At 44.4% G+C, this 57,671-nt stretch carries 54 protein-coding genes (1 of these 54 running past the window's edge); 29 read left to right on the top strand and 25 right to left on the bottom strand.

Going from position 1 to position 57,671, the window contains the following annotated elements; genetic code table 11:
* Positions 1–886, bottom strand: partial view of an Abi family protein gene (locus LZG72_RS27385; RefSeq protein ID WP_233878342.1) — the 5' portion only. It extends 35 nt beyond the left edge of the window; only the first 886 of its 921 coding nucleotides appear in the window; it begins with the start codon at positions 884–886; its stop codon lies beyond the left edge, outside the window.
* A 140-nt stretch (positions 887–1,026) separates the two neighbouring features.
* Entirely contained in the window at positions 1,027–1,959 is a 933-nt protein-coding gene (locus LZG72_RS27380) for an alpha/beta hydrolase (protein ID WP_233878341.1), read from the bottom strand.
* Positions 1,960–2,072: 113 nt separating this feature from the next.
* Here LZG72_RS27380 and LZG72_RS27375 point away from each other — a divergent pair, with 113 nt between their 5' ends.
* Positions 2,073–2,543 (top strand): (2Fe-2S)-binding protein, encoded by a 471-nt coding sequence (locus LZG72_RS27375; RefSeq protein ID WP_233878340.1) that lies wholly within the window; start codon positions 2,073–2,075, stop codon positions 2,541–2,543.
* Position 2,544: 1 nt separating this feature from the next.
* On the top strand, positions 2,545–4,773 hold the full coding sequence (locus tag LZG72_RS27370) for a molybdopterin cofactor-binding domain-containing protein (RefSeq protein ID WP_233878339.1): 2,229 nt from the start codon (positions 2,545–2,547) through the stop codon (positions 4,771–4,773).
* Here the strand turns inward: LZG72_RS27370 and LZG72_RS27365 are convergent.
* From LZG72_RS27365 to LZG72_RS27345, 5 genes are all read right to left on the bottom strand, one after another.
* Entirely contained in the window at positions 4,766–6,769 is a 2,004-nt protein-coding gene (locus LZG72_RS27365; protein WP_233878338.1) for a response regulator, read from the bottom strand. The two genes, LZG72_RS27370 and LZG72_RS27365, sit on opposite strands and share 8 nt — an antisense overlap.
* Before the next feature lie 26 nt (positions 6,770–6,795).
* Positions 6,796–7,203: a response regulator gene (locus LZG72_RS27360; protein ID WP_233878337.1), complete on the bottom strand. Its 408-nt coding sequence runs from the start codon at positions 7,201–7,203 to the stop codon at positions 6,796–6,798.
* Between the two features lie 42 nt (positions 7,204–7,245).
* Entirely contained in the window at positions 7,246–8,592 is a 1,347-nt protein-coding gene (locus LZG72_RS27355; protein WP_233878336.1) for an ATP-binding protein, read from the bottom strand.
* A gap of 7 nt (positions 8,593–8,599) precedes the next feature.
* Positions 8,600–9,724, bottom strand: a complete 1,125-nt coding sequence (locus LZG72_RS27350; protein ID WP_233878335.1) for an FIST signal transduction protein — start codon at positions 9,722–9,724, stop codon at positions 8,600–8,602.
* Between the two features lie 104 nt (positions 9,725–9,828).
* Positions 9,829–11,172 carry a deoxyguanosinetriphosphate triphosphohydrolase gene (locus LZG72_RS27345; protein WP_233878334.1) on the bottom strand — a complete coding sequence of 448 codons (1,344 nt, stop codon included), beginning with the start codon at positions 11,170–11,172 and terminating at the stop codon, positions 9,829–9,831.
* 131 nt (positions 11,173–11,303) lie between these two features.
* Between LZG72_RS27345 and LZG72_RS27340 the strand changes: the two genes are divergently transcribed.
* The 6 genes from LZG72_RS27340 to LZG72_RS27320 all read left to right on the top strand — a co-directional run bounded on the left by LZG72_RS27340 (position 11,304) and on the right by LZG72_RS27320 (position 15,516).
* Positions 11,304–12,380 (top strand): DUF3500 domain-containing protein, encoded by a 1,077-nt coding sequence (locus LZG72_RS27340; RefSeq protein ID WP_233878333.1) that lies wholly within the window; start codon positions 11,304–11,306, stop codon positions 12,378–12,380.
* A gap of 687 nt (positions 12,381–13,067) precedes the next feature.
* Entirely contained in the window at positions 13,068–13,247 is a 180-nt protein-coding gene (locus LZG72_RS29250) for a DUF559 domain-containing protein (RefSeq protein WP_310590576.1), read from the top strand.
* Positions 13,248–13,300: 53 nt separating this feature from the next.
* The gene (locus LZG72_RS29245; protein ID WP_255701129.1) at positions 13,301–13,423 is read left to right on the top strand and encodes a DUF559 domain-containing protein; all 123 of its coding nucleotides are present in this window, start codon (positions 13,301–13,303) and stop codon (positions 13,421–13,423) included.
* 8 nt (positions 13,424–13,431) lie between these two features.
* The gene (locus LZG72_RS27330; protein WP_233878332.1) at positions 13,432–14,076 is read left to right on the top strand and encodes a pseudouridine synthase; all 645 of its coding nucleotides are present in this window, start codon (positions 13,432–13,434) and stop codon (positions 14,074–14,076) included.
* A gap of 76 nt (positions 14,077–14,152) precedes the next feature.
* Entirely contained in the window at positions 14,153–14,521 is a 369-nt protein-coding gene (locus LZG72_RS27325; RefSeq protein WP_233878331.1) for a YccF domain-containing protein, read from the top strand.
* Positions 14,522–14,541: 20 nt separating this feature from the next.
* On the top strand, positions 14,542–15,516 hold the full coding sequence (locus LZG72_RS27320) for an NAD(P)H-quinone oxidoreductase (protein WP_233878330.1): 975 nt from the start codon (positions 14,542–14,544) through the stop codon (positions 15,514–15,516).
* A gap of 7 nt (positions 15,517–15,523) precedes the next feature.
* Here the strand turns inward: LZG72_RS27320 and LZG72_RS27315 are convergent, their stop codons facing one another.
* Entirely contained in the window at positions 15,524–16,180 is a 657-nt protein-coding gene (locus LZG72_RS27315; RefSeq protein ID WP_233878329.1) for an alpha/beta fold hydrolase, read from the bottom strand.
* A 154-nt stretch (positions 16,181–16,334) separates the two neighbouring features.
* Positions 16,335–18,284 (bottom strand): TonB-dependent siderophore receptor, encoded by a 1,950-nt coding sequence (locus LZG72_RS27310; RefSeq protein WP_233878328.1) that lies wholly within the window; start codon positions 18,282–18,284, stop codon positions 16,335–16,337.
* 136 nt (positions 18,285–18,420) lie between these two features.
* Here LZG72_RS27310 and LZG72_RS27305 point away from each other — a divergent pair, with 136 nt between their 5' ends.
* The 4 genes from LZG72_RS27305 (at position 18,421) to LZG72_RS27290 (ending at position 23,483) form a co-directional block, all read left to right on the top strand.
* Positions 18,421–19,908, top strand: a complete 1,488-nt coding sequence (locus LZG72_RS27305; protein ID WP_233878327.1) for a PLP-dependent aminotransferase family protein — start codon at positions 18,421–18,423, stop codon at positions 19,906–19,908.
* Between the two features lie 65 nt (positions 19,909–19,973).
* Complete coding sequence (locus tag LZG72_RS27300; RefSeq protein ID WP_233878326.1) at positions 19,974–21,341, top strand: D-arabinono-1,4-lactone oxidase; 1,368 nt, start codon at positions 19,974–19,976, stop codon at positions 21,339–21,341.
* A 163-nt stretch (positions 21,342–21,504) separates the two neighbouring features.
* Positions 21,505–22,179, top strand: coding sequence for a TetR family transcriptional regulator C-terminal domain-containing protein (locus LZG72_RS27295; RefSeq protein WP_233878325.1), 675 nt, complete (start codon positions 21,505–21,507; stop codon positions 22,177–22,179).
* 2 nt (positions 22,180–22,181) lie between these two features.
* Complete coding sequence (locus LZG72_RS27290; protein WP_233878324.1) at positions 22,182–23,483, top strand: AarF/ABC1/UbiB kinase family protein; 1,302 nt, start codon at positions 22,182–22,184, stop codon at positions 23,481–23,483.
* A gap of 115 nt (positions 23,484–23,598) precedes the next feature.
* Here LZG72_RS27290 and LZG72_RS27285 read toward each other — a convergent pair whose 3' ends face one another.
* Entirely contained in the window at positions 23,599–24,714 is a 1,116-nt protein-coding gene (locus LZG72_RS27285) for an AI-2E family transporter (RefSeq protein ID WP_233878323.1), read from the bottom strand.
* Between the two features lie 80 nt (positions 24,715–24,794).
* Between LZG72_RS27285 and LZG72_RS27280 the strand changes: the two genes are divergently transcribed.
* Together LZG72_RS27280 and LZG72_RS27275 are read left to right on the top strand one after the other, a co-directional pair.
* Positions 24,795–25,103 (top strand): type II toxin-antitoxin system HigB family toxin, encoded by a 309-nt coding sequence (locus LZG72_RS27280; protein ID WP_233878322.1) that lies wholly within the window; start codon positions 24,795–24,797, stop codon positions 25,101–25,103.
* Position 25,104: 1 nt separating this feature from the next.
* Positions 25,105–25,488, top strand: a complete 384-nt coding sequence (locus LZG72_RS27275) for a helix-turn-helix domain-containing protein (RefSeq protein ID WP_233878321.1) — start codon at positions 25,105–25,107, stop codon at positions 25,486–25,488.
* A gap of 3 nt (positions 25,489–25,491) precedes the next feature.
* Here the strand turns inward: LZG72_RS27275 and LZG72_RS27270 are convergent, their stop codons facing one another.
* Positions 25,492–25,860, bottom strand: a complete 369-nt coding sequence (locus tag LZG72_RS27270) for a VOC family protein (RefSeq protein WP_233878320.1) — start codon at positions 25,858–25,860, stop codon at positions 25,492–25,494.
* Positions 25,861–25,886: 26 nt separating this feature from the next.
* Positions 25,887–26,330, bottom strand: coding sequence for a GNAT family N-acetyltransferase (locus tag LZG72_RS27265; protein WP_233878319.1), 444 nt, complete (start codon positions 26,328–26,330; stop codon positions 25,887–25,889).
* Between the two features lie 139 nt (positions 26,331–26,469).
* Between LZG72_RS27265 and LZG72_RS27260 the strand changes: the two genes are divergently transcribed.
* The gene (locus LZG72_RS27260; protein ID WP_233878318.1) at positions 26,470–27,420 is read left to right on the top strand and encodes an MBL fold metallo-hydrolase; all 951 of its coding nucleotides are present in this window, start codon (positions 26,470–26,472) and stop codon (positions 27,418–27,420) included.
* A gap of 21 nt (positions 27,421–27,441) precedes the next feature.
* Here LZG72_RS27260 and LZG72_RS27255 read toward each other — a convergent pair whose 3' ends face one another.
* The 4 genes from LZG72_RS27255 to LZG72_RS27240 form a co-directional block, all read right to left on the bottom strand.
* A complete protein-coding gene (locus tag LZG72_RS27255) occupies positions 27,442–28,335 on the bottom strand; it encodes a DUF72 domain-containing protein (protein ID WP_233878317.1) in 894 nt (297 codons plus the stop codon).
* Between the two features lie 40 nt (positions 28,336–28,375).
* A complete protein-coding gene (locus LZG72_RS27250) occupies positions 28,376–28,891 on the bottom strand; it encodes a phosphoheptose isomerase (protein ID WP_233878316.1) in 516 nt (171 codons plus the stop codon).
* 211 nt (positions 28,892–29,102) lie between these two features.
* On the bottom strand, positions 29,103–30,170 hold the full coding sequence (locus LZG72_RS27245) for a branched-chain amino acid aminotransferase (RefSeq protein WP_233878315.1): 1,068 nt from the start codon (positions 30,168–30,170) through the stop codon (positions 29,103–29,105).
* Positions 30,171–30,283: 113 nt separating this feature from the next.
* Complete coding sequence (locus tag LZG72_RS27240) at positions 30,284–30,844, bottom strand: cob(I)yrinic acid a,c-diamide adenosyltransferase (RefSeq protein ID WP_233878314.1); 561 nt, start codon at positions 30,842–30,844, stop codon at positions 30,284–30,286.
* Between the two features lie 548 nt (positions 30,845–31,392).
* On the opposite strand from LZG72_RS27240, the gene LZG72_RS27235 reads away from it, so the two are divergent.
* From LZG72_RS27235 to LZG72_RS27225, 3 genes are all read left to right on the top strand, one after another.
* The gene (locus tag LZG72_RS27235; protein ID WP_233878313.1) at positions 31,393–31,911 is read left to right on the top strand and encodes a hypothetical protein; all 519 of its coding nucleotides are present in this window, start codon (positions 31,393–31,395) and stop codon (positions 31,909–31,911) included.
* Between the two features lie 6 nt (positions 31,912–31,917).
* Positions 31,918–33,183, top strand: coding sequence for an S-adenosylmethionine:tRNA ribosyltransferase-isomerase (locus LZG72_RS27230; protein ID WP_233878312.1), 1,266 nt, complete (start codon positions 31,918–31,920; stop codon positions 33,181–33,183).
* 62 nt (positions 33,184–33,245) lie between these two features.
* Entirely contained in the window at positions 33,246–33,839 is a 594-nt protein-coding gene (locus tag LZG72_RS27225) for a Uma2 family endonuclease (protein WP_233878311.1), read from the top strand.
* On the opposite strand, the gene LZG72_RS27220 is transcribed toward LZG72_RS27225, so the two are convergent.
* Positions 33,840–35,558 carry a discoidin domain-containing protein gene (locus tag LZG72_RS27220; protein WP_233878348.1) on the bottom strand — a complete coding sequence of 573 codons (1,719 nt, stop codon included), beginning with the start codon at positions 35,556–35,558 and terminating at the stop codon, positions 33,840–33,842.
* A gap of 197 nt (positions 35,559–35,755) precedes the next feature.
* On the opposite strand from LZG72_RS27220, the gene tyrS reads away from it, so the two are divergent.
* The 4 genes from tyrS (at position 35,756) to LZG72_RS27200 (ending at position 38,348) form a co-directional block, all read left to right on the top strand.
* Positions 35,756–37,057, top strand: a complete 1,302-nt coding sequence (tyrS, locus tag LZG72_RS27215) for a tyrosine--tRNA ligase (RefSeq protein WP_233878310.1) — start codon at positions 35,756–35,758, stop codon at positions 37,055–37,057.
* Between the two features lie 98 nt (positions 37,058–37,155).
* Positions 37,156–37,398: a hypothetical protein gene (locus tag LZG72_RS27210; RefSeq protein ID WP_233878309.1), complete on the top strand. Its 243-nt coding sequence runs from the start codon at positions 37,156–37,158 to the stop codon at positions 37,396–37,398.
* A 387-nt stretch (positions 37,399–37,785) separates the two neighbouring features.
* The gene (locus LZG72_RS27205) at positions 37,786–37,998 is read left to right on the top strand and encodes a hypothetical protein (RefSeq protein ID WP_233878308.1); all 213 of its coding nucleotides are present in this window, start codon (positions 37,786–37,788) and stop codon (positions 37,996–37,998) included.
* A 197-nt stretch (positions 37,999–38,195) separates the two neighbouring features.
* Positions 38,196–38,348: a hypothetical protein gene (locus LZG72_RS27200; protein ID WP_233878307.1), complete on the top strand. Its 153-nt coding sequence runs from the start codon at positions 38,196–38,198 to the stop codon at positions 38,346–38,348.
* Between the two features lie 59 nt (positions 38,349–38,407).
* Here the strand turns inward: LZG72_RS27200 and LZG72_RS27195 are convergent, their stop codons facing one another.
* On the bottom strand, positions 38,408–39,223 hold the full coding sequence (locus tag LZG72_RS27195) for a metallophosphoesterase (protein ID WP_233878306.1): 816 nt from the start codon (positions 39,221–39,223) through the stop codon (positions 38,408–38,410).
* 121 nt (positions 39,224–39,344) lie between these two features.
* Here LZG72_RS27195 and LZG72_RS27190 point away from each other — a divergent pair, with 121 nt between their 5' ends.
* Entirely contained in the window at positions 39,345–39,800 is a 456-nt protein-coding gene (locus LZG72_RS27190; protein ID WP_233878305.1) for a regulatory protein RecX, read from the top strand.
* A gap of 60 nt (positions 39,801–39,860) precedes the next feature.
* Here LZG72_RS27190 and LZG72_RS27185 read toward each other — a convergent pair whose 3' ends face one another.
* Positions 39,861–40,856, bottom strand: a complete 996-nt coding sequence (locus tag LZG72_RS27185) for a ribonucleoside-diphosphate reductase small subunit (protein WP_233878304.1) — start codon at positions 40,854–40,856, stop codon at positions 39,861–39,863.
* Between the two features lie 140 nt (positions 40,857–40,996).
* On the opposite strand from LZG72_RS27185, the gene LZG72_RS27180 reads away from it, so the two are divergent.
* Both LZG72_RS27180 and LZG72_RS27175 read left to right on the top strand, forming a co-directional pair.
* A complete protein-coding gene (locus LZG72_RS27180; protein WP_310590575.1) occupies positions 40,997–41,950 on the top strand; it encodes a glycosyltransferase family 2 protein in 954 nt (317 codons plus the stop codon).
* Positions 41,951–42,000: 50 nt separating this feature from the next.
* Complete coding sequence (locus tag LZG72_RS27175; protein ID WP_233878303.1) at positions 42,001–43,419, top strand: hypothetical protein; 1,419 nt, start codon at positions 42,001–42,003, stop codon at positions 43,417–43,419.
* 3 nt (positions 43,420–43,422) lie between these two features.
* Here LZG72_RS27175 and corA read toward each other — a convergent pair whose 3' ends face one another.
* On the bottom strand, positions 43,423–44,367 hold the full coding sequence (gene corA / locus LZG72_RS27170) for a magnesium/cobalt transporter CorA (RefSeq protein WP_233878302.1): 945 nt from the start codon (positions 44,365–44,367) through the stop codon (positions 43,423–43,425).
* An 87-nt stretch (positions 44,368–44,454) separates the two neighbouring features.
* Here corA and LZG72_RS27165 point away from each other — a divergent pair, with 87 nt between their 5' ends.
* Together LZG72_RS27165 and LZG72_RS27160 are read left to right on the top strand one after the other, a co-directional pair.
* Positions 44,455–45,642, top strand: a complete 1,188-nt coding sequence (locus LZG72_RS27165) for an MFS transporter (RefSeq protein WP_233878301.1) — start codon at positions 44,455–44,457, stop codon at positions 45,640–45,642.
* Positions 45,626–46,240, top strand: coding sequence for a YigZ family protein (locus LZG72_RS27160; RefSeq protein WP_233878300.1), 615 nt, complete (start codon positions 45,626–45,628; stop codon positions 46,238–46,240). Before LZG72_RS27165 ends, LZG72_RS27160 begins: the two co-directional genes overlap by 17 nt.
* Here the strand turns inward: LZG72_RS27160 and LZG72_RS27155 are convergent.
* The 3 genes from LZG72_RS27155 to LZG72_RS27145 form a co-directional block, all read right to left on the bottom strand.
* Positions 46,237–46,401: a hypothetical protein gene (locus LZG72_RS27155; protein WP_233878299.1), complete on the bottom strand. Its 165-nt coding sequence runs from the start codon at positions 46,399–46,401 to the stop codon at positions 46,237–46,239. The genes LZG72_RS27160 and LZG72_RS27155 overlap by 4 nt on opposite strands.
* 104 nt (positions 46,402–46,505) lie before the next feature.
* A complete protein-coding gene (locus tag LZG72_RS27150; RefSeq protein WP_233878298.1) occupies positions 46,506–48,269 on the bottom strand; it encodes a RagB/SusD family nutrient uptake outer membrane protein in 1,764 nt (587 codons plus the stop codon).
* Between the two features lie 33 nt (positions 48,270–48,302).
* Positions 48,303–51,563 carry a TonB-dependent receptor gene (locus LZG72_RS27145; protein ID WP_233878297.1) on the bottom strand — a complete coding sequence of 1,087 codons (3,261 nt, stop codon included), beginning with the start codon at positions 51,561–51,563 and terminating at the stop codon, positions 48,303–48,305.
* 326 nt (positions 51,564–51,889) lie between these two features.
* On the opposite strand from LZG72_RS27145, the gene uvrA reads away from it, so the two are divergent.
* Positions 51,890–54,742, top strand: coding sequence for an excinuclease ABC subunit UvrA (gene uvrA / locus LZG72_RS27140; protein ID WP_233878296.1), 2,853 nt, complete (start codon positions 51,890–51,892; stop codon positions 54,740–54,742).
* Positions 54,743–54,760: 18 nt separating this feature from the next.
* On the opposite strand, the gene LZG72_RS27135 is transcribed toward uvrA, so the two are convergent.
* Both LZG72_RS27135 and LZG72_RS27130 read right to left on the bottom strand, forming a co-directional pair.
* Positions 54,761–55,495, bottom strand: coding sequence for a LytTR family DNA-binding domain-containing protein (locus tag LZG72_RS27135; protein WP_233878295.1), 735 nt, complete (start codon positions 55,493–55,495; stop codon positions 54,761–54,763).
* Complete coding sequence (locus tag LZG72_RS27130; protein ID WP_233878294.1) at positions 55,492–56,562, bottom strand: sensor histidine kinase; 1,071 nt, start codon at positions 56,560–56,562, stop codon at positions 55,492–55,494. The genes LZG72_RS27135 and LZG72_RS27130 overlap by 4 nt, the downstream gene beginning before the upstream one ends.
* Positions 56,563–56,923: 361 nt before the next feature.
* On the opposite strand from LZG72_RS27130, the gene LZG72_RS27125 reads away from it, so the two are divergent.
* On the top strand, positions 56,924–57,671 hold a 748-nt coding region (locus LZG72_RS27125), incomplete at its 3' end, for a carboxypeptidase-like regulatory domain-containing protein (RefSeq protein WP_233878293.1).

Raw genomic sequence — 57,671 nt, 5'->3', positions numbered from 1 at the left:
ATTCCTGCTCCCAATTCTCTGCAAATCCCATTGCGTTAGAATCAACATTAGGATACTTTAAAAATAGCGATTTAAGCTTGAACGCAAATCTTGATTTTGGATTTACCGTTTGGAGCAAGTATTTAATCATGCAGAGCACATAGTATGTACGGTCGCTTTTAACATTGGTATTCTTTAACCATAATTTCCTGGGAGATTGAAGAATTTGTGGCTTTATACTCAATGTTCTGTTCCACAGACGAGAATGATGCGCACAAATGTTACGCAAGTAGACGATGCTATGAAGCCAGTTTTCGAATACAGCATCGGCCAATCCAAAGTAATGAGCGATTTCTCTTTTTTCTCTGCTGGGTTTCAATTGGGAAAATAGCTTTGACAAAGTACCGAATGAAATAATTTCCATGATCATCCACGATGGAGGTAGCGGGTCAGAATATTTCAACCTAAAAGCTCTGATGAATTCCTCGTCGCTTCTGTCATATTCCTCTTTCAATTTGACAGCTAATTGCGTTTGAAATTTTTGGGGATTTCTGAATAGTGACAAATCCTCAAACCAAAACCCGCCAAATTTTTGTGAAAGCACATAAATCATTTTAGCTCTGACCGCGACCTCAATTTTCTCTAATTCTGAGATAATTAGAGATCTGAGCTCTCTGTCAAAACAGTATAACTGAAAGGCTGTTTCAAATTGAGCGCCAGGTTTGAAGACATGCTTTTGCTTGTCTGCCAAGAACGGATACCAATACCCGCTAATTCGGTAGTAACTTACACTTTCAAGAATGTGAAGTGCCTTTTTCGGGTTTTCAAAAGTCATTCCCCGGTCAATCAACTGTTGCAGCTGTTGTTGAAATGTAAGTGAGGGCTTGGTATAGTGTGTTTTACCCATTTGCTATAAAAACAAAAAGTTCACCCTAAGCGCCCTGTTCTTACGGGAAGGGGGGTGAACATGTTAATGCAAATCTATGTAAAAAAAGTGATGCTGCAAAAATCTCTGGAATGCAATCGGCCAGCAGCGAATTCTGTTAGTCAATTACCAACTACCCCTTCCTCCCTGCGCGGGTCGCCCCGTTCCTCCCTTATCCCTTTACTCCCCCCAACCCCCGCCAGCCACCCCAAAATCTCCCCATACCGCCCATTCCAGGGATTAAAAAACTGTGTGATCATCGGAACGTGCTTTTTTGTTTTCTGAATGTGATAAGGTGTTCCCGGAGCGTAATCTTGCAATTCTTTGATGAATTTTTCATTGCTTTTCAGGATAGACGGGTAGGTTTTTCCGCCTCGGTAAATGATCATCGGGGGCATGTTTTTGTGTAAATGGTAGAGTGGGGTGGCCTTTTTCCAAGCCTCCGGATTGTTGGTGAATGTATCGAGATAGGTATTGCCGGCCGGAAATTTTTCTTCCATTAAATAGCCGTACATATCCAGCCCGGCGGCGTCGATCAGGATGAGGCCGGCGACTGGGTTTTCAATTTTCTGGTCTTTGAAATACTGGTTATCAATGGAAACTAATGCAGCTAAATGGCCGCCCGCAGAATGTCCGGACAGAAATATACGCTTGGGATTGCCTCCGTATTCCGCGATGTTTTCTTTCACCCATTTTACGGATTTTGCAGTGGATTCGGCCATTTGATCATACCTGGCCGACGGACTGAGCGGGTAGTCGATGATCACGAAAACCACACCTTTTTTCGCCCAGTTACTGCCGATGAAGTTGTATTGTGATTTCTTGCCGGAATTCCAGTTTCCACCGTGAACGAAGATGATCACATCGTGGGGTTCCTTTTTATTTTTTGGGGCAAAAACGCTTAACTGTTGTTCGGCGATGGAGTGCGAGGCGGGCTGATATACGATGTCTTTTGACCTGGAAATCCTTTTGAAAGAACAGCCCGAAAGCGTCAGTAAAAATGCGCCCAAAATGATCGTTAATATGATGAGTGTAACGCGTACTTCGGATTTCATGGAATGGTATTTATCAAAATATACGTGTGGATATAGATTAAAGATTCATGCACAGGCAGTTAAAAAAACAGGCTAGTTGCGTTTTACCAGATATAGGCTTTAACAGGAATGATATGGCGGAACTGATTGAGATTAAAGTGAATGGCGAAAAGCATCGCATTGAGGCTGAGCCGGATATGCCTCTTTTGTATTTACTTCGGAACAATCTGGAATTGAATGGGCCGAAGTATGGCTGCGGGATCGAACGTTGCGGGAGCTGCATGGTGCTGCTGAATGGAAAAGCGCAGCCTTCTTGCGTAATTCCTGGCGCTGCCGCTGCGGTGTATGAAGTGACGACTTTGGAAGGTCTGGCGAAAAACGGCAAGCCGGATCTTGTTCAGGAAGCATTTATTGAAGAGCAGGCCGCGCAATGTGGTTATTGTTTAAATGGCATGATCATGTCAGCCCAAGCATTGTTAGCAGAAAACAAAAATCCTTCGGATATCGAGATTCGTCAGGCACTGAACCGGGTACTTTGCCGCTGCGGTACGCATACCAGAATCATCCGTGCAGTAAAAAGGGCAGCAGCTAAAATGAATGTGTGAGATGAGAAAAGTAAAAAGTTTTTCCGCTACCCGACGTGCGTTTCTCAAAAGTTCAGGGCATTTACTGATCGGATTTCAGCTTTTACCTGCATTGGTTTTTGATCCAAAACAAACTGACATTATAAACAATCCTGTCGCAGATGCAAAGGTGATCGATGCCTGGATCCGGTTTGACACAGCTGGAATTCTTACCGTTATCACCGGGAAAATGGAACTTGGGCAGGGTATCAAAACCGCATTAATGCAAATCGCAGCCGAGGAACTGGATGTCGCAATGAAAGATGTCCGCATTATCATAGCCGATACCGGCCAGACGCAGGATGAACGCTATACCGCCGGCAGCGGTTCCATTGAAGGCAGCGGAAATTCGATCCGCAATGCAGCTGCCGAGGCGAGAAAATATTTGCTCCAACTCGCGGCAAAAGAGTTGAATGCCAAGGTTGAAAATCTCACCGTTTCCAATGGGATTGTTAAATCCACCAACTCAAAAACAATTGCATATAAAGATCTCATAAAAGGAAAGCGACTGGAAACGGAGGTTACGGGAAAGGCGCCTTTGAAAAAACCAGCTGAATATAAACTGATTGGGAAAGCCATTCCCCGCGCCGACATTACGACCATGGCTTTGGCGAGGCAACATTACATTCAGGATCTGCGCCTGCCCGAAATGGTGCACGCAAGGATTTTGCGGCCGCCAGTTTACAATGCAAAACTGGAAATGCTGCCGAAAGAAGAAGTCTCCAAATTGCCGGGCATTTTAAAAATTGTAGTCAATGGAAATTTCGCGGCTGTGATCGCGAGAGACGAATATCAATGCGTCAAAGCATGGAATGCATTGAAGGAAAAAGCGCAGTGGCAAACCAGCCTGATATCACCGTTACCAAAAGAACTTTATGATACCATCCTGAAAACCGGATCAGCGGGGGAGACGGTGGAGGAAAATGCATCTGTGGATAAAAATCTGTCGGAAGCTGCATTTACGCATGAAGCTGTTTACAAAAGACCATATCATATGCACGGTTCCATAGGTCCGTCGTGCGCGATCGCGCTTTGGGAAAATGAAATGCTGACGGTCTGGTCGCATAGTCAGGGAGTTTATCCTTTGCGCAAAACGATTTCGGCCATGCTGGAAGTGCCTGAATCCAAAATCCATATCATCGGCATTCCCGGCGCAGGTTGCTACGGTCATAATGGTGCCGACGATGTAGCCGGAGACGCCGCGTTACTTGCCATCGAAATGCCCGGAAGGCCGGTGCGTGTGCAATGGATGCGGGAAGATGAGCACAAATGGGAACCTTATGGTTCGGCGATGATCCTGCATTTGAAAGGTGGGATAGATGCAAAAGGCAAAGTGAATGCGTGGAAAACGGATATCTGGTCGGATACGCATAGTACCAGGCCGGGCGGAAATGCGGGACATTTGCTGGCTGCGCGGGATTTGGAAAAGCCTTTCAGTTTCAAGTCGGGTGGATTTTCAGGTGGTAGTCATCGGAATTCTGTTCCGTTATACGATTTCCAGGCGAAGAAAATCGTGCTGCATGATTTCAAAGGTCCATTGAGAAGTTCAGCGTTGCGGAGTTTGGGGGCCTATGCCAATATTTTTGCACTGGAATCTTTTATGGATGAATTGGCAGTGAAAGCAGGCAAAGATCCGGTGCAATTTCGGCTGGATCATTTGAAAGATGAGCGGGCGAAGGCTGTTATTAATATGCTAGTGGAGAAAGGAGGATGGAGGAAAGGGAAGGCCCGCGCAGGGAAGGTGGAGAATTTTGGGGAAGGGTTTGCTTTTGCCCAATATAAAAACAATGCGGCCTATTTTGCTGTGAAGGCAGAGGTGAAAATCGATCCGAAAGAAAAGACTTACCGCGTTACCAAACTCACGGGCGTAATCGATACCGGGCAAACGATAAATAGTGACGGTGTGATCAATCAGACTTCCGGGGGGATGATACAGGCCGCGAGCTGGACCATGCTGGAAGAAGTTAAGTATGATCAGAACGGCATTACCAGTACAAGCTGGGAAACGTACCCGATCCTGCGGTTTGAAGAGGTGCCCGATACGGAAGTTTTTATCATAGATCATCCTGACAAAGAACCACTCGGCGCCGGTGAAGCTGCGCAGGGCCCGACATCAGCCGCAATTGCCAATGCCATTTTTAATGCGACCGGAAGTCGTTTGAGAGAACTTCCGCTGTTACCTGAGAAAATTGATTGGGAGAAAATTAGCTGACAACCGCTGCACTGGCTGTTGTTGTGAATGCAAGATGTCTGTTAATCACCCGGATCAGTTCGTCGGCTTTGAAGGGTTTTGTGACAAAATCAGTGAAATTGCAGCTTGCGATTTCCGGGGCGGTTTGGGCGAAAGTATCTGCTGTAAATGCAATCACGGGCACTTTGGCATATTGGGGATAGCTGCCCCTGATTTTTTTCATCGCCGTAATCCCGTCCATCACCGGCATTTGAATATCCATTAAAATCAAATCATACTCACCGCCATCATCAAGGCAATGCAGCACTTCAGTACCATTGTTACAGATCACAAATTTCGCCCCCCATTTTTTCAGCAAATGTTTCAGCAGGATCTGATTGGCGAGTATATCTTCTGCGGCCAGAATGCTATACCCTGTCAATGAGGGAATGTCCGTCGTTTTTGCTTTTTCTTCCCCGACCAACTTGATGGCTTTTCCAAAGTTGAGGACCACTGTAAACAGCGCACCTTCATTGAGTTTACTTTTAGCCGTAATCGTACCGTTCATTAGCTCGGTAATCTTGCGCGTAATGCTTAAACCGAGACCGGTGCCGCCAAAATAACGTGTCGCATTGTTGTGATGGGCCTGCGAAAAACTTTCAAAGATGATACCCAGCTTGTCTTCGGAAATGCCTATTCCAGAGTCGGATACCTCGATTCTCAGATCCACGCTCGATCCATGATCTTTGTGCAGATGCACGGCAACTTTTACAAAACCGTTTTCGGTGAATTTAATGGCATTGCCCACCAGGTTGATCAGGATCTGGTTGAGCCGGTATGCGTCGCCCATAACCATATGCGGCACGTCGTCGTCAAACTGAAATTGCAGGTCTATCAATTTTTCCCTGGCCCGGATCTCGAAGGTTTTGATCAAAAAATCAAGTTTCTCTTTCAAATCGAATTCGAAGTGTTCCAGACCAAATTTCCCTGCTTCTATCTTTGAAAAATCCAGGATATCGTTGAGGATCACCATCAGATTGTCGGCCGAGCTTTTAATCATTTTCAAATATTCCTTATCCTGCCCTGAAAAGTCGCCGTTCAGAAGAATATCTGTGAAACCGATGATCCCGTTCATGGGCGTACGGATTTCGTGACTCATCGTCGAAAGGAAATCCGATTTGATCCGGGTAGCTTCTTCGGCGTCTTTTTTCGCCTGGATCAGTTCCTTTTCAGCTAGTTTTCTGCTTGTAATGTCAATCGCAGTTCCTAAAACTTCCTGCACGGCCCCTTTATCATTTCTCTTAAAAGGGACTTCCCGCGTGATGATCCATACTTCTGACCCATCTTTGTGTTTCAGCCTGAATTCTTTTTCAACCACATCTGTATCCTTCACACTGTGCCGCATATATTGATAGTGCCGGCGGAACGAAAGCTGATCCTGATTGTTGATGATCTTCGTTAATCCGTTTTGGGTATCGGTAATGATGTCTTCTTCCGAATAGCCCAATATTTTCCAGATTTGTTTGTTGTGGAAAATATCCGCCCATTTTTCAATATCAATTACGTAGATGATATTGGGGGATAGTAATGCAATTTTGTTTATAAATTCCTCTTTTTCAGCCAGTTTTAGCTTCGCTTCCTCTCGGCCTTTTTCCACTTCGAGCATTTTTCCCAGCGTATGGAAAGCCTTCCTCAGCTTCTCGGGGGTAATTTCTGATTTTGGAAAATAATCGGTCGCGCCCGCTTTCATCATTTCAACCGCAATTCGCTCATCGCCCTGGGACGTGAGTACGATCACGGGTAAATGCGGCGCCAGCTTTTTGATTTTTTTCAACAATTCCAGCCCGTTTGTTTTTGGGAGCTGGTAATCCAGCAGCACGCATCCTGGCGACCAGGAATCGAGTGTTAACAACGCATCTTCGGCGTATTTGCAGATCCTGACATCCCCGATTTCTACCTGTGACTTACCGATAGCACGAAGCAGGTTCATTGCGTCGATCTCATCGTCTTCAACAAGCAGAATACTGATAGGTGTCATAAAAGGGGAAAATAAGCGGAATGAATTTATTCGGGATACTCGCAGAGTGTCCAGTAACTGTTCAATGTAGACACTGCGGATATAAACCGGTCCATCGAAAGTGGTTTAAGGATATAGCCTGCCACATTCAGGTTGAATGCGTCGATCTTATCGCTGTCCTCATTCGATGTGGTCATCACAAAAACCGATAATGAGCTAAGCTCGGGGTCCTGACGGATCTCTTTCAGAAATTCAATGCCACCCATTTTAGGCATATTAAGGTCTAGAAGCACGATTCGCGGCTTTGGATTATCCGGCGAAGTGGAGCGCAAAACTTCGAGTGCATCGATACCGTTGGATGCTACGACCAGTCGGTTCGAAATGTTGTTTTTCTTGAATGCGCGTTTCACGTTCATCACGTCTACTTCATCGTCTTCTACCAGTAGTATGGTCATCGGAATTGGATTAGAAAAGGACATTTTAGTTAGTTAGCTTGATTACTGAAAAGGGTTATTTTTTAATGATGTTTCTGTTTCTTTCATTTCGTTCTTTGGCCAGGTAAAAATGAATTTGGTACCCTCCTTCATTTTTGATTCGATCCGGATCAAACCGCCTTTTTCATCCAGTATTTTTTTAACAATTGCCAGTCCGACTCCCGTACTTTCTACCTCGTCCCGTGCCTGAAGGGTTTGGAAAATGACAAAGATCTTTTCATGAAATTCCTGAGCAATTCCCGGGCCATTATCAGCTACATGGAACTCATATTTGTTCTCGCATTCCTTCCAGCCGATTTTGATCTCTACTTCGGGCTTATCATTGTACTTGATCCCGTTTGAAATCAGGTTTTGCAGGATTTGGGTCAATGTGATTTTCTCCGTCTCTATATCGAGAGCATCATTTCCTTCCAGGATGAACCGGGTAGTGTTTTTACTGCTAAATGTCTCGCGCAGATCGTCGACGAGGGATTTAATGGTAAATTTCTCTTTCACCGTCTTGATCCTGCCGGCTCTCGAATAAGACAAAATCCCGTTGATCAGACTTTCCATTCGGTGGACGCGGCCCCGCAGAAGCCTAAACTGGTCGGTTGTGTCGCCTTCCAATAAATGGCTGATATCCTCCTCAATCCACTCAGACAAGTTGTTTATCGCGCGCAACGGTGCTTTCAAATCGTGGCTTACTACATATGCGAATTGATCCAGTTCGGCGTTAATGCGTTCCAGATCGCGCATATACGATTTTGATTTTTTCTCCGCCACTACCCGCTCCGTCACGTCGGACAATGTGCCTGTATATCCGATATGCTTGTCGCCCGCGTATTGCCGGGTAAGCGAAATCCCGATCCAAATTTCTGCTCCGGTAGCTGTAAAAACTTTGATAGTAGCTTCTGTTACAGGTAGATCGGAGTTGAACATCGTATAAAGTTCTTCGGCAGAGTCGGCGAAAAAATCAGTCCAGTTACGGTTTACACTTTCGTCTACCCGATACCCGGTGATGGTTTCCCAGGCTTTGTTCAGGTAGGTAATGTTGCCATTTGCGTCGAGCTGTACCAAAACCTCCGTAATGCTGCTGACAACTTCTTCCAGCCTTTTATTGGTCAATGCGGCCTCTTCGGTTTTTTCCTGGGCAATCCTGCTCAGTTCCCGGTTGGCCTTAAATAATTCGCCGGAGCTTTGTTCGAGGATCAGTTCCACGCGCCCAAGATCGTCCTGAAATTCTGAGTAAGCCTGATGAACAGACAACAGAAAATCTTGCATTTCAGGGTGTTCGGCTAACTCGGGCGGCAATGATTTCCGGATCTGGCGTTTGAGCAGCCGGTGATAATTGGTGTCCGTAAGTTCGGGCATATTCATCTTAAGATTCGCTGAAAGTGGTAATGGTCATGGTTTGATTATGCAGCTCGCACAATGCATTCCGGTTGAATGGGGCCAGTTCGCCGTACGAGTAAAACCCGGTAATAACCGGACTGCCCAATACTTCAGATACGCTTTCAACCTCCTCTTCGACCATTTGTTTAAGGACTAATTTTCTACCCACACAGCTAACAAGAAGAGCGAATTCGGGACTGCTGTTTAATCCGTCAGCGGCAGCATGCGCCGCTTCTTCGGCCCCGGTAATGAGCCTGTCGTTATTGGCTTTCATCAGGCGCACAAAAGAACCCTGCGGAATGTCGCCCGCAAAAGTGAGGCTCTTTTCTTCTTCATTAATGCCTAAAATCGTACGTACAACCGGAGCGCGGTCTTCATTATCCCGCATGCTGAGCGGGAAAAGTAATCCCGATGCAGGCAGGTCTTTTGCTTTATCTCCCAAAAAGGATTTATACAAATCGAGGGCAGGCTCGCCGTCAATCTCAAACAATATATTTTCTTTTGAACGGGTTACCAGCCGGTCCAGACCAAAGCTGTCCCAACCTCCGCGAGATCCGAAACCAATTGTCAGATTCTCTCCATAAAACCCGATTGCGGCTACGCTTTCGCTGGTTATTGTCCCATTAGGTTCTACGATCACGGTTTTGGAAAATTGTGACCCGTCGCCCGCCAGCCCGCCGGTCAGTGTTACTTCGGGATCGAGCCCCTGAGTCATTCCTTTTACGAGGTCGGTACCATTTACTTTAAGACCATCTGAAACAACAAAAACGTGTTTCAGGCCATCTTTTGGAAGTTGAGCAACCAATTTTCTTCCGGCTTCAATGCTGCTGAAATCAATGTCGTCCAAAGTAACCTCTGAGCTTTTTACGATTGTTTCATCAAACCGGATCCCCGTGATGATAATGGTGTTATCTTTCACAGAAACGGCGGCGATTTCGCCGGCCGTGGAGCACCCCGAAAAAAGAGCTTGCGGATAAAGTTCTGCCAGTTTTTCGATCACATCACTTTTTTCCAGAAGCTCTCTGTTGCCAAAGACAAAAAACAGGTGCGGGGTAAATGGGAATGTTACGTTCGCGGAGGTACTGGTGTAAACCAATTGTTTAATTTCCATATGAGGGAGTTGCGACTTGTTATTTCGTTCAACAATTTACACAAAAAAATCTTAGACGAATTATTTTTACGTCTATCGGAATGTATATCCAGGAAATTAGTTTTCTATGATATTGAGGGAAAAGAAATTCCCTTGATTTTTCGAAACAATTCAACCGCATAAAGGTCCGTCATACCGGAAACAAAATCCAGAACGGTCTGAATCTTCGAGTAAGGGTCCGTCCTGGAAGTAATGAATTGCTTGGGAATGAGCTCCACCAGTTTCCGGGTATAATGCGAATTGTTATTCAGATAGGCAGGTACGAATTCTTCTAGCAGGCCACCCATTACTTTGTAGCCAGCCACCTCAATCTGCACTACGGAGGCATAATTGTAAATTTTGTTGACGGATATTCTGGCAATTTCTTTCATTGCACTACGGAAAGGCTCGGGAATCCCGTCGATCAGGCTGCGGTTAAAATCTCCATTCAGTATCGTTTTTTGCTCGTCATAAAATAACTCCGAGCATAGCCCGATCAAGGTACTGATCGACTTGGCACGCAGCAAGCTGATCTTGGCGTCATCATCGTCGATTTCAGCAAGCCGGGAAGGCATTTTCGGATCCTGACATAATTGCAGCAAAAGCGTTTCGACATCGTGATAGGAGAGGATTTTGAGCCGGTGCGCATCTTCAAGATCGATGATGTTATAGCAAATATCATCGGCAGCTTCTACCAGATAAACGAGCGGATGGCGTTTGTAAACCAGCGGCGAACCGGTAACCTGATCCATGCCCAGCTCGGTCGCGATCTTCTGAAAACCACTCAGCTCCGACTGAAAAAATCCGTATTTTTTTGTGTAAATATTTGCTTTGTTATGGCCAGCCAGCGATTCGCAGGGATATTTGGCAATGGCGGCTAATGTCGCGTAAGTCAATGCAAAACTACCGTAACCTTTCCCGGCATAAGGATGGGTTAATATCCTGAATGCGTTTGCATTACCTTCGAAATCGATCAGATCTGCCCACTGCGCTTCCGAAACTTGGTTTTTGTACATGAAGCCATCGCCATTGGTGAAGTAATGAGATATCGCAGCTTCTCCCGAATGTCCGAAAGCCGGGTTTCCAAGGTCGTGCGCGAGACAAGCTGCCGAAACGATGTTCCCGATCTCACTGATCAACGGCAATTTTTCATCGACCGCAGCATCGTCTTTTTTAAGTTTGTTATAAAAAATCCGCCCGAGCGATTTCCCGACACTGGCTACTTCTAAGCTGTGAGTGAGTCTGTTATGTACGAAAACACTACCAGGTAATGGGAATACCTGCGTCTTGTTCTGCAATCTTCTGAATGGGGAAGAAAAAATAAGCCGGTCGTAATCGCGCTGAAACTCCGACCTTGCTTCTGCGGGGTCTGCATTGTATTTGTCTTCACTTCCCCAACGTTTTGCGGAGAGCAATTTTTCCCAATTCATGATGTTATAGTTAATCCGGCAAAACTAGTTTGTTTCGATTAATTCCCCAGCAAAGGAATGCATGGTAGTTTCTTGACACCAAATACTTTTCATTTTCTCAGATTGAATCTATCATACCTAAATCAACGAATATGAAAAAGATCGCTTTCGTAGTCTCGTTTTTGACATTGCTTGTTGCTTCGGGCGGCTTTATTAGTAAAGGAAATGCAGGTAACGATGATCGTATCAAAACCAAAAAGGACGAAAAGTTTGCGAAGGAAATGACAGCCGTTGTGCAGGCATTTTTAAAAACACTTTCGGCGGAACAACTAAAAGAAGCCAGCCTCTCATTCTCCGATCCCGCACGGTTCGACTGGAATTTTACACCACGAGCCAGAAAAGGGATTACATTTAAAAATATAAACTCCGATCAGAAAAAAGCGGCGATGAATATGATCAAACTGGTTCTAAGCCAGGAAGGTTATAGCAAAGCCGAGCAGATTATCGATCTTGAAAATGTACTGCGCGTTGTCGAAACCCGGCCCGCAAACGATACGTACCGCGATCCTGAAAACTATGCATTTCTAGTCTTCGGAACTCCCGGCGCGGAACCGTGGGGATGGCGTGTGGAAGGCCATCATTTGTCACTTCATTTTTCCTCTGTAAACGGTGAGGTAACCTTCACGCCGAGCTTCATGGGCAGTAACCCGGGTACGGTACTCGCCGATGTTCCGCAAAAAGGGAAGCGGATTTTGAAGGCGGAACAAGATATAGCATTTGAGCTTTTACACAGTTTAAATGCCGCCCAGCTCGAAAAGGCAAGCATGGGTACCAAAGCCCCGAATGAAATTTTTACGTCCAATTCACGAAAAGCTTCATTGGACAAAATGGAGGGTGTTCCGATGGGTGACATGTCGGCTGCGCAAAAGGCAGTTTTTAAAAACCTGATCATGGAATACCTGCGCCGCTACCATGTTACATTAAAGAACCAGCAATGGGCCGAGCTTGAAAAAAATGATCTGAACAAAATCCATTTCGCCTGGATGGGAGAACAAAAACCCGAAATCGGCTCCGGCCACGGACATTACTACCGCATCCACGGCCCCACATTTCTAATCGAATTCGATAACACACAAAACGGCGGGAACCACATTCATTCGGTAGTAAGAGATCTCACCAGTGATTTTGGAGAAGATTTGCTGAAAATGCATTATGAGAAGGCGCATTAGGTTTTCTCCCCCCAACCCCCTCAAGGGGGCTTTGCATTGTGCTTCATTGGATATTTTTTCTCTATGCGAACAGATGAATCGATGAAAATAAATGTCTCCCCTTCAGGGGCCGGGGGCATTAGCGAGATGCATTAACTCAGTCCAAATGCATTAGGAAGTTGCGCGTTTTCTCCCCCCAACCCCCTCAAGGGGGCTTTGCATAGTGCTTCATTTGGATTTTTTTCTCTATGCGAACAGATGAATCGATGAAAATAAAAGTCTCCCCTTCAGGGGCCGGGGGCATTACCGAGATGCATTACTCTCAGTCGAATTGCATTAGGAAGTTGCGTTTTTTCTCCCCCAACCCCCTCAAGGGGGCTTTGCATTGTGCTTCATTGGATTTTTTTCTCTGTACGAACATATGAATCGATGAAAATAAAAGTCTCCCCTTCAGGGGTCGGGGGCATTACCGAGATGCATTACTCTTAGTCCAATTGCATTAGGAAGTTGCGTTTTTCTCCCCTCAACCCCCTCAAGGGGGCTTTGCATTGTGCTTCATTCGATTTTTTTCTCTATGCGAACAGATGAATCGATGAAAATAAAAGTCTCCCCTTCAGGGGTCGGGGGCATTACCGAGAATCGTTTTTTCTCCCCCAAATCCCCTCAAGGGGACTTTGAATTTTGAGCAAACTTAAAAACACACTAAAAATGATGCATCAGGGAGCAGCTCCGATTTTATTTGCACTCGCACAACAACTCCGGAAAAATGAAACGTTAGCGGAGAAAATCTTATGGAAACATCTGTCAAATAAGAAATTAGGGGTGAAATTTAGAAGGCAACACCCGTTACATCTGTTCATCGTCGATTTTTACTGCCATGATTGGTGATCGAAGTGGATGGTGGAATTCATTTAGTGAGGGAAAACCGGGTATACGATGAAATGCGATCCGATTTAATCCGCGAGTTTGGAATTCAGGTTATCAGATTTACCAATGATGAAATTTTATCGGAGATCGGAGTGGTACTGCAAAAAATTCGTTCTTTAATCCCGGAGCATACCTAACTTTGAATATGACTTCACATCGCTATTTTATTATCAACAAGCCAGCCAATATGGTTTCCCAGTTTGTAAGTTCGGACGAAGTTCGGCTGCTCGGGGAGATTGATTTTGACTTTCCGGAGGGTACGCATGCCATTGGCCGGCTGGATAGTCACTCGGAAGGATTGCTGATTTTGACTACGAATAAAAGGGTGACGAGTTTGCTTTTTATGGGTGAAACGCCACATAAACGCACCTATTGGGTGAATGTGGGGCACCAGGTTAGTGAAGAAACACTTCAATTACTGAGGTCCGGAATTGGGATTTTGGTGAAAGGCGGGGTAGAATATGTGACGTCTCCCTGCGAGGTAGAGATCATATCCAGACCTAATATTTTATCAAAACATAAAAATGAAACCTGGGATAAAATTCCGAACACCTGGCTGCAGATTACATTAACCGAGGGAAAATATCATCAGATAAGGAAAATGGTGCGGGTTGCAGGCCACCGTTGCAAAAGGCTTGTGCGCGCCAGTATTGAGGATTTGCAGTTGGGAGACTTGCCGCCGGGCGGTGTCAGAGAGTTTGAGGAAACTGAATTTTTTAGATTATTAAAGATTAATAACTGGCAATCACCGATATCATCCAGCCGTTTGGCTATGTCGCCGTCTGTATAAATCGCAAAAAGTAAATGGATGTCGCGGCTAGATTTACCACATTTATTAGCCATCACATTTACTCAACTGATCTCGAATGAACCTACTCGGAAACATCATCTGGCTCGTTTTTGGCGGATTTATCGTTTTTCTGGAATACATGATTTCCGGATTTATACTCTGCCTCACCATCGTTGGAATTCCTTTCGGAATCCAGTGTTTCAAAATCGGCTTTCTTACATTATTTCCATTCGGGCAGCAGGTGCGGGAAGTTCCGGGGAACACGGGTTGTCTTTCTACTATTTTTAACATCATCTGGATTTTTCTCGGCGGCATCTGGATCGCGCTCACCCACCTGATTTTTGGAATAATTCTTGCCATTACCATCATCGGACTACCTTTCGCGAAGCAGCATTTCAAGCTCATGAGTCTGTCCTTCACCCCTTTTGGAAAAGAGGTGTACTAAATTCCATTCATGCTGATTTTATGAAAGCCGTTGTTATTACTGCACCCGGTGATCCTGATGTGTTGCAACTGCAAGACCGGGAAAAGCCCATTCCGGGCGGGAACGAAGTATTGATCAAAGTCCATGCGGCGGGAGTGAACCGGCCTGACGTATTACAACGAAAAGGAAAATACCCGCCGCCGCCGGGAGCTTCGAAAGACATTCCGGGACTTGAAGTGGCCGGGGTGATTGAGCAGGTCGGCCATCAGGTTTCGCATTGGAAGGTGGGGGATGAGGTATGTGCATTGCTTTCGGGTGGAGGTTATGCCGAATATGCGGTTGCAAATGCCGGGCATTGCCTGCCCGTCCCAGGCGCGTTCAGTTTTGCGGAGGCGGCGTCGTTACCCGAAACTGTTTTCACGGTTTGGCACAACGTATTTCAAAAAGGCGCATTACGATCAGGAGAAAATTTCCTGGTACATGGCGGCAGCAGCGGCATCGGGATCACGGCGATCCAGCTTGCAAAAGCGTTAGGAGCCAATGTGTTCACAACAGTGGGAAACGATGCTAAATGCGCAGCCTGCAATGCATTGGGGGCTGATTTAAGCATTAATTATAAAACCAGCGATTTTGAAGAAGTGCTAAAAGATACCGGCATCGACATAATCCTCGATATGGTTGGAGGCGACTACATTGCGAAAAACATCCGGTTGCTGCGGGCAGACGGAAGGTTGGTTTTTATCAATACCATGAATGGTAATAAGGCCAGCGATGTCGATTTTGGATTAGTGATGCGGAACAGGCTTACCATCACTGGCAGCACTTTGCGTAATCGCGAACAAGAGTTTAAATCAGCCCTTACCTCCGAAATCCGGGAAAAAGTGTGGCCTGTTATTGAGAATGGAAACTTCAAACCCGTCATTTTCAAACAGTTCCCACTTGCCGAAGCTGCTCAGGCACACGCATTAATGGAAGGCAGCGGGCATATTGGGAAGATTGTGCTGGTTGTGAGTTAGGGTTTAATCATTCCGCGGCCTCCTTCAATTTCCTATTCAAAATCCCTGAGATTTCGTCTGCCTGGGCGTAGATCATGAGGTGGCCGCCGCCTTCGATGGAAATATCGGGCTGAACATGTTTATATTGGATGAGGTGGTCGGCGGTGCCATGAATGTGGAACAGGTTTGGAGCTTTGGTTTTTCGGTCCCAGCTACTTATCCGGGTCAATGCCCATTTTAAAAATTTGCTGTCCGTATCGTGCAGAATGACTTTCAGTAAGGTTTTCAACTCAGGTGTATCGGCACCAAAATACTTGTAAGTGAACGAGTTTGTTGATCTCAAAAATGGGGCTGCAAATGGGGATAGCAGTAAAAACTTAATAAGCCCCTGATAAAATTTCGAAACCGGAACGCCGGTCGAGGTGCTGGAAATGATGATGATTTGTTTCGGATTCACAATGTCCGACAATTCCGACGCGATCATTCCACCGAAAGACAATCCGACCAATTGAAAAGGTTGCGTCGTATCCATTTGCGGGAGCAGTCGCCCGGCATAATGCGCCAGAGTTTCTTTCTTCAAAGGTTTTATCCATTCAATATGCCTCACATTGAATGCATGATCCAACTTTATTTTGTCAAAAACACGCTTATCAGCGCCCAGCCCACTCAGAAAATAGACATTCATTTTGGAGGAATCAGCGGTTCGAACTTGTGCAAAGCCAGTTTGACTTATGCAGGTCAGGCAGATCAGTAACTTACAAATGGAAATCGGAAATTTTGAAAACATACATCGTCGCGCTTTCGAAACATACGAAACCCTCTAAGATAAAGATTTAGAGCTATTTGGCAAGATTAAACCGGATTCCACCCATTACCCACCTTCCCGGCATTTTTGATCCCAATAAATCACTGTAGTCTTCGTCAAATGCATTGTCGGCCTGGACAAAAACGGCCAGTGCACGATTTAAAAATGCATATTCCGCTTTTGCATTGAGGATAAAATAGCTTTTGGAAATGGTCGCCTCAATGGCCTGGGCTTCGCGGGCAGCGCGCGTTTTATACAATCCGTTCAGGCTGAGTGAAAATCTTGAAATCTGGTAGATCGCCGAGAAATTGCCCAGAAATTTGGCATGTGAGGAAACGTAAAAGGAGGAAATTTGACTGTTATTCTTGCTATCGAGCCAAGTGAGGCCTGCGTTAAAGATCAGTTTTTGATTGGTTGAAATGGAATTAACAGATTGGATATCAAGCTCGAAACCAGTTGTGTTTACTTCGGCTATATTAAGTGCCAGACCAAATGTTCCGGTCGGAGAAAGATTTTCTTTTCGGCGCATTTGGGCATAAGGCGTGGTAACGTAATCGATGAGATCGTTTTGTAATCGTTGGAAAAAAGTACCGGAAATTTTGAATTGCGAGGTATTATTTTGTGTCAAAAACCAATCTGCGCCAGCTTCGTAACTGAATGATCGTTCCGCTTTCAAATCAGGATTGCCGACATTTCCGCCGGTTACCAATGCTTTATTATAGTTATTAAAACGTTCGGTGAAATCGGCGTCACGGATCGTTTTTCCGGCACTTCCGCGAATTTGCCAGTTTTCTTTTTTGTAAGATAAATTAATCTGAGGAACGAGCTCGGAGCCGATATTTTCACGCCAATCCAATCGTACAGAAGGAGTTATTGTGAAATTGTCTCCAAAAACCTGAACCAGAGAAACAAACGGCGCGACCTGGCTCAACGAATGATCGCCGCGATCATTGGAAGAAATGCTGCGGTTCTGGTAATTCAACCCGGCGATGACGCTGGTATTTTGGGTAAAAGCCTGCTGCAAAACCGCTAATCCCTGCCACAAACGCGATTTGCTGCTGTTTGCGATCGCGTGCGGATTGAATGCATATTGATCATCCGCGAATTTATAACCACCATCAAAAAAAAACGAAGTCTTATCTTTTTTATAGCCCAGCCTGATCTGGTTCCAGGAAGTTTTTACTTTTTCGCTTGCAGTATCCGATTTCAACACTGTATAAAAATTCTGCGCAGCAAAATCCCGGTGATCGTATGCGCTGCGGACTGCGACATTCCAGTTTGGCGACAGGTCGTAATGCAAAGAAAGTGACGCCGTGTTGTTGTGAAAAAAGCCTTTAATGCCGCGCTGCTGCACGCCGGTCGCATTATTTGATAAAATCCCTCCCGAAATGGCTAGCTTATTTTTTTGATAAAAACCTCCTGCATTCGCATTCAGCAATCCAAATGCACCTGCAGTGATCATCGCATTTACATTGGTTTTGGCCGGCATATCCGCATTTTCATCGTTACTTATCTGTTTCGCCGCGAAAGTCTTAGAAATCACATGAATCACTCCACCAACTGCATCCGACCCATATAGTGCCGAAGAAGCCCCTTTCAAAACCTCGATCCGCTCGATCTCAGACGGGGAAATGGGAATGTAACTATTGAAATGCCCGGTATTCGGGTCGTTCAGACGAATGCCGTCGAGAATCACTAAAACTTGCTGAAAAGTACCGCCACGCAATACAATATCACTTTGCGATCCCATCGGCCCACGCGCCTGGATCTCAACTCCCGGAACATATCGCAAAAGATCATCAATACTGTGGACCGGCAAATTTTGAAAATATTCACCCTTAATCACCGCAATATTCCGCCCGGTCTGAGAAGCTCTTTTCTCCACAATAGAAGAAGTAACCGTCACAGGATCAAGCGATATATCCTGGGCTGAGGCGTAGTGGCAGATGTAAGATGTAAAAAGTAAAATGTAAAAAGTTTTCATATGATGTTTTATTGTAATGCTAGTTAACGAATTTGACCGCCGACCGCCGAAAGCTAACGGCTAATAGCTAACAGCTAAAAGCTTGAAACAAACTTACTATCTTACCGGCCCGTTAACATGTCCCGGTTTTAATATAATGAGTAGTCCGGTTGAAATACCATTTAAAAATGTAATCCTGCTGGACCGGCTTTCCGGCACTCCGGTTTATCTTCAAATTGCACGGCAGATGATCAATGCGATCCAGCGGGGAGTGTTGGTAACGGGTGTAAAACTTCCGGGAACGCGCTCGCTGGCGGAAATTCTTGATGTACATCGTAAAACAGTCGTGGCTGCGTACCATGAGCTCGACGCGCAGGGTTGGATTGAAATGCTGCCCAATAAAGGCACATTTGTCACTAAAAAATCTCCCATTGCCGATTCAAATGCATTGCCATTTAATGCGCAGGATCTGGTGAGTTATCCGCAAAAAGCAGGCTTTTCTTTTGATACCAGCATGTTGCTGGATCGTCCGGTTTCTGTTTCAAATGTCGATCTGCAATTTACAGACGGGTTACCCGACGTGCGGCTGGCGCCGATGGACAAGATGGCAAAAGCGTATTCGAGTGTTTTAAAACGAAAAAATAACCGGAAATACCTGAGTTACTCGCACGTGGAAGGCAATGCGTATTTCAGGGAAAAGTTGGCTAACTATTTGAATAACACCCGGGGTTTGCACATTGGTAGTGAAAATATTATCACCACGCACGGCATTCAAATGGGTATTTACCTTGCCTCCACGCTGCTGATCGGCAAAGGCGACAACGTGGTGGTGGGAAATCTGAGTTACTATGTTGCCAACATGATTTTCCAGAAAGCGGGCGCACAAATTTTGCCGGTACCCGTCGACGATTTCGGGATTTCGGTGGAGGCAGTCCGTAAGCTTTGTGAAACGACGCGCATTCGGATGCTTTACATTACGCCACATCATCATTATCCCACCACGGTTACACTTAGTCCCGAGCGACGGGTGGAATTGCTGAATCTTTCGGTTCAGTATGGTTTCATCATTTTGGAGGACGATCATGATTACGATTTCCATTACAACAGTAGTCCGGTTTTACCGCTCGCGAGTGCGGATGGGGCCGGGATGGTGGTATATGTGGGTTCTTTCTGCAAAGCACTGGCGCCGGGGTTGAGATCAGGATACCTGGTAGCGCCGGAAAATTTGATTGCTGAACTTGGTAAACTGAGGCGCATTATCGATCGCCAGGGGGATCTGATGATGGAGCAGGCTTTGGGAGAAATGCTGGATGAAGGTGAAATTCAACGTCACATCAAAAAGGCGCAAAAAATTTATCACCAGCGACGCGACGTGCTCAGTGAATTATTAAAACAGCATTTAAGTGAATATCTGACATTTCGGTCCCCGCCGGGTGGGCTGGCGATCTGGACGGAATGGCGGAAAGACATTAACCTGATGCGGATCAGTAAAGCTTGCCTCAAACAAAATCTGCATTTACCACAGACGCTTTTGTTTCAAACCGGGCAGCTCAGCGCCATGCGTTTGGGATTTGGGAATCTGGACGAGGATGAATTGTCGGAATCCATTCTTATCTTAAAAAATGTAGTCGCGAAGAATCTGTGAATGCAGGCAATTTCGATGTTGCGATCCTGAATTATTCAATTAATTTGTGGAAAAATGACATTCAAATGAAAAAGCGCACCTTTATCAAATTATCATCCGCTTTAATGACAGCTCCTTTATTTTCACCGCTCCATGGTTGGGTAGCGGGTGGCAGAAGTTCTGCCGATAAGCTTAAAAACTGGGCAGGCAATCTGGAATATAGTACCCAAAAGCTCGATCAGGCTAAAACCCTGACTCAGGTCCAGCAAACAGTTAAGAAATATGACAAGCTAAAAGTGCTGGGTACGAGGCATTGTTTCAACAACATTGCGGATACCAAAGACCAGTTTATCTCGCTGACGAATGCAGATGCGTCCATGGTTTTGGATGAAAAAAATAAAACAGTGATGGTCAATTCGGGCTTGAAATACGGCCAGCTGAGCCCATATCTTCATGAAAAAGGATTTGCATTACATAACCTGGCTTCATTGCCGCACATTTCGGTCGCGGGCGCCTGCGCGACGGCGACACATGGTTCCGGCGAGAAGCATGGTAACCTGTCCACGGCAGTTGCGGCTATGGAAATAGTGACTGCGAATGGCGATGTGGTTCAGTTGAGTAAGAAAAAGGATGGGGAAAAGTTTAACGCGGCGGTGGTTAATCTGGGTGCATTGGGCGTGGTAACCAAAATCACGCTGAATGTGGAGCCAACCTTTACAATGGGCCAATATGTATATGAAAATGTGCCATTGGATCAGTTAAAAGACAATTTTGATAAGATTCAGGATAGCGGATATAGTGTGAGTTTGTTTACGAATTGGGCTACAAATGACATTACGGAGGTTTGGCTTAAATTTAAAATGAACAGTATGAAGCCGCTCAAAAGGTTGCCCGATAAAGAATTCTTTGGTGGTAAGCTGGCTACTAAAAACCTTCATCCGATCCCTGAATTGTCAGCCGAAAATTGCACCGAGCAAATGGGCGTCGCGGGTCCGTGGTACGAACGTATGCCGCATTTCAAAATGGGTTTCACACCGAGTAGCGGAGTAGAACTGCAATCCGAGTATTTTGTGCCAAGAAAACATGCGGTAGATGCGATCATGGCTATTTCCAGACTTGGAAAACAAATTACCCCCCATTTGCTCACTTCCGAAATCCGTACCATTGCGGCGGATGATCTGTGGATGAGTCCATGCTACAAACAAGATTCGGTAGCGATACATTTTACCTGGAAACAGGATTGGCCGGCTGTGAGCAAGTTGCTTCCTGTCATTGAGAAGGAACTTTCTGTTTACGATGTGAGACCGCATTGGGGCAAACTTTTTACGATCGCGCCGGATATACTCGCAAAACGCTACGATAAACTTTCTGATTTCATTGCATTGGCAAAAGAATATGATCCAAAAGGAAAATTCAGGAATGATTTCCTGAACCTCAATGTGTTCGGAAGCTGATGTAGCTCCTGAATATCACTTATACCTTTGAAATAAATGCCCCGGAATGAATGTTTCGGGGCATTTATTTTGTTCTCCAGTTGCCTGTGTTCCAGGTACGAACCGGGTAATGCCGGTCGTTAAATTGAATGCAAGTCACTACTTTCTTAATCCGATATTGATAATGGCAACAAAATTGAGAGAGCTTCCGGCAGCTGCACAGGAACTTACCGCCGATAAAATCACCGAGTTATACATGCATTACTGTTTGGAAAACAATAAAAAACCGGAGTCGGTCTACTTGTTTTGCAAGCAAAATGGCTTTGTTGAAAAGGATTTTTATAAACATTTTTCGTCTATTGACGCTGTTGAAAAGAGTGTATTTGTGACCTTCCACAAGCTTTCGGTAAGCCTTCTTGCCCAAAGCGGAGATGTGGATGTGCTGGGTTTCCGCGACAAGCTTTTGACTTATTATTTTACTTATTTCGAAATCCTGACGGCCAATCGCAGCTATGTTGTTTTTGCATTAAAGGAAAATAAAAACAGGCTGGACGGGCTGTTGAAGTTGAAAGAGTTCAGGACAAATTTCAAAGCTTTCATTTCTGAGATCAGTGCAGGTTATCTCAAAATGAAAAGTGAGCGGATCCGCAAGGTACAGCAAGATGCATTAGAAGAAGGGGCGTGGATCCAGTTCCTGGTTACGCTGAAATTCTGGCTGGACGATGAATCGATCGGGTTTGAAAAGACGGATCTGTTCATTGAAAAATCAATCCGGGCCACATTTGACCTGATTGACACAACCCCATTGGAAAGCGTGATCGACTTTGGGAAATTTCTCATTAAAGAAAAGCTGCGGTAGGAATGGAGACAATTGATAGCATACCTACTTCAAAAATTCAGCGTGCAACCAAGTTAATTTCGACCGGCGTGAAAATCGGCGGAAACTATCTGAAGTATTATGGTGAGAAAATAACCAATCCGGAATCTGCGCGCGATAATCTGAATACGAATAATGCCGAGGATATTTATGATGGGCTTAAAAACCTGAAAGGCAGCGCATTGAAAGTGGCTCAAATGCTGAGTATGGAGAAGAATTTCCTTCCCCAGCAGTATGTCGAAAAGTTTTCGCTGTCGCAATTTTCAGTACCGCCGCTTTCCGCACCTTTGGTTGTAAAGACTTTCAAAAAGTATTTTGGCAAATCTCCCTATGATTTGTTTGACACGTTTAATGCGAATGCGATCAATGCAGCGAGTATCGGGCAGGTTCATAAAGCTACGTTGAATGGGAAAGAACTTGCGGTAAAAATTCAATATCCGGGCGTAGCAGAAAGCATTTCCTCGGATCTGGCGATGGTGAAGCCCATTGCGATCAAGATGTTCAACATTCAGGCGAAAGATTCGGATAAGTATTTCAAGGAAGTTGAAACGAAGCTGACGGAGGAAACGGATTACAATCTTGAAATTGCACAAAGCAGTGAAATTGCCGAGGCTTGTGCGCACATTCCGAATCTGAAATTCCCTGAATATTATCCCGAATATTCCAGCGAGCGCGTGATTACAATGGATTGGATGACCGGGAAGCATTTATCGGAATTTGTAAAGTCGAATCCAGATCAGCATATTTCAAATAAGATCGGGCAGGCACTTTGGGATTTTTACATGTTCCAGGTTCATCAGCTTCGCAAAGTTCATGCGGACCCACATCCGGGAAACTTCCTGATCGACGACCAGGATAATCTGATCGCAATCGATTTTGGGTGCATTAAAGAGATTCCCGAATCATTTTACAATCCGTATTTTGAATTGGTAGAACCAGCAAAACTGAATAATCCAGTCATATTTCATGAGAAATTAGTTGAGCTGGAAATTCTTACTGAGAAAGATACAAATGCAGAAACGGTTTATTTCACCAATCTTTTTCGTGAGATTTTGGCGTTGCTGACCCAGCCGTTTCAGTCCGAAACATTTGATTTTTCTGATGAGGATTTCTTCATGAAACTGGCTGCATTGGGCGAAAAATATGCGAACGACAAAGAGTTGCGGAAAATGAATGTAAATCGTGGCTCGAAGCATTTCATTTACATTAACCGTACTTTTTTCGGACTGTTTAGTTTGCTCCATGATCTGAAAGCAGTAGTGGATACGAAACAGTTTGTGAGTTGAGAAGGGTGGGAAAAGTGAATGTGAAGTGTGAAGTGTGAAGTGTGAAGTGTGAAGTGTGAAATGTGAAATGTGAAATGTGAAATGTGAAAAGTGAAATCATCTCACATCTCACATTTCACATTTCACTTTTTTCAGCCCGCTTTTTTCTCTTGACCAGCCTGAAAAGCGTATTGTTCGCTTGTTCAGGCGTTTGGTCACCTAATAAAATTCCCCAGGGTTTCAATCCGTCGACACGATCGAAAACTACCTTCATCATGGCGATGGCGGGAATGGAGAGGAACATGCCGGATAAACCTGCCAGTGCGCCGCCAATTAATACCCCTACAATGGAAACCAGTGCATTAATCTTGACTTTTGATCCAACGACAACCGGCACGAGAAAGTTATTATCAATAAACTGAACGGCGATAAAGACACCAACAACGCCCAGTATCGTATCAACTTCAGGGTGGCTGATGAAGGTAACCATCACTGCCAGCGCAGTTGCAACCAAGCCGCCGATGTATGGGACGAGGTTTAAAATAGCCGCCATAATGGATAGCAATACCGCATATTGCACATTTAAAATGAGAAGACCGGCTGCATTTAAAACGGCGACCGCCACTGTTTCGAGCAGCAATCCCACCATGTAACTTTGAATAATTGCTTTAATCTGACCTAATCCTTCGAGCACTTTTTCTTTGTGCTTTTCCGCAAAAAGTACCACCATGAAATGCAGGAGCATGGTGCGATAATACAGCAACAGAAACGCGTAGATCGGGATCAAAATGATGGTACTCAACGGTCCGGTAACAATTCCGAGCGTTTCCGTCCCCTGAAAATTTTCGAGTGTTTTAGTCTGCGCATTCTTGAGATATTCTGCCTGCTGGCGATAGGTAAGGCTATATTCGCGACGAATCCACCGGCGGGCATCTCTGTAAAATTCATCAATGTTGCGTTTCAGCCGCGGCCATTCGTCTGAAAAATCGGCTAGTTGCATGGAGATGAGAACTGCCACGGCCGAAACGAGTACCACTGCGAGTGTCACGGCAACGCTAATCGCCAGGATTTTGGGAAGGCCCATTTTGATCAGCCATTGCTCTACCGGCCTCAGTAAGACTGCAGTCAGCCCCGCAAGTGCCAATGGGACAAGAATATCCTGGCCAAGGTATATGGCCAGCATGATCAAGCCAATCGCCAAAAGGGATAATGAGAGTTTTTGATAGAAGGGCCCGGCGTCAGAGGTAGTCATCTTTTATTTAGATTTTCTAAAATAATTTTTTGTAGTCTAAAATTTAACTATTTTTATTAAAAGCACACACTTATCTCTCTATGGTTGTTATCAGTTACCGGATGATACGGGAATTTGCGAAAAAGCATCACGCATCCCTCGAGGCACTGGACGTTTGGTATGATATTGTTGAAAAGGCAAATTGGTCACATTTCCATGATGTCAAGCGTGATTTCAACTCTGTTGATTCGGTAGGAAATGACAGATATGTTTTCAATGTAAAAGGAAATCAATACAGAATAGTCGCGTTAATCAACTTCAATGTGAGAACAATGTATATCCTTTTTATTGGAACCCATGCTGAATATGACAATATAAATGCCTCAACAATACTTTTTAAAAGGAAATAATATGGAGCTGAGTATGGAATTCGAAAAAATCACGAGTGAGCAACAGTATGAGCTCATTATGGAAAATATATTGGATATCATGAATAAAGGTGAGGCCAATATATCGGATACAGAAGCTAAGGAGCTGAGAAGAATGGCTCTCGCTGCCCAGGCCTACGAAAAAGAACATTACTACATCGAACCTCCGCGGACATTTCAGGGCATGATCGAGCTGCGCATGTATGAACTGAGGTTAAAGCAAAATGAGCTTGCCAGAACGCTGGGCGTCAGTGATGCAAAGCTTTCACTGATTTTAAATGGAAAACAGAGGCCCGATATTCCCTTTATAAAAGCGGTCCATACCAAGCTCGATATACCTGCTGACTTTATCTTACAGCATATTTAGTTTTCAACTCAGCGTAAACTCAGGATTGTAAATGAGCCCGACCACATTTCCCCAGGGATCTTTTACGGATGCTACTACAATGTCACCTCCTACATTTTCGGGCGGTTCATGCGCAGTCGCCCCCAGCTCAATCAGATCCTGATAATCCGGATCGATATTTTCTGTTGCCCAGTAAGTGGTTACATTGGCCGTTTTTGCATCAGAGTCAATTTCCTCCGGCTGCAAGCCAAGTTCATAGCCTGAAATGTTGAACCCAATGTAGAACGGTTCATCAAAATACGGAGCAGTTTCAAATGCTTTTGTGTACCAATCTTTGGCCGCATCCATGTCGGCTACCTTGTAAATTGTGGTTCTCAGTCCGGAAGATTTCATGTTGGTATGGTTAAGTTAATCTATTGTCAAAGCACTTTTTTCATGCAAATACTGTGTCCCGTTTCCCCCAGGTAGTTTTCCGTGTCTGAATAACCGAGTCTATGGTACATCGAAATCGCTTCGGGCTGACCAGTACCAGTTTCCAAAACGGCAATGCTGTTTCCCAGCTCAATGCCCCATTTTTCCAATTCTCTTACCATCGCGGATGCAGCGCCTTTCCCTCTGAAAGCCGGGTCGACATACATTCTTTTTAGTTCGATCGTGGTTCCATTAAACTGTTTAAAGCATCCACAACCCACTAGTTCATCATTAAAGTACGCCAGGATGACTGTTTTAAGATCCGTGATCCGGTTATACTCTTCATAATCTTCTGGCTGGGTATTATAAATGCGGCAAAGTTCGATATCCAGCTTGCTGGTTAGCTTTTGAAAATCCGGATTATCGCTGTTAGTACGGATGATGGTGATCATATTTGATTGTTGTCCGAAGCTCGCTGATAAGTGTAGGCATGCCCAGGACGGACTATTTTTGTTTCTTCCGGCAAATTAAAACAATTTCCTACCTTTAATCGGAAGCGTCCGGCGCAGAAATCCTGTTTAATAAAAAATCATGCGAATCTCTTTTTGCCTTGCAGTCATTATACTCGTTTTTAACAGTTTTAGTTTTGGTCAAAATGGATTCAGAGTTGTTCCGCTCGGAGTAAAAGGCGGGGGTGATGATGGGAATTTATCGGCCTACATGGTCGCCCCAAATGGTTCAAACAACTATGTTTGTCTGGACGCAGGCACAGTAAGTCATGGGATTGCCATAGCGATTTCTCAGAAGGCATTTTCAGTCCCGCAGGATGAAGTTTTGAGAAAATACATTAAAGCGTATTTCATCAGTCATCCGCATCTGGATCATTTGTCGGGTATGATCATCAATTCGGTAGATGATAGCACAAAGAATGTCTACGGTTTTGAGCATTGCATTGAGACCATTAAAACGCATTATTTCAATTGGCAAAGCTGGCCGAATCTCGGAAATGAAGGTGCAGCGCCGGCATTGAAAAAATATAAGTATAATGTATTGGTTGAAAATCAGAGCCAACCGATTGACCATACGGGAATGTCGGTGCAGGCATTCAGGCTCAGCCACTCCAACCCATATGAAAGTGCGGCTTTTTTGATTAAAAGCGGAGAAAGTTATCTGCTCTATTTTGGAGATACCGGCCCCGATGAAGTGGAAAAAGGTACTAACCTGGAAAACGTTTGGAGAGCAGTTACGCCACTGGTCCGGGATAAAAAATTGAAAGGTGTTTTTCTGGAAGTATCCTATCCTAATTCCCAGCCGGACAGGCAATTATACGGTCATTTAACACCGGCCTGGTTCATGAAAGAACTGGGTAAACTGGAAAATCTGGCCGGAAAGGGTCAGCTGAAAAACCTGAATGTGATCGTAACGCATATTAAACCTACGGGCAACAACGAACAAACAATTAAGTCTCAGCTTAATGGAGAAAATCCATTAGGTATCAACCTCATTTATCCCGAACAAGGAGTTTCTATTAATCTTAACTGATTGGTAACAAAACAGTTACACCTAAAATAATTTTGGCTGAGGTGCAAGAGGGTTCAGTGGTACTTTAAGATCCGTTCCCAGTTTTTCATTGAATTTCCGGATCAGATAACCGGACAACAGGGGAGAAGCTTCTTCATGATTCTGGTGAACAAAAAAGTAAATGTTCTCAATGCCTTGTTCCACCCATTGTTCCAGCCTTTCGAACCAATCATCAAGTCGGGTGTAGTCGGAATCCACATTAGCGCCGTTGTAACGGATAAAAGCAGTGGGAGTAGTAAGTCGCATATGAAGCAAATCACGACGGCCAGCTGAATCCGTAATAATGTGGCTGATGTTTTTTCTTTGCATCACTTCATACATTTCTTCGGTATTAAATGACCCATCATACCATTGTGTATGGCGTAGTTCCAATGCCAACGGAAAGCCGGAAGGCCATTCTTCCAGGAAATTTTTCAGTGATTCCCAGTTTTTCGGACCGAAATTATCGGGCATTTGCAGGAATATCATGCCGAGTTTTTCCTGCAAATGCGCGATCCCGTCCAGGTAAAGCTCCATCGGTTCTTTGGCATCTTTGAGCCGTTTCCAATGACTTATTCCCTGATGCACTTTTGGAAAAAACCGGAATCCCGGCGGCGTTTTATTGTACCACGATTCGATGGTTTCTATCGGGAAATTATTATAAAAAGTGGCATTCAGTTCAATGCTGTTGAATTGGGTCGCGTAATAAGCAAGTTCGTCTTTTGTACCTTTTGGGTAAAAGGTTTTCAAATCGGCTTTGTTCCATTTGGCACATCCAATATAAATGTTCGGTTTTCCATTGTTCCCAGCCGCCGCCAGCAACTCCTTGTTGAAAGCGGGATCGTCCGGCAATTTAAAATCAACATCGTCAGGATTATCAACTTTACCGAATTTCATATTTGACTAGATTTTAATGGACCAATCTGTTTTAAATTCATCACCTTCCAAAATCATCCTGAACACGAACGATATCGTCTTCGTCGGAAGGATTTGCCGGGTCGGTGTGCTGCCAGATTTCAGCTACAATACCCCATTCGTCAACGCCGACCAAACGGTGGCGCTCTCCTTTTTTCAGGTCAATTACTGTTCCGATTGGCAATTGCTGAAGTTCGGTTTCTTCATCGGTATCGCTGATCACGATCCCTGCGTTGCCGCCAATTACTTTCCATATCTCGGCACGTCTGTGGTGATACTGCCAGGAAAGGCGTTTATTGGGTGCCACAACCAGTATTTTCGGACTGAGTTTTTCATACCCGGCGAAATCTTCCAGCGAAAGATGAGGGAAAAATGTCGAGATGAATTTTGGTGCTTCACTTTCTTCCAACACAAAAAAACCACCCCACGGCCGTGAATGGTCCTTACTGACTACTGTAAATCCTTGCTCATTGATAAACTGCTGGACTTTTTCAAAAACAACATCCTTATCGGCTGCTGCGGTAAATGATGGTATCATATTGAAACGATATTGGTAGAAGTCGCGTGAATTTCAAAATTAGAATAAAAAATAAAAAGATGCCCCATGTCAGGGTTCGTCTTTCAGCAGGTTTATAAAAAGACAAACGGGTATATTAACACCCGCAGACTTTGTAAAAAAGGGAAAGCTTATATTTTGAAGTTTCTAAACTTCTCAATATAAGCTTTCTATATTTGCTGAATTCCTGAAACTACACTTTTAACATCCAGCCGAAAACATCTTCTTGTTTACCGGTGCGCAAGTCAGTCAGATACGTTTTTACTTTGTTTACAAATGAATCTTCTTTGATTTCCGGAAGTGCGTAATCCACACCTTCGTAGGCAATGGTTGCAAACGGAGAGATAACCACGGCAGTACCTGCACCGAATGCCGCTTCCAGAGAGCCATCTTTCAATCCGTCAACGATTTCCTTCACACTTACCCTTCGTTCTTCAACTGGAATTCCCCAATGCTGTGCAATGGCGACGATACTTTTGCGGGTGATACCGTCGAGGGTGGTTTCGGAAACATATGGAGTTACCAGTTTTCCATCCAGGATAAACATAATATTCATCGTTCCCGATTCTTCAATATATGCATGTTCGCGGGCGTCGGTCCAGATCAGCTGATCGTAACCTTCTTCCTGAGCGAGTTTAGCCGGATAAAGTGAGCCGGCATAGTTACCAGCACACTTCGTTGCTCCAACACCACCTTCGGCTGCGCGGATGAAATGCGTTTCAACTTTCACGCGCGGAGGTTTCGCATAGTAGGTGCCCACCGGACTTGTGAATATGATAAAGTAATATGAATCAGATGGTTTGACACCAATATACGGATCAGTAGCGAACATATATGGACGAATGTACAGCGAACATCCTGGCTGGGAAGGGACCCAACCTGCATCCAAACGCAGCAATTCAGTAAGTCCGTTCATGAAAATTTCTTCCGGGATAGTCGGCATGCAAAGACGTTCAGCAGACTTGTTTAGCCTTTTCCAGTTATCAATCGCGCGGAAAAGAAGTACTTCGCCTTCGTCATTTTTATAGGCTTTCATACCCTCAAAAATCGCCTGACCGTAATGCAACGCAGCGGTTGCCGGACTTAACGCGAGGTCGCCATAAGGAACGATGCGGGGATCCTGCCATTGACCGTCGCGGTACTCGGCGATAAACATATGGTCGGAGATGTTCCGTCCAAATACAAGGTTGTTAAAATCAACCTCTTGCAAACGCGATTTGCTGGTTTGCTGAACTTCAATTTGCACTGTCTCGGCTGTCATAATGCCAGAATTTTAATTTTTCAAAAGCGCTTAAAAAGGGTATTGTTCCGATTTTCTCGAGTCATGCAATTTAAAAAATTTAATCTGTAAATAATCGATATTTAGTATAACAATTATTTTTTTGGAGAAACCCTTGGCACCCACATCACTTCTTCTGCCTGCAACTCGTAAGTCATTGCGCGACAAAGCATAAAGAGATAGTCCGAAAGCCGGTTGAGGTAGCGGATCACGATGGCTTCCACCTCTTCGCCTTGCTGTAAATGGATCACGGCGCGCTCGGCGCGGCGGCATACGGTCCTGGCCAGGTGACCAAATGATACGGATTGATGTCCGCCGGGCAAAATAAATGCGCGCAAAGGGGGGATTTTGGCATCAATCCGGTCCATTTCGGTTTCCAAAGAGATAATGTCCTTTTCTTCCAGGTCGGGAAGTATGCGTTTCGTTTGTTCGGGTTCTGAGGCTAGATGCGAACCAATTGTGAAGAGGCGATCCTGTATTTCTTTCAACTGATCCCTGCGATTTTCATTGACAGGCTGGTCGCGGAGCATTCCAATGTAACTATTCAATTCATCGACAGTTCCGTAGGCTTCGATTCTCACGTGTGCCTTGCTGAGGCGGGTACCGCCGATGAGCGACGTCGTGCCTTTATCGCCGGTCTTTGTGTAGATTTTCATTGCGGCTCATTTCGATGGTTTGCGGAAGTGTGTAGAATGGTCCTTTACTTTCATTTAATTCTTTTTCAATTTCCCTCTTTTCTTTTTTGTATGCTGATTGATCATAACAGCAATGGTCTTAGTTTTCGAAGTTTCATAGTATGTTCTTTTTGTTTGAGAATTTGCTGGCCAGCAACTGATTGGCCGTAGCTTGTTATTATTTGTAATATAACCACAACTTTAAGAAATCCCGAGCTGTTCCTGCCAGCGGCGTAAAACCTTAATTCATCACCACTCTGTAGTTTCCGGATAACCATGAAATCTGGATCATAAAAAAACACTTTCCACGTCGGATACCGTATTTCGTCGCTCAGGATAATCCTCACAAACGTGTTTAATATTATTCTGATCCCAACCAAATTCAATCATTTACTAACTAGTGTGTGGTGTAAAAGGCAATGTCTGTTGCCAAAGTTAACCATTATCAATTAGGTTTTAGAAACTCCCCAACCTAATTTTGCGGCCTGATTTACTATGGCGAAATAAAACCTTTTTGAGGTTACGAATTCATGAAAATTACAACATTTGCGATAAAAGTTTGGCGGTGGATGTCGGTACTGTTTGTCATTGGGGCATTGCTGTGGACCTATTCTCTTTTTCCGGAAATGGTTGCGGTCGATTTCTCCAGCACAGGTCTTGCTGAGCTTTATGTCGATAAAGAGCATATTTTTTACATTATTATGGCTCTTTTTCTCCTCAATAATGTCATCATTGCGGCTTTTGCGCGGCACATTCCGAAAGTCGATCCCAATCATCTTCCGATCCTGAACAAAAAAATCTGGGCACAGCACCGGGAACAGTTAAATGAGCATCTGGTAAACTGGCTTTATTGTCTGGTAGCGGTTATTAATACCATCATCGGATTTAGTTTGTTCGCATTAGCGACCATCAACAGTACGAATTACAAGATGGATGTTTTTGACTTTTCCTGGGTTTATTACGCTGGTCTAGGCCTGATTATTCTGGTATTTTTACTCCCGCTCCGGCTTCTCTGGTCGCCCGTTCCTGACGAACATTTACAAGATTGATAGCGGATGCAGGCAAATAACGGACTTGAAGAAATCGATGGAGACTGGCTGCAAAAGGCAGAATTCATTGATCTGGCAGATTACTTTTACGATTTGCCGGACGATCGGATCGCGCATTATCCATTGGCAGAACGCGACTCGTCGAAGTTGCTGATCTATAAAAATGGGACGATAACTCATCAGCATTTCTCCGATTTACCTTCAAATCTTCCCTCGGAAACGCTGCTTGTTTTCAACGATACCAAGGTCATTCCTGCCAGGGCATATTTTAGAAAACAAACTGGCGCGGTGATCGAACTGCTGCTACTTCATCCCGAGCTTCCTACCCGGATCATCAATGACGCGATGCTTGTGAGACAGCAATGTGTCTGGGAATGCATGATCGGAAATAAGAAACGCTGGAAACTAAAAGACATTCTGAACGCTGAAATACAGATAAATGGCGAGCCGGTTGCATTGCAGGCAGCCTATGTCGATTATGATCGTAATCATGTTCAGTTGAGCTGGACGGGCGATTTTACATTTCTTGAAATTGTAAAGGGCTTAGGTCAAATTCCATTACCACCTTACCTGAACCGCGATACGGAGGAACAAGATTCTCAAACGTATCAAACCGTATATGCCCACCACGACGGCGCCGTCGCAGCTCCGACTGCCGGATTACATTTCACGGAAAAGGTATTTGAAAAATTAGAGGTAAGGAATATCAAAAGGGCGTTTCTAACACTTCACGTAGGCGCTGGTACCTTTTTGCCAATCAAAGTCACTTCGGTGACGGAGCATCGGATGCATTCCGAGCAAATTGTTTTTTCAAGAAAGTCGATAGGCGAACTGATCCATTCTTCCGGGATGATCGTTCCCGTGGGCACAACTTCTTTGCGCTCTCTCGAAAGTTTATACTGGTTCGGTGTGAAACTTTTAAGAAAAGAAACGACTGATTTTCAGATTGAAAAACTGTATCCGTATCCGTTGCTGGGCACTGAACTTCCATCTGCCGCCCAATCATTAAATGCGATCGCAGATTTTATGGATGATCAAAAAATAGATCAGCTGACCGGAGAAACCGAGATCTTCATTTTTCCCGGCTATAAATTTCAGCTTTGCAAAGCGCTCATTACCAATTACCACCAGCCCGGCTCCACGCTCATTCTGCTTGTCGCTGCATTTGTGGGAAAAGATTGGAGGAAGATTTATTCAGAGGCATTTGAAAAAGAATACCGGTTTTTGAGTTATGGGGATAGTTCCTTAATTTGGCTTAATACCGAAGGATAATCGGATTGTGATTTTAAAGGGCGATCGGGTAATTTGCCACCTTCACCTAACGCTCTATACACATGGGACAAGCACAAATGGCAAAAACGAAATACACCGTATCCGAATACCTCGAAATGGAGGCGAAAAGCGAAATCCGTCATGAATATTATGACGGTGAAATCTTCGCTATGGCCGGTACTACGATGAATCATAACCGGATTGTCGGACGTTTGCGAAATCTTTTCGAAAGAAAGTTTTTGCCGGCTGGCTGTGACGTTTTTGCAGAAAATATCAAGGTTGAAGCAATCAAAAACTTCTATTACCCCTATCCAGATGTTATTGTAACCTGCTCACCAGAAGATCGTGCAGGGACATATATTGTTAAAAGACCATCCATTTTAGTGGAGGTTTTATCAAAATCCTCAGCTACTTACGATCGGGGTTTCAAACTCAGAAGATATAAGCAAATAGATTCACTTGACTATTACATGCTGGTTTCACAAAACGAACACTATGTAGAATTGTACATTCGTACAGATCAACCTGAAATCTGGACTTACCAGACATTTGATAATGAAAGGGATGTGATACATTTTGAAAAGCTTGATCTGGAAATTCCTTTGTCTGCCATTTACGAAAACATTGTCTTCATTCCAGATGAAGAGACCGTCTGATTACTTGACCGCAACAACCTCACTCACTGCGGAAACGCCATTTTCGTTAAAAGCCTCAATCGCAAAGTAATAAGGCACGCCCACATTTAATGCGCGCAGTTCAAATGTATTTGGATCATCGTTCCAGAACTGGTAGGTCTGATAAAGTTTGTCCGGCGCAATGCCCCAAAGTACGTTGTATCCAATCACATCCGGTACTTTTTCCCAGGTTAAATCTGCATTTCGAGCATCTTTTTGCCGAACTGCATTAAAAGTTTTAGGTTTCTCAGGCACCTTTCCAAACCCATTTCCAAACACACGAAATTCGCTGATCGCTAAGATCGTTGAAGCTACATGAATGTGCTCATATCGTACGTAACGCGCTTTAATGGGTTTCGGTAGCTCGATGTACGCACACGGTCTGTCCCGTTTTGGCTCAGCCGACAGGTCGCTCGCCAATTCCCAGTTTTTACCATCTTTCGATGTTAATATTTTGAATTGGGTATAAACCTTTTCCGGCTTATTATCAAAAATGTCCGATTTATAGTCCGTATAATTGATTTGGATGGCTTTTACTTCTTGCTCGGTTTGAAGGTCGATTGTCAGAGTTTCACCAGGCTTGTTCTGTTTTGCAGCCCAAAAAGTTCTTGGGTTTTCATCGGTGATTTTACTTGCTGCGTTGGAATCCAATGTAGATGAGGCAGTTGCAGGTTTTTTATAGGATAAAAGCATCCAGCCTGTAAATAATTCATCTCCTTTTCCACTCCACGTTTTCGTTGTCATTTTATGTGGAAAATCGCCAAACCGGGTATTTGAGAACATCTGTCCGTCTTTGTCAAATCCGGCCGGATACATTACAATCCGACGCTCCATTGCCCAATTGAGACCGATCCAGGTCGTTCCGGTATTCCAGTAATTTCCGTAATTGTCCTGAAACGTATTGCCATGCCCGGCGCCGGTTGCAAAACCGCCCGGCTTGTAAGAAACCGGATTATATGGCGCATAAGTAAATGGCCCGAGCGGCGCATTTCCGACATACGTACCATTGGCATACACATTGTATTCCGTCCCGGGCGCGCCATACTGAAGGTAATATTTGCCTTTATGTTTCGTCATCCAGGCACCTTCCGTGAATGGTTTGAATGGATCTGAATGGTTTGGGCCGAAACGTTCCCAGCCATGTTCATATTGGTTTAACCAAAACATAGCCTGATACTGACCTTTAAATGCAAGCTTTTTGGAATAATCAAGCTCCGATCCGAAGATGGGGTAGACATTCGAGGAGCCCCAGTACATATACCATTTGTCTGTGTCCGGATCATGAAAAAGCGCCGGGTCCCACGGGCCGATGTCTTTCGGTAACCTGGGCGTCCACCGGTTATAAAACTCCCAAATGCCTTTTTCAGGAGCAACGGAATACAGAATGGGACGGGACTCGAATGTGGATTGAAAGAGAAACAGTGTGTCGCGAACGGAAACAGCCGCAGGTGCGCACATGTCTTCGAAAGGCCAGCGGTTGGCAGTCAGGTACTTCCAATGGATCATGTCTTTGGAGTGCCAGTATCCGCCGGAAATAGTCACAAAAAGGAAGTATTCGTTTTTATGATTAATAATCACCGGATCGGCCCCGGAACGGTAGCTGATCTGTTCATTGAGCTGCTCAAAATTGTATTTGTAATCAATGTCCATCGGATTACAATAGGTCGTTTGCCCGTAAACTTCTCCGATACAAAGTAACATGCAGCTAATGCAGGCTGTAAAATACTTTCCGGCCGCTTTTATGATAATTTGATCCATGAAAATCTGTTAATCATGCTAAAATAGGCAGATTTGGAATAATAAGTCCGGCCGATTCTCAAATCCTCCACGGTTTGCAAAGTTTTAAAAACGATTACGTTTACCTTTGCGCTTCGATTTCAAAACAAGTAAAGAATAAAATGACCACTGATTTTATTGAAGAGCTGAAATGGCGTGGAATGCTGCATGATATGATGCCAGGCACCCACGAGCAGCTGAATAAAGAAATGACTTCCGGCTACATTGGTTTCGATCCGACGGCGTCTTCTCTGCACATCGGTAACCTTGCCACGATCATGCTACTGGTACATTTCCAACGCGCTGGCCATAAGCCTTTTGCATTGGTGGGTGGCGCCACGGGAATGATCGGCGATCCGTCATTTAAAGCATCTGAACGATCGTTTCTGGATGAAGATACGCTGCGGTTTAATCAGGAAGGAATACGGAAACAGCTCGAACAATTTCTCGATTTCGATTGTGGTGCCAACTCTGCGGAAATGGTTAATAACTATGATTGGTTTAAAGATATTGGCTTTTTACAGTTTCTGAGAGACGCCGGTAAGTTTCTGAGTGTCAATTATATGATGTCCAAAGACTCGGTGAAAAAGCGTCTTGAGACAGGCATTTCATTTACCGAATTTTCATACCAGCTTTTGCAGGGCTACGATTTTTATCATTTATATAAAAACAAAAATGTCCGGCTGCAAATGGGCGGTTCGGATCAATGGGGCAACATTACGACTGGTACCGAAATTATCCGGCGGAAAGAAGGCGATGAAGAAGGTTATTTCAAAGCATATGCATTAACTACACCGCTTTTGACAAAATCCGATGGTTCGAAATTCGGTAAAAGTGAGGGAGGTAATATCTGGCTGGATGCTGAAAAAACATCACCTTATGAATTTTACCAGTTTTGGTTAAATCAAAGTGACGAAGATCTGCCTAGATACCTGCGCGTTTTCTCATTGAAAAGCCGTGAAGACATTGAAGCATTAGAGACCAGCCACGCTGCCGGGCCGCATTTACGAATTATGCAAAAAGCATTGGCTGCCGAGCTGACTTCCCGCATACATTCTGAGAAAGCATATCAGTTGGTTTTAAAAGCATCGGAAGTATTGTTCGGAAAAGCGACTTTGGAAACGCTGCAAAGCATTGCCGAAGACGAATTTGATACCATTTTTAATGGTGTGCCGCAAACAGAGATTACATTGGCCGAATGGAATGAAACAACGAATATTCTGGACTTGATTTCGACAGTAACACGCTCTGAAATATACTCCTCAAAAGGTGAGGCGCGTCGCGCGATCCAGCAGAATGCGGTTAGTGTGAATAAAGTAAAAGTCGCTTCTGCCGAGCAAGCTTTGGCAGAATTCAGCTTGTTACAAAATCGCTTTTTGCTGATTTCCAAAGGGAAGAAGAATCATCTGATTAAGGTGATTTGATTGGATTCCGCGAGACAGACTTGCCAAGTCTTCAAGACTTTGGAAGTCTTACGTTCCGCAGTTGATCTGTTATATTAGGGAAATTGAATATCAAGACTATGAGCAAGATCATCAAAACGTCCAAATTCGAAGATCTTCCCGGATACGATAAAGAATATTGGCGGTCAAAAACGCCGGAGGAACGATTGGAAGCTGCTTTGAAATTAATCCGTTCAGCGAAAGAGATATATAATGCAAACCCGGAGAATAAGCCACTAGGCTATGGAACCAGAGTATATAAATCTGATAAGCCTATTCAACGAGGAAAAGGATTACAGTTGGGTAATATCGATGAGGTGTGACGCAAGAGTCCAAGTTCTTTGAGTTTAAAAATATACACACATTATGACAAAGTCTTTTAAATCCATTGAAGACGCATTCGCCTGGTTCTTAGAGCACATTTACAAGAAATAGCCGGCCGAAGAAAAGAAAGGCGAATTAGTGAGTGCATGGCGAAGCTTCACCTACAAGCAAGGGATATCACAGAAAAGAATGATATCGATTATGGAGAGATATGAGTTTGAGGTGAATGTTTCTGTAATTTACAAGAAGGGAAGTAATTGAGTAAATTTGTATGGCAAATGAATGAAGTTTAAAGCTCATGGCTTTGGCAACACTGCCTTTTTTATAGTTTTGAAAATAAATCCGACATTTCTTATCGGATTTTCCTACAAATTGATACTTTTGAAATGAAGAAGTTTGCATCCGTTACGGAAGCGTTCAAATGGTGGTTAACAGAAATTTATCCTGATCTTCCTCCGGACATGAAGAAGGGAAGATTGACTACCGCGTGGAGAGATTTCACCTACAATCAAGGTATTTCAGAAAAGAGAATGAAAAGCATTCTAGAAGATTTTGGGAGAGTTGAAGTCAGGACAGAAGTTCTATTTTTTCTAGACTAAATTTTTTTGCACATAATTTATCGGATTTTCCTACAAATTTTATTTCAAACTATAAACACTACCACAATGAATGCACAAGCCAGTTTCCAAAAAGATTACAATTCGACTGTAAAAATCGAGGCTGATTTATTAATAAATCAGTTCGAGGTTGTCAAAGGGTTTTTCAGACGGACTCCAGCCGCGAAATAATAGAATCAATGAACCTGATGATCGAAAGTTTTTTGTTTGACGAATGTCTGGAAAATGTCACTCTGGAAATGCGGATACATATCGCTAACCACCTCAAAGTGGTAACGTTACTAGCTAAACTGAATGAAAACTATAAGAAGATTTCCAGTTTGCGGGCGTAGGATATAAAAACGTAAGGCTTCCCAAGTCTTAAAGACTTGGGAAGCCTTCTTCTCCTCGCTCAGCTTTTCCCCGAAAAGGTATTCAAAATCGGTGCGGCCGTAGGGTTATATTGGTAGGATTGCCAGGTATGATCTTCGTAAATTTCAACAATGCGGTAGCCTTTGTAGGCAGTTCCCCAGTTTCCGCCGAAATGGCCGTCGAAAAAGTAAGGTTTCTTGCCGTAGATTTTAGTGCTATCCTGATCGTGGTCGTGGCCGTTGAAAATTGCTTTTACATTCGGCGTTTTTTCAAATAGCTCAATCACTTCCTTACATTCAATCCCATTCACTGTCCATTTGGCCGGAGTGATGTGAAGGAATACAAAAATGCCTTTCTTTTCGCTGTATTTGGCGATTTCGGTTTTCAGCCAAGCCGCATTCGGGCACACATATTCCCCTTTTTCATTGGAGGTATCACCTATGATAAATGCGTATTCACCTTTCGCGAAACTGTGATTGGTGGGATAGCCCCAGGTGCTTTCCCAGACATCCAAACCCACTTTATCATGATTCCCGCGACTTACATAAAACGGTACGCTCAGGTTTGAAATCGTTTTTTTGAAGTCGTAAAGTAAGGTAGGCTCGTCATGAATGAGGTCGCCATTGAAAAACAGAAAATCAACTCCTTTTTGTAACTTTTCACGGTTAACCCAGCCAATTAAGTCCGAATGGAATGTCTTGAAGTCTGTATTTGGCTGGCCATAATGCCCGTCGGAGGCGACTATAAAGCGCAGTGAAATCCGGGCTGGGGCATGAGGAGATTCGATTTTGTCCAGCAGACTGATTCCAGGTAATGCAGGCAAAAGTTTTAGAAAAGACCTTCTTTGGAAATTCATCGCAGTCAGGTTTTGTGATGGGGTTAGGGGTGTTTTTATAATTTCAAAAATAGGTATTCGTCACTGATATTTTCTTTATTCTTGCGCGTTGTTAAGAATATTTAATGTAAAATTTCATTTCATGGACCGCCTGATCCTGCAAAAAATCGCTTCATATTGTGCCTATCAGGAACGGACCCAGGATGAAGTAAAACAGCGTCTGCAAAAATGGAAAGTGTGGGGAGATGAGGCTGATGAACTCATTGCGGAGCTGATTTCCATGAATTACCTCAGTGAAGAACGTTTCGCGAAAACCTATGCCGGTGGAAAGTTCCGGATCAAAAACTGGGGACGGATGAAGATCAGGAACGAGCTGAAACGACGCGGGCTGAGTAATTACAGCATTGAGAAGGGAATGAATGAAATTGAGGATAAAGCGTATGTTGAAGGATTGAGAACGCTTTTAGAAAAAAAGAAAGTTTTGCTGGAAAAAACGGAAAATGATCCGTTTAAACTTAAACAAAAACTCGCAAGGTTTGCTTTGGGGAAAGGGTATGAGAGTGAATTGATTTGGAAGGAGTTGGGGGCCGGAGATTAGACTTACCAGGTTTTCAAAACCTGGTAAGTCTTCGCCAAAACCTGGCAAGTCTTCGCCGTTTTAAAAATCGGAATCGAACGAAATTTTATGCCCCGAATCTTTATCTTTCACGCCGCTCATAACACCCGCTTTCTGGTATTCTCCGACACGTTTTTCAAAAAAGTTTGTTTTTCCTGGAAGTGAAATCAACTCCATAAAGTCGAATGGGTTAGCTGATCCGAATTGCTTTTCGCAGCCTAATCTTTCCAGCCAGAAATCGGCAATGTATTCGATGTATTGTTTCATCAATTCGGCATTCATTCCGATCAGGGAAACCGGCAGAGCCTCGGTGATGAATTCTTTTTCAATTTCAACAGCGTCAAGCATAATTTCGATTACTCTTGCAGGATCAAGCTGATTGACGATATGGCGCGTATAAAGCAAGCAGGCAAATTCGCAATGCAAGCCTTCGTCCCTGGAAATCAACTCATTAGAAAAAGAAAGTCCCGGCATTAAACCGCGTTTTTTCAACCAGAATATGGAACAGAAAGAACCCGAGAAGAAAATCCCCTCCACAGCTGCGAATGCAATGATGCGTTCCGCAAAAACCGGACTGTTAATCCATTTCAACGCCCATTCTGCCTTTTTACCAACACATGGAACGGTTTCAATGGCACGAAGTAAATGGTCTTTTTCAGAAGGATCTTTAATGTACGTGTCGATCAGGAGCGAGTAAGTTTCCGAATGGATATTTTCCATTGCGATTTGGAAGCCGTAAAAGCATTTCGCTTCTGCATATTGTACTTCGCTCAGAAAGTTAACCGCCAGGTTTTCATTCACTATACCATCGGACGCAGCGAAAAAAGCGAGTACGTGAGAAATAAAATGCCTCTCACCATCCGACAAGTTCTCCCAATCCTTCATATCCTGCGACAAATCAATCTCCTCAGCAGTCCAGAATGAAGCCTCGTGCCGTTTGTACATTTCCCATATATCGGAATGTTTGATCGGAAATAAAACAAACCGCAACGGGTCTTCGGTCAGCAGGGGTTCCTGGCGCGTAATTGCTTGTGACATAATTGGTTTAATGATTTACGGGGATCAGTTTTAGATAACGTTATGTAATTCTGAGAGGAAAACTCAGAATTGAAGGAAAACAAATCTACACGGTTTGAGCCGAAAATTCAAGGAGAATTCTTAGAGCGAATCGCTTAACTTTGCCACATTCAAATGAGTCATCTGCCCGAAAACGGTGGGTAACAGACTACTATAATTTCCAGCGTACCTTGAAAATTTCCGGATTCACAATCATCAGAAACGCCGTTGTTAACGACTATCCCATCGTTGAGGCGATCACGTCTATATTGCCGGTCGTGGATGAAATGCTGGTGAGTGTGGGGTATAGCGACGATGCAACATTGGAACTCATCCGGTCTATCAAGTCCGACAAGATCAGGATCGTGGAGTCGGAATGGGATATGTCTTTGCGAGCTGGCGGGAAAGTACTTGCAGTGGAAACGGACAAAGCGTTGAAGCAAATATCCGCCGATTCCGACTGGGCATTTTACATTCAGGGTGATGAGGTGGTACATGAAAAATACCATGGCGCTATTCTCGATTCCTGCAACCAATATGTAAATGAAATGCAGGTGGAAGGCCTGGTTTTCGACTACGTGCATTTTTACGGGACTTATGATTACGTAGGTGACAGCCGCAAATGGTACCGCCGAGAAATCCGTATTATCAGAAATGAGAAAATGCCGACAGGAGAGCCCATTTCGGCATTTCGTGACGCTCAGGGTTTTCGTAAAGGCCGTACCAAGCTGAATGTCAAGCATTCGGGCGCGGCCGTTTATCATTATGGCTGGGTAAAAAGTCCGGCGCAAATGAAAACGAAAATGAAAAATGTCAGCCGGTTCTGGAACGAGGATAAAGAGTGGGAAAAGATCATGAAATCGGAAGATGTGTTTGATTATGGTGAATTCGACTCCATTAAACGGTTTGAGGAGACACATCCAAAAGTGATGCACGAGCGGATTGCCCGGCAAAACTGGAAAGTAGATCTTGATATTACCAAAAAGAAGTTCCGGTTAAAAGATGCATTGTTATATTGGTTTGAAAAAAAGACCGGAAAACGGCTGTTCGAATTTCGGAATTACCGCTTTATCTAGCTCAAAGCTGTCCTGGCCATAATTTCAATGATGAAATATACATTTGCTCAATGCTGAATATATCCGGAGGGAAACTCTTTGCCATCGTTTCGTTCTTTGCCGCACTCACCTTACTGAGCTATTTCAACCGATACCCGACCGGCGATGATGCCTGGTTTGGCGAGCAATCGTATTGGCTGGCGAAGGAAGGAGTGATCCGATCGGAGTTTTTTCGGGGATTATTAGGCTGGGAAAAGCAAATCCTGCTGAGCCACAAGCTTTTCCTACTTTTCGGTTCAATGATGATCCGATTTTTTGGATTTCATTTACCGGTATTACAATTCACGGGACTTATTTTCTTCTGCATTTTCCTTTTTGAGCTGTTTTTTTATATCAATCAAAAAGAAAAGAGCCTGAATACCTGGTATTTGCCGGCGATCCTCATTTTGGTTTTTGCTAACCGGCTACTAATCAAAATGAGTTTTGAGAACCGGCCGGAAATGATGCTGGCCGCATTTGGGTTCGGGTCGTTTTTATTGATTCAAACAGATCGAAAAACGGTATTAAAGACGATCTTGGCGGGAATTTTAGCGGGGGTGGCTTTTTTGTGTCACTTAAATGGCGTGATATTCCTAATCGCAGGCTTCGTCGCGTTACTTTACAACCGTAACTATAAATACACCGTTGTTTTCGCAATCGCGGGCGGACTCACGGCCCTACTTTATTGGATCGATGTTTTGCAGGCTTTAAATGGATTCGAGATCTGGCGTTACCAGTTCAGTAATGATCCCGCAACGCAGGATGCATTTGGGGTTTATTCAAAATTTATACAGCTCATTACCTATCCACGGCTATTTTTCCATTCTCCGGAGCAGATTTCACTGTCGCTTTTACTGGCTTTCATGGTCTGGCATCAGAGAAAGTTTTGGTCACAGCTCCCGCTCACGTTGCGCGTATACTCTTTGGCATTATTGATCTCTTTCTGGCTGATCACCAAAGCAAATGGGGCACTTTATCTGATACTCTTTATCCCATTTATGCTGATTTTGGTTTACGAGCTTTACAAACTTCACCCATTTCAAAATATTGCATTAAAAGTGATTCTGGCTGCTTATTTGATAATCGGGGCATTCGGAATGGGACAAATTATCCACCGGAATTTCACCATGGAATCACTGCCGGTTTCGTACGAAAAACTGAGGCCCAGAATCGCTGATGACGCATGTGGATTTGTGCCGCTCACCTTCTTTTTTAATGAGTATGAGGCGTACCCCAGGCTTCTGACCCACGAAAACTACAAGCTGCAATCAAAGAAAAAAGGAATGACGACTGTTAAAATGGCGCATTGGGCCAATAAAAACGGCGTTGATTTCATTGTAATGGACTACAAGTTCAGGCCGGAACCTTACTATCCCGAAGCTGGTACCAGGTCCATTCCGTATTACAAGCTGTCGTTTTTCGACGGACGGTTTGCGATCTACAACAGGTGAAAATCAGATCCATTTTTTTCGTCTGAAAAACCAAAGTACAATCGCTGAGGAAAACACCATCAGAAACAGAGAAATCCAGAATCCCCAGGGTTCATTCGTAGACGGGATATGTGCGTAATTCATACCAAAAATCCCTGCAATGAGCGTCGGCGGCATGAAAATGATCGTTACGACCGTGAAAATCTTGATCACCTGACTTTGCTCAATGTTGATCAAACCCATGAACGTGTTCTGCAGATATTCCAGCCTCTCAAAATTGAAGGTGGTATATTCAAGCAGTGAGCTGATATCTTTCAAAATGATCCTTAAATGCTCTTTTCGATCTTCCGGAAAGTACTGACTTCTCAGAATCCCTGAAAGTACGCGCTGCTTATCAATACTGGTTTCTCGAAGCATCATGGTAATTTCCTGCAAGCCACTGATCCGGATCAGCACTTCCTGACGCGCTTTTTGTTCGTGCGTCAGATCCTTACTGATCGCCGAAATGTCCCGGGAAATGCCTTCGAGCGAATCCGCGTCGGCCTCTATCCTGGTTTCAAGCAAAAGCAGCATAAAATCAACCCCATCCTGCACACTTTCGGTGCTTACCTTCATCTTTTTTACCGTATCAGCAAACGTTTTCGAGTCGCCGCGACGATAGGTAAAAAGTACATTTTTATATAAAATGAAAGAAACGGGATAGGTTTCGTAGCCATCCCGATCGATTTTCAGGAAGTTGGAGTTTGCATTAATGGTTTCGTTTTGTTCAAAAAAACGGGAACTGCTTTCGATCTCCACGATCTCCTGAGGCGTTTGAAAACTGATATTGCATTTGTTTTCAACCCATTCTTCTTCCTCGGAACTGGGAGATTGCAAATCCACCCAAACCAGGTTTTTCACCTTGCCCAGTTCACGAATATCATTCTCCCGCTTAATCAGCCGGCCTTCTTTGTAAAAAATGCGTACCATGTTTTAAAGTTGGGAAAAAACCGGCAAGTGCAAAAACGCTCACGAAGTATTCTGGCTATTTCTTGAAGTTAATCGTATTTTTGTTTGATGCAAAAAACCGCTTCCCCCAGCATTTTTACGACGCAATTTTGGTTGCTGGGCCTTAGTTCCTTTCTTTTTTCTTCCAGCTTCAATATGCTGATTCCCGAGCTCCCGGGATATCTTTCAAAAATGGGCGGCGCTGATTATAAAGGTGCGATCATCGGATTATTTACATTAACGGCCGGATTATCAAGGCCATTCAGCGGCCGGCTTACAGACAGGGTTGGCCGAGTGCCGGTCATGGCTTTTGGATCGCTTGTCTGCTTTGTATGCGGCTTAATGTACCCCATTTTCACTACCGTGATGCCGTTTTTGCTGTTACGTTTGGTTCACGGATTTTCAACCGGCTTCAAACCAACGGGTACCTCAGCTTATGTGGCAGACATTGTCCCGGCAGACCGGCGGGGAGAAGCATTGGGCGTTCATGGCATGTGTATGGGAGTTGGTTCAGCTTTCGGGCCGGCTGTCGGCAGTATGATCAGCCAGGCATTTTCGCTCAATGCATTGTTTTACACTTCCTCCATCTTTGCATTGCTTTCTATCGCTATCTTGTTGAACATGAAGGAAACGCTGAAAGAAAAACAGCCTCTATCCATTAAATCTTTTCAGATTACCTGGCGCGACATCTTCGAGCCTGACGTATTTAGCCCGGCTTTTATTACGTTTTTATGTTACTTCAGTTTCGGTGCGGTTTCAACGGTTACGCCCGACTTCAGTGAATATCTGGGCTTGCAGAACAAAGGATTTTATTTTATGGTCTTCACGATTTTTTCCATTCTTATACGTGTATTCGCTGGGAAAGTTTCTGACCAGCATGGTCGCATCCCGGTCACGATGGTGGGCTGCGGCATTCTCATTCTTGGGATGATCATAACCGGTTTTGCGGATACCGTCGTGTTATTTTTGACGGGTGCAGCATTTTTTGGAATGGCGACGGGAATTTTGTCTCCGGTACTTTCCGCCTGGACAGTGGATCTGAGCGGTGATCACAATCGCGGGCGGGCAATCGCAACCATGTTCATTTGTCTGGAAGCGGGAATCGGTCTCGGCGCATTTCTTTCGGCATCACTGTTCGACAATCACAGGCAGAATTTACCGATCGTATTTTTTGCGATGGCAGCCTTCGCATTTGCCGCATTGATTTATACCGTTACTATTTATCAATTAAGAAAACGCCGTGCCCGTGTTATTTGACGACACTTATTCTACGATTGCGGGGCCTGCCGAAAGTCTTTTTAAAGATAAAGGAAGTAAGTTTCTGGCTTACGCATTTCCCATTCAAACGGATGACGACGCAAAATTTCATCTTGCCAGTTTGCGCGAATTACATCCAAAAGCAGTACATCATTGTTATGCTTACCGGTTGGGGACGGACAAAATGGCTTACCGGATGAGTGATGACGGAGAGCCTTCCGGTACTGCGGGGAGACCAATCCTGAATACACTTTATTCCAAAAATCTGACCAACCTCATCATCGTCGTAGTCAGATATTTTGGAGGTACTTTGCTTGGGGTTCCGGGGTTGATACATGCCTATAAATCAGCGTCCGAATTGGCTCTGGCAGATGGTGAGATCGTGACAAAGCATCTTTCAAGCATTTATCAATTGAGCTTTTCATACCTGCAGATGAATGAGGTAATGAAGATTGTGAAGGATCTGGACTTGGCCGCGTCAAACCAATTATTTGAAATGGAGTGCCGCATGAATGTGGAAGTGCGGGCTTCACTTATCGAGCCGTTTTTTACACGCTGCGAGAAGGTAAAAGATCTAATTGTGACGCAAAGCAGTTAATCGTTATCCTTTAACATCCGGATAAAATCATCCTCGTATTCTTTTATTGCCCTCAAAAGCTCCTGCAATTCCTTTTCTTCCGGTGTACCTTTTTTGGCGCCAAAAATTTCATCAGCTCTTTCTGACGCTTTTTCGTATTCGGTTTCATTACTGATTTTCATCGTAGCCTCTGTTTTTATTTTGCAAGATTATGAATGTTGGAGAATAAAAAAAACCGGCCTTTTGAGCCGGTCCTTCCATTTAGGTTAAAAAGAGTCTTCTTAGATCAATACCCTGGATTCTGGGTAAGCGTTGGTTTGCCGTCTAACTGGCTGTTCAGAATTTCATCCTGTGGAAGCGGATAGTAAAGATTTTTGGCGGTAAATGTTTTGCCAGCCATGTAACCTCTTTTACTGAATGTACGTCCGGATGGTTCTTTTCCAGCTACTGCTTCTTCTGCTGCATATTTGTTCAACACTTTTTCAGCAATTCCCCAGCGAACCAGATCGAAGAAGCGGTGACCTTCCATAGCAAATTCAAGTCTTTGCTCCATCCTTACTGCATTTCTTGCAAAATCTGCCCCTTTGCCTGCAAATGTTCCAGCTGGGTAAGGTTCTACTTTGTACGTAACGGTTGGATCTTGCACGGATCCGGTTTTAGCACGAAGACGGATCTGGTTCACATATCCCTCTGCTGCCGCCAGATTTCCAAGTTCAACTTCGCATTCAGCCAGCCACAACAATACGTGGGAAAGCTTAACCATACGGAAGTTGTTATTTACGTTCCTTTTGCTGGTGGAGTGGGTAGTACTATTTTCCTCAGCAAGGTAATACATCCATTTTTTACCGGTAAATGGACCAGCGTACACCTGATCACGAATCCAGGCTGAACCAGGCATTGGGCCCCAGTCAAGGAAGTTTACACCGCGGCGACCAACTGTCCAGTCAAGACGTGGATCAACAGGTACGGTCTTGTCGAGGGTAAATGCGGCAGAAGAAACGATTCCCTGATCATTCGGGAGATCCACTTTGTTGTAAGTATCGAGTGTTCCGTCTGCAGCAGTACCAATCATTGGCAGCCCGTTTTCTGTTTTAAATGCATTCACAAGGTTGTGTGATGCCTGGTAAAATCCGCAGCATCCACGACCCGGAGAGTTTGCAGAGTACGGCCAGTTCAGGTTATCTCCGGCATTACCATTGTTACCGTTCGTACCGTCATTTACAGAAAACTGTATTTCAAAAATCGACTCGCTGTTGTTGTTTCCGGTAGTTCTGTAGTTGTCGTGGTAGTTGGCAACCAATTTTTTGCCCGAATTTTTTACGACATCGTCCAGTAAAGCTTTTGCCTCTGCCCATTTCTTCTCGAATAGTAGTGATTTAGCCAGCATGGATTTCGCAGCCCATTGAGAAGCTCTTCCTTTTTGAGCTTGCGTTGTAGGCAAATTGTCCGCTGCAAATTTGAAATCCGCTTCGATCTTAGGCCAGATATCCTCCGTGTTCGGAATTTTAGTTGAATTCGGATCAGCCGCTACATATACTTTCTCGTCAATGTAAGGAATCTTGTTCCACATTTTTTTAGCTTCAAAATGGAAGAAACCTCTCAAAAAGCGAGCTTCGGCGATAACCTGTGTTTTTTCAGCTTCGGTCATATCCTTAACCAGTTCACCGTTAACAATCTGGATCACTTCGTTGCATCTTGCAACACCATCATATTGGTGCCACCATTTGCCGAGGAAATAGGTGTTGTCCGACAGCCAGTTATACTGTTCAATGAATGATTGTTCAGGCTGGTCACCGGCATCTGTTCCTTTCACTGCATCGTCGCTGGCAATTCCGCCAAAAACATAGTTTGAAACCGTCGACTGGCGGCCGGTATTTCCGGATCCAACTCCGTCAACAAGCGAGTAAGCGCCGATCAACAATGCATTCACACCGTTTTTATTACTCAATTGCTCCAAAGACGCACGTCCTTGTGGCTTCAGATCGAAAAAGCTGTCAGAGCATGAAAAGCTCAGTCCAATTAAGACGATTATTAAGGTTATTTTTTTCATTGGTATAATATGAATTTCGTGAATGTCAAAGAATTAGAAACCGAAGCGTAGACCTACCAGGTATGATTTCGAGACAGGATATGCACCTTCATCTACACCCAAATGTTTGTCCTCGTTGTCGTTACCAGACCTTCTCAGGTTGATATCAGGATCAAGTCCGGTGTATTTGGTGAACGTGAATAAGTTCTGTCCCTGGATATAAACCTGTGCAGAGGCGATCTTCACTTTTTTCAGGAGCGCAGTAGGCAGTGTGTAGGTTAGCTGGATGTTTTTCACGCGGAAGTAAGAACCATCTTCCAGGAAGTAAGAAGAAACCTGCTGGCTGGTCGCATCACCCGAGTTAAGTCTTGGCAATTTTGCATTATCACCCGGTTTTTTCCAGGAGTTATAAAGCATATCCTTCGACCTGTTACCCTGGAATACGTTGAAGTCCGTCCAGTATCTCACATAATTGAAAATCTCGTTGCCTTGTACGCCTTGTCCAAATACCGCAAGATCGAAAGCTTTGTATCCGAGATTCAGGTTGACACCGTAGTTGAAGTCCGGGTGTGGGCTGCCGATAATGGTTCTGTCCGCAGCTGTGATGATTCCGTCCCCATTTACGTCTCTGAATTTGAATGTACCCTCACGAGTATACGATCCGAATTTCGGCGCAGCATCTGCCTCTGCTTTATCCTTAATCACGCCATCAACAAAGTAGCCATAATAACTTCCGATCGGAGAACCGGCTTTGGAAGCTGACATCGCTGGAAGACGTGTCGCAAAACCAAAAATTGTCGCGTTCGGGTCATTGTTCAGTTTCACCACCTCGTTTTTGTAGTGACCAAAATTCACACCTAATGTATAGTAGAAATCACCTTTCCTGTCACGGAAATTCAGACCAATATCAAAACCTTTGTTGGTAACCTCACCAATGTTAGTATAAGGAATGGTACCTGTACCTGCTGTTCTTGGAATGGCAATCTGCGTCAACATGTCCGTCGTTTTACGATTGTAAAAATCAAGAACGACTTCCAGTTTGTTGTTCAGCAATACCGCATCGACTCCAATGTTGGTGGATGTGTTAGTCTCCCATTTACCATTTGTATTACCGAATTGTACAAGGTCAAATCCACCCACGATCGATGTTCCGGTACCGTTGATGTCGTAAGCATTGTTTTGTGGATCCGGAGCATAAAGGGTATATGCGTTGTAAACGTTCGGGATCAGCTGGTTACCTGTTTTACCCCAACCAAAACGTACTTTCAGATCGTCCAGCACTTTTTTCGTTGGTTTCATGAAGTTCAATTCGGTCATACGCAAACCCAGAGAGAATGCTGGGAAAACACCGTACCGGTTCGCTTCTGAGAAACGGGAAGATCCATCGCGGCGTAATGTAAAGTCAGCAAGGAAAAGGTCTTTGAAACCGTAATTGATTTTACCGAACTGAGAAAACAATGCACTGCGCGTTGCTCCACCGCCCGCATTCGCCAAACCAGCTGCCGAACCTGCATCCAGATAGCGGTAGTCAAGGTCGTCAAATGCAAAACCGCTCCTGCTGGCCTGGAAGCCTGCTGAGTAGGTTTTCACAGCTTCTGTTCCCACCAATACATTTACGTTATGCGGGCCAAAGATTTTTGCATAGTTCAACGTATTAAACCAGGTAATGGAGCGATCAAGGTTGTTGATCACGTTCATACTGTTTGCGTTTCTGGCCTCAGCCGCTTCAATATCACGGTGAAAGTATTCAGAACGGTTTGACTGATTGTATTCCAGACCGAAACTGGTTCTTCCGACAAGCCCCGGCAAGATGTCAACCTGCGCATACATGTTTCCGAACACGTGAGTTGCTCTTGTCAGGTTATCTTTTTCACGATACAAACGTGCGAGTGGGTTAGGAGCATTTCCTAAGTTACTACCGCGGCTTCCTGCAAAACCGTTATATGGAGATGTGTTCGTTCCTCCCAATGCAGTGGGGCCTCCTGTGATATCGAAAACGGGGATGATCGGATGAACGCGGATGGCGAACATGATCGGATTTCCTTCGTCGTTGTTGGTGATACCTTGTCTCTCATCATATGAGAATGTAAGGTTTTCTCCCACAGTTATTTTCCCTTTTGTGAATTCGGTATTGGCCCGTACAGAGTACCTTTTGTATTTGGTATATCTCAAAATACCGTCTTGCTTGAAATGGTTGGCAGAGATCGCATATTTAGCAGATTTTGAACCACCCGACGCTCCGATCTGATAATTGGAAATAGGGGCCGGATCAAAAATTACATCCTGCCAGTCGGTACCTTCTTTATTTGCTTTTGTAATGTTAAATGCGGTTACCCCAAGCTTCGGATCAGCAATGTCATTTGTATACGTGTAGTTGGAAGGAAGTGTGCCATACACGTTTGGATAAATGTAATCAGCAATGGTCTGATTACCATTTTCATCAAACTTATACTGAACTGAGGGAGAAGTAGCTGACGGGTTCTTGCCAGCTCCAAGATCGGACTCGTAAAGATATTGTCCTAATTCCTTGGTATTCAGCAGATCCAGCATTTTACCGGGTCTTTGTGTACCTGTGTAAAAGTCAAATGTAATGTTTGGCTCACCTGGCTTGCCTTTTTTCGTAGTGATGATCACAACACCGTTGGCAGCACGTGCACCATAGATGGAAGCCGCAGAAGCATCCTTCAAAACCTGCATTGACTCGATGTCGTTCGGGTTAAGCTGGTTGAGGGTCCCCTGTGTGGGGACTCCGTCAATTACATATAATGGACTGTTGTTATTGATCGATCCAAAACCACGGATACGAACCATGGTACCGCCGCCGGGGGAGTTGTCATTTCCAACTGTAACACCCGCTGCACGGCCCTGAAGCATTTGAGTAACACTCGCGGCAGGTACTGCTGTGAGCTCTTTCGGGCTGATTACGGATACTGCACCTGTAATATCCTGCTTGCGCTGGGAAGCATAACCGGTTACAACAACTTCGGTCAGGCTTTTGATATCATCCGATAAACTGATGTCTATAACGGATTTCGCACCCACTACAACTTCCTGTTTGATATAACCAATGGAAGAAAATACGAGCGCGGCATCCGCTCCTTTGGCCTCAATAGAATACCGGCCCTCAGCATCTGTAACAGTTCCTGTGTTAGTGCCCCGTAACTGTACGTTTACTCCTGGAATTCCCGCCCCGTCGGCAGTGGAAGATACTTTTCCAGTAACCTGCCTGTCCTGCGCATATGTGACACTGACACTCAGCAATGCACATAGGAATAGTGTTACGGAAGTCAGTAAGACTCGTAAATTTTGTTTCATAAAATAGGGAAGTTAAAATGTTAAGAATGTATTAGTAATTATCAAGATAATATCAAAAATACACATTGTGCTGACAAAACGGTGTTTCAAAAAGTATTTTTGGGGTATTTATTATAAATATACTAAGGGTTACATATTTTATTATTCTCATTTATGTGCAAACGTGCAAACGTTTGCATCTTAACAGGCAGTCTTGAGAAATTGCAATAAATGATTTGGAAAATCTGATCGAAAATCACACAAATTTTATGCAACTCAACACCTAATTTTGGGGTTAAAGATTTAGGAGAGCTTTTACTAACTGTGCAATTAATCCAAATTTTATCTTGGAACATTTGAATGCAACTGAACTTGCGGGTCAGGATTTAATCGAAGTAGAAGGTGCGCGCGAGCATAATCTGAAAAATATTGACGTCAATATTCCACGTAATAAACTGGTTGTGGTGACGGGAATAAGCGGGAGTGGAAAGTCCTCGCTGGCATTTGATACGATATATGCGGAGGGGCAACGGCGATATATGGAGAGCTTTTCGTCGTACGCCAGAGGGTTTATCGGTGAAATGGAAAGACCTGACGTAGATAAAATTAGCGGGTTGTCGCCGGTAATCAGTATCGAGCAGAAAACCACTTCGCGCAATCCACGGTCTACGGTGGGGACAGTAACGGAAATCTATGACTTTTTAAGGCTTTTATATGCACGAGCAGGCGAGGCATATTCTTATGTGACGGGCCGGCGGATGATCAAGCAATCGCAGGATCAGATCGTAAATCAGCTTATGACGCAGTTTTTAGGACAAAAGATCGTGTTGCTTGCTCCGGTTGTTAAAGGAAGGAAGGGACATTACCGGGAGTTGTTTGTACAAATAACCCGTATGGGCTATACGAAGGTACGTGTAGACGGTGAGGTTCAGGATATTACAGCCAAAATGCAGCTCGACCGTTACAAGGTTCACGATATCGAAATTGTGATTGACCGCATTATCCCTAAAAAAGAAGAGGAGGATTCGCAGTCCCGCTATCGCATGAGCCAGTCTGTAGCGACGGCCATCAAACAGGGAAAAGGCGCATTAATGGTTTTGGACGCAAAAGGCGAAACGTACTATTTTTCTCAAAACCTGATGGACCCGGAGTCGGGGATCAGCTACGATGACCCTGCTCCCAATGCGTTTTCATTTAACTCGCCATATGGGTGGTGTCCTACCTGCCAGGGTTTGGGAATGGTCGAGGAGATTACGGAAGAATCCATTATGCCGGATAAGTCACTGAGCATCAGCAAAGGCGGGATCGCGCCGATGGGTGAATACCGGGATGCCTGGATTTTCAAACAATTGGAGGTGTTACTCAAACCTTTTAAGATCACATTGCAGACACCGCTGGATAAGTTTCCGGAAGAAGCGGTGAAACTGGTTCTTTATGGAAGTGAAGATGCGGTAGCCGTACCTTCCAAAAAGTATCCGGGAACGGAATGGGAGACGAAATTTGACGGCATCATTAATTTCCTGAAAAGACAGCAGGAATCAGGGAATGAGAAAATCCAGGATTGGCTAAAAGATTTCATGGTGACCCAAACCTGTCCGGAATGCCAGGGCAAGAGACTGAAGAAGGAATCTCTTCATTTCAAAATTGATCAAAAAGATATTTCTGAACTGTCTGACAGCGATATACGTGTGCTGGCTGACTGGCTGGTAAACCTAGAAGATCGTTTAGAAGAACGTCAGCGGGCAATTGGTCACGAGGTCTTGAAAGAAATCCGGAAGCGGGTAGGGTTTTTGCTTGATGTAGGATTGGATTACCTGACTTTGAACCGCGCATTGCGGACGTTGTCGGGAGGTGAAGCGCAACGGATCCGGCTAGCGACGCAAATTGGTACCCAGCTTACGGGTGTTCTTTACATTATGGATGAGCCCAGCATTGGTCTGCACCAGCGGGACAATGTCCGGCTGATCAACTCATTAAAGAGTCTCCGCGATCTTGGGAATACGGTTTTGGTTGTTGAGCATGATAAAGATATGATGCTGGCATCCGACTATATTCTGGATATCGGACCAGGTGCGGGCCGTCATGGAGGAAATGTTGTGGGAGCTGGAAGTCCCGAGGTTTTTCTGAAAAACGGATCATTGACTGCTGAATATCTCAGTGGCCGAGAAGCAATTGAGGTACCTAAAAAACGCAGAAAGGGTAATGGGGATACCATTACCTTGAAAGGATGTACGGGGCATAATCTTAAAAATGTCAGTATGTCTATTCCGCTGGGCACGATGATCTGCGTGACCGGTGTGAGTGGAAGCGGCAAGTCGTCGCTGATTCACGAAACACTGTTTCCGTTATTGAACCACCATTTTTATAAATCGCGACGTGAGCCATTGGCTTACAAATCCATTGAAGGGCTGGAACATATTGATAAGGTGATTGAGGTAGATCAATCGCCGATCGGGCGGACGCCACGTTCGAATCCGGCTACCTATACCAATTTATTTACTGATATACGGACACTTTTTGCCGAATTACCGGAAGCCAAAATCCGCGGATACAAACCGGGACGTTTTTCATTTAATGTCAAAGGCGGACGCTGCGAAGATTGTGAAGGTGCGGGAATGAAGAAAATTGAAATGGATTTCTTGCCTGATGTCCATATCAATTGCGAAACCTGCAAAGGAAAGCGATTTAACCGTGAAACGCTGGAAGTGCGGTTTAAAGGAAAATCCATCGCGGATATTCTGGATATGACGGTGGAGACCGCGCTCGAATTCTTCGAGAATCAGCCACGACTTTTAAGAAAAGTTCAGACCCTCAACGATGTTGGTCTGGGTTACATTACGCTTGGCCAACACGCTACTACACTTTCGGGTGGAGAAGCGCAGCGCGTTAAGCTTTCGGAAGAACTTTCAAAACGCGATACCGGAAAAACGCTTTACATTCTGGACGAGCCGACTACGGGATTGCATTTCCAGGATATCCGGCATTTGCTGAATGTCTTGAACAAACTCGTTGAAAAAGGAAATACCATTCTCATCATCGAGCACAATATGGACGTAATCAAAGTGGCTGATTATGTGATTGATGTGGGCCCGGAAGGCGGGGCGAAAGGCGGTAAGATCATCGCCGAAGGAACGCCTGAAAAAGTTGCAAAAGTGAAGGGAAGCTATACAGGATATTTCTTGCAGGAAGAGTTGAAATAACTCACCTGCAAGATTCAATCACATCCATTTGCTCAGAAACTGGTTAAATAAGTCTTTGTACTGATCACTCACCGGAATGGTGGTAGGTCCGATCTGTATCGTATTTCGGGTTACCGCGCCGATTTTATCCAGATTTACAATAAAAGACCGGTGAACACGCATGAATTTGATTGCTGGAAGTTTTTCTTCCAACGCTTTCAGACTGGTCAGTGAAAGGATCGGTTTCGGGTCCGATTTGAGGTGGACCTTCACATAATCTTTAAGTCCCTCCATATACAGGATGTCGTCATAAGCGATGCGGACAAGCTGGTACTCGACTTTCAGAAACAAATACTCATCCTTCGTTTCGGGGAAAGCAGCTGCCGACGCTTTTTGAAGAAGCTCCGCGTAGGCTTGCGCCTTGGTTGCGGCCCGGAGGAACTCTTCATAGTTAAAGGGTTTTAGGAGATAGTCTATCGCATCGACACGGAAACCGTCTAATGCGTATTGATTAAATGCAGTCGTAAAAATGATCCTGGGCGCTCGGTTTCCGGCTTTCTCTAGTATCCGGGCAAGTTCAATTCCAGTAAGGTCCGGCATTTGAATGTCCAGAAAAATGACATCAAGTTGCTTTGTGTTAATCGCTTGCAAAGCCTCAACCGCACTCGAATATCTTCCGGCCAGGGACAAAAAAGGGGTTTTTTCAATAAATGCGCAGACAAGGCCTAATGCAAGTGGCTCATCATCGACTGCGATGCATTCCAATGCACTCATGCAGTTTCTAATTCTAAGTGAACTTCAAATTCTTTTTCTTCCTTGTTTTCCGTCACTTCCAGCTGGTATTTTCCAGGATAAAGCAGGTCGAGCCGACGCTGGGTATTAGCCAGGCCAATGCCATTACTTTCGTCCAGAACTGCCCGTTTATCGGTAAACAAAGTGTTTTTTACCTCCACAAAAATCTTATGTGATTCCTGGCGGATCTGAATATCGATACGGCTTGGCTGAACCGCGCTGACACCGTGTTTGAATGCATTCTCAATGAATGGCAGAAACAACATCGGCGCAATGCTAACATCGTGGAGCGGATTGGGCGGATCGAGATGTACGGTCACTTTATCTGTAAGCCGGAGCTGCATTAACTGAATGTAATCCTGCGCAAAAGCAATTTCCTGACTCAGCAAGACGGTCCCGTGCTGCGTTTCGTACAATACGTAGCGCATCATACGCGACAGCTTATGCAATGCCTCCCGCGAAGCCTCCACGTCGATCACCGTCAATGCATAAATATTGTTAAGTGTATTAAAAAAGAAATGCGGATTGATTTGCGCTTTCAGAAAGGAGAGCTCGGAGTTAATCTTTTCTTTTTCAAGATTTTGTCTGTCATGTTTGTCTTGCTGCGCATTCTTAACCGCAGCAACGCTGGTACTCAAACCAATGATCATCAATGCAGTGAGCAATGCGAAATTGTCCAGCTTTTCCTGATGCTTCTTCTCCCCATTTGCTTCCCGCGCCATCCGGAATGCATGATCCATCTGTTCTCCGTGATGGATAAGGATTTTCACGCGCTCCATCACAAAAGCCAGCAGTACTACGGATACTATATTCAGGATAATGAATTTAAAATAGCGGTTCTTTGCCAGGTACCTGGGGAACAAGATATAGTAATTGAGATAAAATGCGGAAATAAGGAGGGCCAGTAAAACAGCCTGTTTAATCCAGAAAGAAACAGGAAACACAATCTGCCAGCTCAATGGTTGCCACATCAGGAACAGAGCGAGAAAGCTCCATCCAAGAAGATGTAAGATCAACGGCGGGTATTTTCTAGCGGCACGCGTATCCATTTATAAATTAGTTAGTTATTAATGCGATAAAGTCACATTATTCTAATCACAATCTTACAGGGAATTTATTAAAACACCTATTGCAATCGATCAAAGTTCCTTAAATACCGACCGATCCACTTCTGCAATCTATTAATCACTTATCTACTACTGCCCGAATTTGGCTTAATGTTACTTCTAGATACAATCTGGTTGTCTAATAGCATGTTACGGGTTATTTTCATCCATTCCGATCGCCTCTTAATCGTGTTAAATGTCCTATTGATCGGTACATTCCCCTGTTCCATCTATTCCCTTTTTTTCTCAATCCAATTGGTAGTTACTTTGAAATTCGAAAAGTACACGATAATACAACCCAACCATGAAACGTAGTTTACAATCAGCAATTCTTATAGTAATGACCGTCATCGCATCCGCGTCATACGCCCAGTTTCCGGGTGGCGGCGGCGGGGGAGGTGGTAGCCGCGGTGGTGGCGGATTCGGAGGTGATCAGCGGGGTGGCGACAGACAACGCCAAACCGTTATTCCGGGTACCGCAGAGGATACGCCAAAAGGAACGGGGAAAATCAAAGGTATTTTGATTGACTCTGTGAGCAAAAAGCCCGTTGAATTTGCGGCGTTGGCTCTGGTTGATGTAAAATCAAATAATCCGATTGACGGTACGACAACCGATGAAAAAGGCGAATTTTCGATGACGAAAGTGGCATCGGGAAATTTTAAGATCCTTATTTCATTTATTGGTTATAAAACAAAAACCATCGCCGATGTAAAAATTGACCGACGTACCGAACTGGATCTTGGGTCGATCTCATTAGCCCCGGATGTGGTTCAGCTGAATGAAGTGGAGGTAGTAGGAATGGCCCAGCTCATTGAAGAAAAAGTGGACCGTTTGGTATACAATGCGGAAAAAGATATCACCAGTAAAGGTGGCGATGCTTCGGATGTTATGAAAAAGGTACCGATGCTGACGGTGGACCTGGATGGAAATGTTTCATTGAGAGGAAGTTCCAATGTCCGGGTTTTGATCAATAATAAGCCATCTACCATTATTGCCACCAGCGTTGCGGATGCATTAAGACAAATTCCGGCCGACATGATCAAATCGGTAG

This window comes from Dyadobacter sp. CY323 (assembly GCF_021390245.1).
In the GTDB taxonomy this organism is placed as follows: Bacteria; Bacteroidota; Bacteroidia; order Cytophagales; family Spirosomataceae; genus Dyadobacter.
Note: the sequence above shows the minus strand (reverse complement) of the source record. Positions and strands in the feature narration are given on the sequence as shown.

Coding starts and splice junctions, on each gene's coding strand:
- LZG72_RS27380 (WP_233878341.1), bottom strand. CDS start 1,959: ATGAAATCCGAAGTACGCGTTACACTCATCATATTAACGATCATTTTG.
- LZG72_RS27375 (WP_233878340.1), top strand. CDS start 2,073: ATGGCGGAACTGATTGAGATTAAAGTGAATGGCGAAAAGCATCGCATT.
- LZG72_RS27370 (WP_233878339.1), top strand. CDS start 2,545: ATGAGAAAAGTAAAAAGTTTTTCCGCTACCCGACGTGCGTTTCTCAAA.
- LZG72_RS27365 (WP_233878338.1), bottom strand. CDS start 6,769: ATGACACCTATCAGTATTCTGCTTGTTGAAGACGATGAGATCGACGCA.
- LZG72_RS27360 (WP_233878337.1), bottom strand. CDS start 7,203: ATGACCATACTACTGGTAGAAGACGATGAAGTAGACGTGATGAACGTG.
- LZG72_RS27355 (WP_233878336.1), bottom strand. CDS start 8,592: ATGCCCGAACTTACGGACACCAATTATCACCGGCTGCTCAAACGCCAG.
- LZG72_RS27350 (WP_233878335.1), bottom strand. CDS start 9,724: ATGGAAATTAAACAATTGGTTTACACCAGTACCTCCGCGAACGTAACA.
- LZG72_RS27345 (WP_233878334.1), bottom strand. CDS start 11,172: ATGAATTGGGAAAAATTGCTCTCCGCAAAACGTTGGGGAAGTGAAGAC.
- LZG72_RS27340 (WP_233878333.1), top strand. CDS start 11,304: ATGAAAAAGATCGCTTTCGTAGTCTCGTTTTTGACATTGCTTGTTGCT.
- LZG72_RS29250 (WP_310590576.1), top strand. CDS start 13,068: ATGATGCATCAGGGAGCAGCTCCGATTTTATTTGCACTCGCACAACAA.
- LZG72_RS29245 (WP_255701129.1), top strand. CDS start 13,301: ATGCGATCCGATTTAATCCGCGAGTTTGGAATTCAGGTTATCAGATTT.
- LZG72_RS27330 (WP_233878332.1), top strand. CDS start 13,432: ATGACTTCACATCGCTATTTTATTATCAACAAGCCAGCCAATATGGTT.
- LZG72_RS27325 (WP_233878331.1), top strand. CDS start 14,153: ATGAACCTACTCGGAAACATCATCTGGCTCGTTTTTGGCGGATTTATC.
- LZG72_RS27320 (WP_233878330.1), top strand. CDS start 14,542: ATGAAAGCCGTTGTTATTACTGCACCCGGTGATCCTGATGTGTTGCAA.
- LZG72_RS27315 (WP_233878329.1), bottom strand. CDS start 16,180: ATGAATGTCTATTTTCTGAGTGGGCTGGGCGCTGATAAGCGTGTTTTT.
- LZG72_RS27310 (WP_233878328.1), bottom strand. CDS start 18,284: ATGAAAACTTTTTACATTTTACTTTTTACATCTTACATCTGCCACTAC.
- LZG72_RS27305 (WP_233878327.1), top strand. CDS start 18,421: ATGAGTAGTCCGGTTGAAATACCATTTAAAAATGTAATCCTGCTGGAC.
- LZG72_RS27300 (WP_233878326.1), top strand. CDS start 19,974: ATGAAAAAGCGCACCTTTATCAAATTATCATCCGCTTTAATGACAGCT.
- LZG72_RS27295 (WP_233878325.1), top strand. CDS start 21,505: ATGGCAACAAAATTGAGAGAGCTTCCGGCAGCTGCACAGGAACTTACC.
- LZG72_RS27290 (WP_233878324.1), top strand. CDS start 22,182: ATGGAGACAATTGATAGCATACCTACTTCAAAAATTCAGCGTGCAACC.
- LZG72_RS27285 (WP_233878323.1), bottom strand. CDS start 24,714: ATGACTACCTCTGACGCCGGGCCCTTCTATCAAAAACTCTCATTATCC.
- LZG72_RS27280 (WP_233878322.1), top strand. CDS start 24,795: ATGGTTGTTATCAGTTACCGGATGATACGGGAATTTGCGAAAAAGCAT.
- LZG72_RS27275 (WP_233878321.1), top strand. CDS start 25,105: ATGGAGCTGAGTATGGAATTCGAAAAAATCACGAGTGAGCAACAGTAT.
- LZG72_RS27270 (WP_233878320.1), bottom strand. CDS start 25,860: ATGAAATCTTCCGGACTGAGAACCACAATTTACAAGGTAGCCGACATG.
- LZG72_RS27265 (WP_233878319.1), bottom strand. CDS start 26,330: ATGATCACCATCATCCGTACTAACAGCGATAATCCGGATTTTCAAAAG.
- LZG72_RS27260 (WP_233878318.1), top strand. CDS start 26,470: ATGCGAATCTCTTTTTGCCTTGCAGTCATTATACTCGTTTTTAACAGT.
- LZG72_RS27255 (WP_233878317.1), bottom strand. CDS start 28,335: ATGAAATTCGGTAAAGTTGATAATCCTGACGATGTTGATTTTAAATTG.
- LZG72_RS27250 (WP_233878316.1), bottom strand. CDS start 28,891: ATGATACCATCATTTACCGCAGCAGCCGATAAGGATGTTGTTTTTGAA.
- LZG72_RS27245 (WP_233878315.1), bottom strand. CDS start 30,170: ATGACAGCCGAGACAGTGCAAATTGAAGTTCAGCAAACCAGCAAATCG.
- LZG72_RS27240 (WP_233878314.1), bottom strand. CDS start 30,844: ATGAAAATCTACACAAAGACCGGCGATAAAGGCACGACGTCGCTCATC.
- LZG72_RS27235 (WP_233878313.1), top strand. CDS start 31,393: ATGAAAATTACAACATTTGCGATAAAAGTTTGGCGGTGGATGTCGGTA.
- LZG72_RS27230 (WP_233878312.1), top strand. CDS start 31,918: ATGCAGGCAAATAACGGACTTGAAGAAATCGATGGAGACTGGCTGCAA.
- LZG72_RS27225 (WP_233878311.1), top strand. CDS start 33,246: ATGGGACAAGCACAAATGGCAAAAACGAAATACACCGTATCCGAATAC.
- LZG72_RS27220 (WP_233878348.1), bottom strand. CDS start 35,558: ATGTTACTTTGTATCGGAGAAGTTTACGGGCAAACGACCTATTGTAAT.
- tyrS (WP_233878310.1), top strand. CDS start 35,756: ATGACCACTGATTTTATTGAAGAGCTGAAATGGCGTGGAATGCTGCAT.
- LZG72_RS27210 (WP_233878309.1), top strand. CDS start 37,156: ATGAGCAAGATCATCAAAACGTCCAAATTCGAAGATCTTCCCGGATAC.
- LZG72_RS27205 (WP_233878308.1), top strand. CDS start 37,786: ATGAAGAAGTTTGCATCCGTTACGGAAGCGTTCAAATGGTGGTTAACA.
- LZG72_RS27200 (WP_233878307.1), top strand. CDS start 38,196: ATGAACCTGATGATCGAAAGTTTTTTGTTTGACGAATGTCTGGAAAAT.
- LZG72_RS27195 (WP_233878306.1), bottom strand. CDS start 39,223: ATGAATTTCCAAAGAAGGTCTTTTCTAAAACTTTTGCCTGCATTACCT.
- LZG72_RS27190 (WP_233878305.1), top strand. CDS start 39,345: ATGGACCGCCTGATCCTGCAAAAAATCGCTTCATATTGTGCCTATCAG.
- LZG72_RS27185 (WP_233878304.1), bottom strand. CDS start 40,856: ATGTCACAAGCAATTACGCGCCAGGAACCCCTGCTGACCGAAGACCCG.
- LZG72_RS27175 (WP_233878303.1), top strand. CDS start 42,001: ATGCTGAATATATCCGGAGGGAAACTCTTTGCCATCGTTTCGTTCTTT.
- corA (WP_233878302.1), bottom strand. CDS start 44,367: ATGGTACGCATTTTTTACAAAGAAGGCCGGCTGATTAAGCGGGAGAAT.
- LZG72_RS27165 (WP_233878301.1), top strand. CDS start 44,455: ATGCAAAAAACCGCTTCCCCCAGCATTTTTACGACGCAATTTTGGTTG.
- LZG72_RS27155 (WP_233878299.1), bottom strand. CDS start 46,401: ATGAAAATCAGTAATGAAACCGAATACGAAAAAGCGTCAGAAAGAGCT.
- LZG72_RS27150 (WP_233878298.1), bottom strand. CDS start 48,269: ATGAAAAAAATAACCTTAATAATCGTCTTAATTGGACTGAGCTTTTCA.
- LZG72_RS27145 (WP_233878297.1), bottom strand. CDS start 51,563: ATGAAACAAAATTTACGAGTCTTACTGACTTCCGTAACACTATTCCTA.
- LZG72_RS27135 (WP_233878295.1), bottom strand. CDS start 55,495: ATGAGTGCATTGGAATGCATCGCAGTCGATGATGAGCCACTTGCATTA.
- LZG72_RS27130 (WP_233878294.1), bottom strand. CDS start 56,562: ATGGATACGCGTGCCGCTAGAAAATACCCGCCGTTGATCTTACATCTT.